The 57030-nt window shown below is 54.7% G+C and carries 56 protein-coding genes and 1 tRNA gene (2 of these 57 only partly in view); 30 read left to right on the top strand and 27 right to left on the bottom strand.

The window, feature by feature from the left end:
* Positions 1–587 carry the start of a translocation/assembly module TamB domain-containing protein gene (locus WJU16_RS00665; RefSeq protein ID WP_341836397.1) on the bottom strand. It extends 4438 nt beyond the left edge of the window, so the window shows 587 of its 5025 coding nt (coding positions 1–587); its start codon is at positions 585–587; its stop codon lies off the left edge, out of view.
* Between the two features lie 238 nt (positions 588–825).
* On the opposite strand from WJU16_RS00665, the gene WJU16_RS00660 reads away from it, so the two are divergent.
* Positions 826–1668 (top strand): DUF6089 family protein, encoded by an 843-nt coding sequence (locus WJU16_RS00660; RefSeq protein WP_341836396.1) that lies wholly within the window; start codon positions 826–828, stop codon positions 1666–1668.
* A gap of 274 nt (positions 1669–1942) precedes the next feature.
* Positions 1943–2272 carry a hypothetical protein gene (locus WJU16_RS00655; protein ID WP_341836395.1) on the top strand — a complete coding sequence of 110 codons (330 nt, stop codon included), beginning with the start codon at positions 1943–1945 and terminating at the stop codon, positions 2270–2272.
* A 147-nt stretch (positions 2273–2419) separates the two neighbouring features.
* Here WJU16_RS00655 and WJU16_RS00650 read toward each other — a convergent pair whose 3' ends face one another.
* Positions 2420–4003, bottom strand: a complete 1584-nt coding sequence (locus WJU16_RS00650; RefSeq protein ID WP_341836394.1) for a peptide chain release factor 3 — start codon at positions 4001–4003, stop codon at positions 2420–2422.
* 91 nt (positions 4004–4094) lie between these two features.
* On the opposite strand from WJU16_RS00650, the gene WJU16_RS00645 reads away from it, so the two are divergent.
* Positions 4095–5348, top strand: a complete 1254-nt coding sequence (locus WJU16_RS00645; RefSeq protein ID WP_341836393.1) for an ABC transporter permease — start codon at positions 4095–4097, stop codon at positions 5346–5348.
* Between the two features lie 833 nt (positions 5349–6181).
* On the opposite strand, the gene WJU16_RS00640 is transcribed toward WJU16_RS00645, so the two are convergent.
* Positions 6182–6688: a hypothetical protein gene (locus WJU16_RS00640; protein ID WP_341836392.1), complete on the bottom strand. Its 507-nt coding sequence runs from the start codon at positions 6686–6688 to the stop codon at positions 6182–6184.
* 227 nt (positions 6689–6915) lie between these two features.
* On the opposite strand from WJU16_RS00640, the gene WJU16_RS00635 reads away from it, so the two are divergent.
* From WJU16_RS00635 to WJU16_RS00620, 4 genes are all read left to right on the top strand, one after another.
* Positions 6916–7635 (top strand): DUF4197 domain-containing protein, encoded by a 720-nt coding sequence (locus WJU16_RS00635; protein ID WP_341836391.1) that lies wholly within the window; start codon positions 6916–6918, stop codon positions 7633–7635.
* An 87-nt stretch (positions 7636–7722) separates the two neighbouring features.
* Complete coding sequence (gene tsaD / locus WJU16_RS00630) at positions 7723–8727, top strand: tRNA (adenosine(37)-N6)-threonylcarbamoyltransferase complex transferase subunit TsaD (RefSeq protein ID WP_341836390.1); 1005 nt, start codon at positions 7723–7725, stop codon at positions 8725–8727.
* Between the two features lie 10 nt (positions 8728–8737).
* On the top strand, positions 8738–9109 hold the full coding sequence (locus WJU16_RS00625; protein WP_341836389.1) for a methyltransferase: 372 nt from the start codon (positions 8738–8740) through the stop codon (positions 9107–9109).
* 29 nt (positions 9110–9138) lie between these two features.
* Positions 9139–9456, top strand: a complete 318-nt coding sequence (locus tag WJU16_RS00620) for a hypothetical protein (RefSeq protein ID WP_341836388.1) — start codon at positions 9139–9141, stop codon at positions 9454–9456.
* A gap of 81 nt (positions 9457–9537) precedes the next feature.
* Here WJU16_RS00620 and WJU16_RS00615 read toward each other — a convergent pair whose 3' ends face one another.
* A complete protein-coding gene (locus WJU16_RS00615; RefSeq protein WP_341836387.1) occupies positions 9538–9720 on the bottom strand; it encodes a hypothetical protein in 183 nt (60 codons plus the stop codon).
* 77 nt (positions 9721–9797) lie between these two features.
* Here WJU16_RS00615 and WJU16_RS00610 point away from each other — a divergent pair, with 77 nt between their 5' ends.
* Together WJU16_RS00610 and rluF are read left to right on the top strand one after the other, a co-directional pair.
* Positions 9798–11828 (top strand): hypothetical protein, encoded by a 2031-nt coding sequence (locus WJU16_RS00610; RefSeq protein WP_341836386.1) that lies wholly within the window; start codon positions 9798–9800, stop codon positions 11826–11828.
* A gap of 83 nt (positions 11829–11911) precedes the next feature.
* A complete protein-coding gene (gene rluF, locus WJU16_RS00605) occupies positions 11912–13063 on the top strand; it encodes a 23S rRNA pseudouridine(2604) synthase RluF (RefSeq protein WP_341836385.1) in 1152 nt (383 codons plus the stop codon).
* A gap of 51 nt (positions 13064–13114) precedes the next feature.
* Here the strand turns inward: rluF and WJU16_RS00600 are convergent.
* Positions 13115–13198 (bottom strand) — tRNA-Leu (locus WJU16_RS00600).
* Between the two features lie 14 nt (positions 13199–13212).
* The gene (locus WJU16_RS00595; RefSeq protein WP_341836384.1) at positions 13213–13536 is read right to left on the bottom strand and encodes an iron-sulfur cluster co-chaperone HscB C-terminal domain-containing protein; all 324 of its coding nucleotides are present in this window, start codon (positions 13534–13536) and stop codon (positions 13213–13215) included.
* A 75-nt stretch (positions 13537–13611) separates the two neighbouring features.
* Here WJU16_RS00595 and WJU16_RS00590 point away from each other — a divergent pair, with 75 nt between their 5' ends.
* Positions 13612–14820, top strand: coding sequence for an NAD(P)-dependent oxidoreductase (locus tag WJU16_RS00590; protein WP_341836383.1), 1209 nt, complete (start codon positions 13612–13614; stop codon positions 14818–14820).
* A gap of 323 nt (positions 14821–15143) precedes the next feature.
* Here WJU16_RS00590 and WJU16_RS00585 read toward each other — a convergent pair whose 3' ends face one another.
* The gene (locus WJU16_RS00585; RefSeq protein WP_341836382.1) at positions 15144–15383 is read right to left on the bottom strand and encodes a hypothetical protein; all 240 of its coding nucleotides are present in this window, start codon (positions 15381–15383) and stop codon (positions 15144–15146) included.
* Between the two features lie 162 nt (positions 15384–15545).
* Between WJU16_RS00585 and WJU16_RS00580 the strand changes: the two genes are divergently transcribed.
* Positions 15546–15773, top strand: coding sequence for a helix-turn-helix domain-containing protein (locus WJU16_RS00580; protein ID WP_341836381.1), 228 nt, complete (start codon positions 15546–15548; stop codon positions 15771–15773).
* A gap of 117 nt (positions 15774–15890) precedes the next feature.
* On the opposite strand, the gene WJU16_RS00575 is transcribed toward WJU16_RS00580, so the two are convergent.
* Genes WJU16_RS00575 through WJU16_RS00560 form a run of 4 tightly spaced genes read right to left on the bottom strand, consistent with a single transcriptional unit; the run spans position 15891 to position 20441 of the window.
* Positions 15891–17081 (bottom strand): M20 family metallopeptidase, encoded by a 1191-nt coding sequence (locus tag WJU16_RS00575; RefSeq protein ID WP_341836380.1) that lies wholly within the window; start codon positions 17079–17081, stop codon positions 15891–15893.
* A gap of 7 nt (positions 17082–17088) precedes the next feature.
* The gene (locus WJU16_RS00570) at positions 17089–18126 is read right to left on the bottom strand and encodes a dihydrodipicolinate synthase family protein (protein ID WP_341836379.1); all 1038 of its coding nucleotides are present in this window, start codon (positions 18124–18126) and stop codon (positions 17089–17091) included.
* Positions 18127–18152: 26 nt separating this feature from the next.
* Positions 18153–19169 carry an NAD(P)-dependent oxidoreductase gene (locus WJU16_RS00565; RefSeq protein ID WP_341836378.1) on the bottom strand — a complete coding sequence of 339 codons (1017 nt, stop codon included), beginning with the start codon at positions 19167–19169 and terminating at the stop codon, positions 18153–18155.
* Positions 19170–19190: 21 nt separating this feature from the next.
* Positions 19191–20441, bottom strand: a complete 1251-nt coding sequence (locus tag WJU16_RS00560) for an Nramp family divalent metal transporter (protein ID WP_341836377.1) — start codon at positions 20439–20441, stop codon at positions 19191–19193.
* A gap of 427 nt (positions 20442–20868) precedes the next feature.
* Between WJU16_RS00560 and WJU16_RS00555 the strand changes: the two genes are divergently transcribed.
* The 5 genes from WJU16_RS00555 (at position 20869) to WJU16_RS00535 (ending at position 26679) form a co-directional block, all read left to right on the top strand.
* A complete protein-coding gene (locus tag WJU16_RS00555) occupies positions 20869–21912 on the top strand; it encodes a Gfo/Idh/MocA family oxidoreductase (RefSeq protein ID WP_341836376.1) in 1044 nt (347 codons plus the stop codon).
* Between the two features lie 13 nt (positions 21913–21925).
* Positions 21926–23266 carry a Gfo/Idh/MocA family oxidoreductase gene (locus WJU16_RS00550; RefSeq protein ID WP_341836375.1) on the top strand — a complete coding sequence of 447 codons (1341 nt, stop codon included), beginning with the start codon at positions 21926–21928 and terminating at the stop codon, positions 23264–23266.
* 17 nt (positions 23267–23283) lie between these two features.
* Positions 23284–24654 carry a sugar MFS transporter gene (locus WJU16_RS00545; protein WP_341836374.1) on the top strand — a complete coding sequence of 457 codons (1371 nt, stop codon included), beginning with the start codon at positions 23284–23286 and terminating at the stop codon, positions 24652–24654.
* Positions 24635–25861, top strand: a complete 1227-nt coding sequence (gene nagA, locus WJU16_RS00540; RefSeq protein ID WP_341836373.1) for an N-acetylglucosamine-6-phosphate deacetylase — start codon at positions 24635–24637, stop codon at positions 25859–25861. The genes WJU16_RS00545 and nagA overlap by 20 nt, the downstream gene beginning before the upstream one ends.
* 68 nt (positions 25862–25929) lie before the next feature.
* On the top strand, positions 25930–26679 hold the full coding sequence (locus tag WJU16_RS00535; protein ID WP_341836372.1) for a glucosamine-6-phosphate deaminase: 750 nt from the start codon (positions 25930–25932) through the stop codon (positions 26677–26679).
* Here WJU16_RS00535 and WJU16_RS00530 read toward each other — a convergent pair.
* Positions 26676–27737: a substrate-binding domain-containing protein gene (locus tag WJU16_RS00530; RefSeq protein ID WP_341836371.1), complete on the bottom strand. Its 1062-nt coding sequence runs from the start codon at positions 27735–27737 to the stop codon at positions 26676–26678. The two genes, WJU16_RS00535 and WJU16_RS00530, sit on opposite strands and share 4 nt — an antisense overlap.
* 74 nt (positions 27738–27811) lie before the next feature.
* Between WJU16_RS00530 and WJU16_RS00525 the strand changes: the two genes are divergently transcribed.
* On the top strand, positions 27812–28819 hold the full coding sequence (locus tag WJU16_RS00525) for a glycoside hydrolase family 43 protein (protein ID WP_341836370.1): 1008 nt from the start codon (positions 27812–27814) through the stop codon (positions 28817–28819).
* 68 nt (positions 28820–28887) lie between these two features.
* On the opposite strand, the gene WJU16_RS00520 is transcribed toward WJU16_RS00525, so the two are convergent.
* From WJU16_RS00520 to WJU16_RS00500, 5 genes are all read right to left on the bottom strand, one after another.
* Positions 28888–29448 carry a GDSL-type esterase/lipase family protein gene (locus WJU16_RS00520; protein WP_341836369.1) on the bottom strand — a complete coding sequence of 187 codons (561 nt, stop codon included), beginning with the start codon at positions 29446–29448 and terminating at the stop codon, positions 28888–28890.
* Positions 29449–29622: 174 nt separating this feature from the next.
* A complete protein-coding gene (locus tag WJU16_RS00515) occupies positions 29623–30417 on the bottom strand; it encodes an SDR family oxidoreductase (protein ID WP_341836368.1) in 795 nt (264 codons plus the stop codon).
* Between the two features lie 22 nt (positions 30418–30439).
* Entirely contained in the window at positions 30440–31588 is a 1149-nt protein-coding gene (locus WJU16_RS00510) for a hypothetical protein (protein ID WP_341836367.1), read from the bottom strand.
* A complete protein-coding gene (locus tag WJU16_RS00505) occupies positions 31575–32570 on the bottom strand; it encodes a DUF2157 domain-containing protein (RefSeq protein WP_341836366.1) in 996 nt (331 codons plus the stop codon). Before WJU16_RS00505 ends, WJU16_RS00510 begins: the two co-directional genes overlap by 14 nt.
* 22 nt (positions 32571–32592) lie before the next feature.
* Positions 32593–33447, bottom strand: a complete 855-nt coding sequence (locus WJU16_RS00500) for a pirin-like C-terminal cupin domain-containing protein (protein ID WP_341836365.1) — start codon at positions 33445–33447, stop codon at positions 32593–32595.
* A gap of 86 nt (positions 33448–33533) precedes the next feature.
* Between WJU16_RS00500 and WJU16_RS00495 the strand changes: the two genes are divergently transcribed.
* From WJU16_RS00495 to WJU16_RS00485, 3 genes are all read left to right on the top strand, one after another.
* Positions 33534–34139, top strand: coding sequence for a hypothetical protein (locus WJU16_RS00495; protein WP_341836364.1), 606 nt, complete (start codon positions 33534–33536; stop codon positions 34137–34139).
* Positions 34136–34633, top strand: a complete 498-nt coding sequence (locus WJU16_RS00490; protein ID WP_341836363.1) for a helix-turn-helix domain-containing protein — start codon at positions 34136–34138, stop codon at positions 34631–34633. Before WJU16_RS00495 ends, WJU16_RS00490 begins: the two co-directional genes overlap by 4 nt.
* A 252-nt stretch (positions 34634–34885) precedes the next feature.
* Positions 34886–35815 (top strand): bifunctional helix-turn-helix transcriptional regulator/GNAT family N-acetyltransferase, encoded by a 930-nt coding sequence (locus WJU16_RS00485; protein WP_341836362.1) that lies wholly within the window; start codon positions 34886–34888, stop codon positions 35813–35815.
* 3 nt (positions 35816–35818) lie between these two features.
* Here WJU16_RS00485 and WJU16_RS00480 read toward each other — a convergent pair whose 3' ends face one another.
* Together WJU16_RS00480 and WJU16_RS00475 are read right to left on the bottom strand one after the other, a co-directional pair.
* Positions 35819–37009 (bottom strand): heparan-alpha-glucosaminide N-acetyltransferase domain-containing protein, encoded by a 1191-nt coding sequence (locus tag WJU16_RS00480; protein ID WP_341836361.1) that lies wholly within the window; start codon positions 37007–37009, stop codon positions 35819–35821.
* 152 nt (positions 37010–37161) lie between these two features.
* Positions 37162–37626, bottom strand: coding sequence for a DinB family protein (locus WJU16_RS00475; protein WP_341836360.1), 465 nt, complete (start codon positions 37624–37626; stop codon positions 37162–37164).
* Positions 37627–38029: 403 nt separating this feature from the next.
* Here WJU16_RS00475 and WJU16_RS00470 point away from each other — a divergent pair, with 403 nt between their 5' ends.
* The 4 genes from WJU16_RS00470 (at position 38030) to WJU16_RS00455 (ending at position 43938) form a co-directional block, all read left to right on the top strand.
* Entirely contained in the window at positions 38030–39667 is a 1638-nt protein-coding gene (locus WJU16_RS00470; RefSeq protein WP_341836359.1) for a carboxyl transferase domain-containing protein, read from the top strand.
* 329 nt (positions 39668–39996) lie between these two features.
* A complete protein-coding gene (rnhA, locus tag WJU16_RS00465; protein WP_341836358.1) occupies positions 39997–40470 on the top strand; it encodes a ribonuclease HI in 474 nt (157 codons plus the stop codon).
* 88 nt (positions 40471–40558) lie between these two features.
* Positions 40559–41704, top strand: a complete 1146-nt coding sequence (locus WJU16_RS00460) for an HlyD family efflux transporter periplasmic adaptor subunit (protein ID WP_341836357.1) — start codon at positions 40559–40561, stop codon at positions 41702–41704.
* A gap of 56 nt (positions 41705–41760) precedes the next feature.
* A complete protein-coding gene (locus WJU16_RS00455) occupies positions 41761–43938 on the top strand; it encodes a peptidase domain-containing ABC transporter (protein WP_341836356.1) in 2178 nt (725 codons plus the stop codon).
* Between the two features lie 96 nt (positions 43939–44034).
* Here WJU16_RS00455 and WJU16_RS00450 read toward each other — a convergent pair whose 3' ends face one another.
* The 8 genes from WJU16_RS00450 to WJU16_RS00415 all read right to left on the bottom strand — a co-directional run bounded on the left by WJU16_RS00450 (position 44035) and on the right by WJU16_RS00415 (position 51195).
* Positions 44035–44478 (bottom strand): META domain-containing protein, encoded by a 444-nt coding sequence (locus WJU16_RS00450; protein WP_341836355.1) that lies wholly within the window; start codon positions 44476–44478, stop codon positions 44035–44037.
* A 141-nt stretch (positions 44479–44619) separates the two neighbouring features.
* Positions 44620–45765, bottom strand: a complete 1146-nt coding sequence (locus tag WJU16_RS00445; protein WP_341836354.1) for a hypothetical protein — start codon at positions 45763–45765, stop codon at positions 44620–44622.
* A gap of 56 nt (positions 45766–45821) precedes the next feature.
* The gene (gene smpB / locus WJU16_RS00440; RefSeq protein WP_341836353.1) at positions 45822–46262 is read right to left on the bottom strand and encodes an SsrA-binding protein SmpB; all 441 of its coding nucleotides are present in this window, start codon (positions 46260–46262) and stop codon (positions 45822–45824) included.
* A gap of 51 nt (positions 46263–46313) precedes the next feature.
* Positions 46314–47159, bottom strand: coding sequence for an acetyl-CoA carboxylase, carboxyltransferase subunit beta (accD, locus tag WJU16_RS00435; RefSeq protein WP_341836352.1), 846 nt, complete (start codon positions 47157–47159; stop codon positions 46314–46316).
* Between the two features lie 131 nt (positions 47160–47290).
* Positions 47291–48358: a class II fructose-bisphosphate aldolase gene (gene fbaA / locus WJU16_RS00430; RefSeq protein ID WP_341836351.1), complete on the bottom strand. Its 1068-nt coding sequence runs from the start codon at positions 48356–48358 to the stop codon at positions 47291–47293.
* Positions 48359–48533: 175 nt separating this feature from the next.
* A complete protein-coding gene (locus WJU16_RS00425; protein ID WP_341836350.1) occupies positions 48534–48974 on the bottom strand; it encodes a Rieske (2Fe-2S) protein in 441 nt (146 codons plus the stop codon).
* Between the two features lie 82 nt (positions 48975–49056).
* Complete coding sequence (locus WJU16_RS00420; RefSeq protein ID WP_341836349.1) at positions 49057–49833, bottom strand: helical backbone metal receptor; 777 nt, start codon at positions 49831–49833, stop codon at positions 49057–49059.
* Between the two features lie 3 nt (positions 49834–49836).
* Positions 49837–51195, bottom strand: coding sequence for a pyridoxal-phosphate dependent enzyme (locus WJU16_RS00415; protein WP_341836348.1), 1359 nt, complete (start codon positions 51193–51195; stop codon positions 49837–49839).
* 63 nt (positions 51196–51258) lie between these two features.
* On the opposite strand from WJU16_RS00415, the gene bioD reads away from it, so the two are divergent.
* From bioD to WJU16_RS00385, 6 genes are all read left to right on the top strand, one after another.
* On the top strand, positions 51259–51900 hold the full coding sequence (gene bioD / locus WJU16_RS00410) for a dethiobiotin synthase (RefSeq protein WP_341836347.1): 642 nt from the start codon (positions 51259–51261) through the stop codon (positions 51898–51900).
* Positions 51897–52499 (top strand): 5-formyltetrahydrofolate cyclo-ligase, encoded by a 603-nt coding sequence (locus WJU16_RS00405; RefSeq protein WP_341836346.1) that lies wholly within the window; start codon positions 51897–51899, stop codon positions 52497–52499. Before bioD ends, WJU16_RS00405 begins: the two co-directional genes overlap by 4 nt.
* A 4-nt stretch (positions 52500–52503) precedes the next feature.
* Positions 52504–53607 carry a tetraacyldisaccharide 4'-kinase gene (gene lpxK, locus WJU16_RS00400; protein ID WP_341836345.1) on the top strand — a complete coding sequence of 368 codons (1104 nt, stop codon included), beginning with the start codon at positions 52504–52506 and terminating at the stop codon, positions 53605–53607.
* Positions 53608–53617: 10 nt separating this feature from the next.
* Positions 53618–55681, top strand: a complete 2064-nt coding sequence (gene rnr, locus WJU16_RS00395) for a ribonuclease R (protein ID WP_341836344.1) — start codon at positions 53618–53620, stop codon at positions 55679–55681.
* A gap of 1 nt (position 55682) precedes the next feature.
* Entirely contained in the window at positions 55683–56654 is a 972-nt protein-coding gene (locus WJU16_RS00390; protein ID WP_341836343.1) for a polyprenyl synthetase family protein, read from the top strand.
* 84 nt (positions 56655–56738) lie between these two features.
* Positions 56739–57030: the 5' end (the start) of an amino acid permease gene (locus tag WJU16_RS00385; protein ID WP_341836342.1), read on the top strand. The gene runs 1364 nt beyond the window's last position; the window shows 292 of its 1656 coding nt (coding positions 1–292); it begins with the start codon at positions 56739–56741; its stop codon lies off the right edge, out of view.

Below are 57030 nucleotides of genomic sequence, written 5' to 3'. Positions count from 1 at the left end.
TCCGGCTGCAGCGTGTCGGGCAGGGCTTCCAGCTTCTTGAGCCGGATATTGGCGAGCATCCCGCCCAGACTGTCGTTGAAGCGGACGTATATACGGTCCAGTTGCACGTTACCGATATTATACCGCAGCGTGGTGCCCGACTCATCGATGAGGGTGTCCTCCGCCGCGCCGGGCGTGCTGAACGCGTCGATGACGAACTGATAATTAAAAGCGGAGTCCTGCATGGGGCGGTAAATGTTCACCACGGCGTCTTCCCAACGCAGGGTGTGCACGCTGAGCTCGTTGCGCAGGAGGGAAAGGAGGTTGTAGCGCACGGAAAGCTCGCCGCTGGAGAGCAACGTATCTTTCCGGGTATCTTCGACGTACACGTCGGTCAGCTTAATGGCATTCCACCACGAAATCCGCAGCCCGCCGATGCGGACGTTGGTTTTCAGCTGTTTTTGCAGGTACGATTCGGCTTTTCCGCGCATGAAATGCTGTACTGGCGGCAGCTGCAGTAGCAGCAGCAACACCACGGGCAGCAAAATAATCGTCAGCACAATTCCTATGATCCAGCGAAATATCTTCTTCCGGCGAGGGTTATTCACGTATGTATTACAGTTTTATATGGTGAAAGGTTAAACAATGCTGCTTCAAATTCCGTACCCGTCGCAAAAATAAGGGATAAACCCTTAGTGGGAGCGGGAAACGTTGAAAATCACATATGTATAATTATAATGAAAGGAAAAAAATGTATAATTTCGTTCCCGGTTGTATGTGGAACCGGATACTTTTTCACCGGTATGTGTCGTTGTATTAGTCAGTAACTCCTTAAAACATTTCACCTTGAAAAAAATCACCGGCATCGTATTATTGCTTGCTGCCCCTTTTGTTTCCAAATCACAGGACTGGCACATCGGTGGAATCGCCGGGATCAGCAACTATAACGGAGATCTCACGGAGAAACGTATCGATCTCAAGCATATCGGTCCCATGATCGGCCTGCAAGTGAAACGCGACGTCAACCGCTGGCTCACGCTGCGCGGCGGTGCTACGTTCGGGCTCGTGGCGGGAGACGACAAGGATAGCGAAGGCATCGGCCGCAGAGCCAGGAACCTCAGCTTCCGCTCCCCGGTTTTTGAAGGGCATGTTGGCGCGGAACTGAATATCCTGGATATCGACGATAAAGGTTTTACCCCATATATTTTTGGCGGCGTGGCGGTATTTGGTTTCAATCCCTCCGCGAAAGACAGCATCGGCAACCGCGTCTATCTCCGGCAGCTCGGTACCGAAGGGCAGGGGCTGGCGCAGTACCCGGAGCGTGGTGGTTTATATTCCCTTGCGCAGGTGTCCATCCCGTTCGGCGCGGGCTTCAAATACCTATTATCGGATAAATTCACGATTGGCCTGGAAGTAGGCCTTCGCGCAACATTCACTGATTACCTCGACGACGTGAGCACCACGTATATTGACCAGAACACGCTGCTGGCCGAACGCGGCCAACTGGCGGTGGATATGGCCTGGCGCGGTGATGAACTGCACGGCGGCGCCTACCCGCTGGACGGCGCCCAAAGGGGTTCTGATAAGAATAAAGACTGGTACGCGTTTACCGGCATCACTTTCATGTACCGCCTCGGTAGTTCCGGCGGCAACCGCAGTACAAAATTCTCCAAATGTTTCCGCATGTAAAATATTTTGGCACGATGGTTGCGTAATAGTAAGCACATTACAACGCCCCCAATCAAGTCCAAATAGAAAAAGTAAAAGACCGTCTTTCGTGACGGTCTTTTTTTATGAAAAAAAACGAAGTATATAATATGTTGTGTATCGCGAAATATAGGAGTGGAGCGGCTTTGGGGAGAAATATCTACATTGGCATACTTCTTGGTTTTACAGTACAAGTCCGGCAGCCGCCAATATCAAAAGGGGATAAAGGACCAGATCAATCTAAAACCAGCAGGCTATGAAAAAGCTACTCCTCTTGGTGCTCCTCCTCGGAGCAGCCTATGCTACCCAGGCACAACATGGACGGTACGACAAACATTCCCGTTACGACAGAGACTATCGCCGTGGAGACGACGATTGCGATGACGACGACCGCCGCGGGCGCGGGCATTACAAGCACAAACACAAGCATCGCGGCCATCATCATCATCATGATTACCGCCGGTACGACCGCCGGACGGAAAGGGTTGTAGTGGTAAGGCCGCGCTACCCGTTCCCTCCTCCGCCGCCGCCGATTCCGCTGCCTCCGCGGCCGCGGGTATCCGGTGTCATCGTTTTTGGTAATTAATGATTATATCTCTTTTGTTGTCATAAAAACATGTACCGCAAAAAGGCACCGGTTCCCCGGTGCCTTTTTTAATGCCCCCAATTGCCTCGCAATAGAAAAGGCGCCGGGTTGCGGCGCCTTTTAATATCATATGGAGCAAGCAAAGACTTACTTATGGATTTCGGAGGAGAAATGGAACTCGATATCAGGGTTGTTGGCCCGCTCGGTATTGAGGTACCATTCCGATTGCGCGAGGTACACCAGGTGCCCGTCCTTATCCTGCACCACGTTGGCGCCCTTGAAGCGGATGAATTCTTCCAGCTTCTTTTTGTCGCCGGTGATCCAGCAGGCTTTGTAGAATGGCAGGGTATTGAACTGGCAGGAAGCGCCATATTCCTGCAACAGGCGGTATTGTATCACTTCGAACTGGAGATCGCCCACGCAACCGATGATCTTGCGGTTGCCGTTGTGCTGCGTGAACAGCTGGGCCACGCCTTCGTCGGTGAGCTGCGAAATGCCTTTTTCCAGTTGCTTGGTCTTCATCGGATCCTTGTTCACCAGTTCCTTGAAAAGCTCGGGCGAGAAGCTCGGAATGCCGGTATAGTAGAAGTTTTCACCTTCCGTGAGGGTATCGCCGATCTTGAAGTTGCCGGTATCGAAAAGGCCGACCACGTCGCCGGGGTAGGCGTCGTCCACGATGTTCTTTTCCCGCGCCAAAAAGCTGTACGGGTTCGCGAAACGCACGTCTTTGTCGAGGCGCACATGATGGAAATATTTATTCCGCTCGAAACGGCCGGAACATACGCGCAAAAAGGCGATACGGTCGCGGTGGCGGGGATCGAGGTTGGCGTGTATCTTGAAAATGAAGCCGGAAAACTTGTCTTCCGTCGGTTTCACCACGCGGGTGCTGGCCTCGCGGTCGCGCGGGGTGGGAGCGATGTCCACGAACGTGTCGAGCAGATCCTTCACCCCGAAGTTATTCACCGCGGAACCGAAGAAAACGGGCGCCAGTTTCCCTTCGAGGTACGGCTGTGCGTCGAATTCATCATAAACACCCTCGATCAGCTCCACGTCGTTGCGCAGCTGGGCCGCGTCGGTGGTATTGAAAAGCTCGTCGATCCTGGGGTCCGACATGTCTGCCATGGGAACGATATCGTCATCGGTTGCCTTGCGGTTGGCCGCGAAAGACACGAAGCTCTTGTCGTATAGGTTGTAAACTCCTTTAAAGTCTTTCCCCATATTGATAGGCCAGCTCAGCGGGCGTACCCGGATGTTGAGCAGCTCTTCCAGCTCGTCGAGGAGGTCGAAAGGGTTTTTACCGTCGCGGTCGAGTTTATTGACGAAAATGATCACGGGGGTGTCGCGCATGCGGCAGACTTCCATGAGTTTTTTCGTTTGTTCCTCCACGCCCTTCACGCAGTCGATCACCAGCACGACACTGTCAACCGCCGTGAGGGTGCGGTAGGTGTCTTCGGCGAAGTCCTTGTGACCAGGGGTATCCAGGAGGTTGATGAGGATATCGCGGTATTCGAAGGTCATCACGGAGGTAGCCACGGAGATACCGCGCTGCCGTTCGATCTCCATGAAGTCGGAGGTGGTGTGTTTCTTGATTTTGTTGGATTTCACCGCGCCGGCCGTCTGAATGGCGCCGCCGAACAGGAGAAACTTCTCCGTGAGCGTGGTTTTACCGGCATCCGGGTGGGCGATGATGGCGAATGTCTTCCTTTTATTAATCTCGTTGATATACTTCATCGTTTTGCAAATGGCAGCAAAGGTACATTTTTCCGGGAAAAAGGAGCGTGTCCCGCGCGTTTGGCATTGGTTTATATGTTATTTTTGGTTTATGCTATCTTCCCTCAAGATCTTATGGAACAGTTTGAAAATGGCCCTGCAGGAACTGCGGGTGAACAAGCTGCGTACTTTCCTGTCGCTCCTGGGCATCACGATCGGTATCTTCTGCATCATCGCGGTGCTGACGGTTACCGACAGCATGGAATCGTCGATCCGGAAAGATCTTAATTCCCTGGGAACCAATGTTATCTATGTAGAGAAGTGGCCCTGGGACGGCGGCGGCGAATGGTGGCAGTACGTCAACCGGCCGCAGCCTAAGTTTCAGGAAGTGCGGCAGATCCGCGAGAAAGTAGGTTCCGCCGACGCGGTGACCTTCACCTTCTCCACCAACGGCCGGAAAGTGGAGTACGGTTCGGATTATATGGATCAGGTCATATTGATCGCCACTTCTTCGGAGCTGGATAAGATGCAGACCATCGAGCTGGCGGCCGGAAGGTATTTCGGCCCTTCTGAATTCAACAGCGGTTCCAATGCCGTGGTGCTTGGCTGGAACATCGCCGAGGGCCTCTTTGGCAACGCGGAACTGGCGATAGGGAAAGAGATTAGGGTATCTGACCGCAAATGCCGGGTGATCGGGGTGCTGAAAAGGAAGGGGGAAAGCCTGATCGGCGGCGTATTAAATGATGATTGCGTGCTGATGAATTATCTCCATGCCCGCACGATCGTGGACGAACGCCATTGGAATACGAACACCACGATCCTGGTGCGTGCGGCCGACGGGATCCCGACGGCGCAGCTGAAGGACGATCTCACCGGCGTGATGCGGGCCATCCGCCGCCTGAAACCCGCGCAAACCAACGATTTTGCGCTGAACGAGATCACGACGGTGCAGGGGGAACTAACGACTTTGTTCACCTACATCAACGCCGGCGGCTGGATGATCGCGGCCTTCGCGTTGCTGGTGGGCGGTTTCGGTATCGCCAACATCATGTTCGTGACCGTGAAGGAAAGAACGAATATCATCGGCCTGAAGAAGGCCATCGGCGCCCGCCCGGGCGTTATACTCACCGAATTCCTCATCGAATCCATGATCTTATGCATGGTGGGAGGCGGATTGGGCTTGCTGATCGTATACGGCGGCGCATTGATCGCCAAAAATATGTTCAGTACGTTCCAGATCGGCCTTTCGGTAGGGAACATCATCCTGGGATTCTCGATTTCCGGGATAGTGGGCATCATCGCAGGATTCATCCCGGCGTGGAGCGCCAGCAAGATGGACCCGGTGGTGGCGATCCGGAGTAACTAAAGCCGTAAACACGGCAATTTCACAGTATCATCCCAATTGTAATTTGACGTGATATGCCATGGCGGTGGTATGGCTTTGCCTGTTGCGTGGTAGTAGGTAAGCGGCGCATCAGGATCTATACAGTTTTAAGTCTGGTAAATGGCGAAAACTGGATCACAGGGTGCATTTTTCTATCCCGGGGATGGATGAATGGGGTGCGGCGACGCATTTTCCTATCCCGGGGATGGATAAATGGGGTGCGGCGTTGCATTTTCCTATCCCGGGGATGGATGAATGGGGTGCGGCGATGCATTTTCCTATTCCGGGGATGGATAAATGGGGTGCGGCGATGCATTTTCCTATCCCGGGGACGCATTAATGGGGTGTGGCGATGCATTTTCCTATCCCGGGGATGGATAAATGGGGTGCGGCGTTGCATTTTCCTATCCCGGGGATGGATAAATGGGGTGCGGCGATGCATTTTCCTATCCCGGGGACGCATTAATGGGGTGTGGCGATGCATTTTCCTATCCCGGGGATGGATAAATGGGGTGCGGCGTTGCATTTTCCTATCCCGGGGATGGATGAATGGGGTGCGGCGATGCATTTTCCTATCCCGGGGACGCATGAATGGGGTGTGGCGATGCATTTTCCTATCCCGGGGATGCATTAATGGGGCGACGGGATGCTTTTATTATAGTAAGAGCTGAATAATAGACGTCAATAGACAAGTTTATGTTTAATGCGGGTATGGATGTAATGATGGAGTGAAGTTTCTTTTTTTCTATGGATCGGATTACTCTAAAAGCGGCATAGGTAAGAACGATTCCCCCTGGCTTTATTGTTAAAATGAACTACAATTGATCTTGTTGAACCGGAGCCGGATTTTCCTTCTTAGGTCGCCCGGTAGAAGCACTAAATCTATCTTTTAATAATTCAAAACTCGCGGCGGCTCCTGGCACACCGGCCTTTGTTGCTGTTTTAATTAGCTGATATATCATCAGGGCCGCACCGTAAGCTTCTGATCCTGCCAGCTTTCTTGTACATCTGACCTTCTCCAGTATTTCAGATAACTGAAATTCAATTTCATCCAATTGATGAAATAATGTCAAATCCTTCGCGATTTCATCTTGAGAAATGAAATTCGGAATAATGGATTTGTTCAAATCGAAAGTCTTAATGATGTCCTCTACAAATACTTTATTGGATGTGTTGATTTTAGTAAGCCTTTTCTTTTCCAAGGCATTTAATCCAATCAGAAACGGCATGGATTTGGTTAGTTCTGCCAACGATTTTTTAACGGACTGTAAGTCCTTTTCAGCCATACTGGCCGATAGTCGATTTTGAGGTGATTCGGTCATTTGAATTGAATTTAGGGTAATAAAATTGGTTCTTCGGGATTCAAAACGGGCGTTCAACAAACCAGGGGCAACTGTAAAAACAACGTCCTTTCAACTGCTGTTTCACCGAATATAACCAAAAAGGAAATACCACAAGCCATTCGTTATGAAACACATACATGTTTGAGTGCAACCATGGCACATGTATTGCCTTCCATTAATATCTTTGCACCCAATTCAACAGCTACATGAAACACATATTCCTTGCCGGCGCCCTATGCGTAACCATGCTTTCCGGCTGCGAAACCACGCAGCAGATCCTCAGTACCCTGCCAGCGTCCACCGGCCAGCCGAACAGCTTCCAGATCGCTTCCGGTCTTAAAGAAGCCCTCACTATCGGCGCTCAAAATTCTGCCAGCCGCCTTTCGGCGCCCAACGGATTCTTCACCAACGCCATGCTCAAGATCCTCATGCCCCCAGAAGCGCAGAAGGTGGAATCCACCCTCCGCAGTCTCGGCATGGGCGGCGTAGTGGATAAAGCCATCCTCGCGATGAACCGCGGGGCGGAAGAAGCCGCCAAATCCGCCGCACCCATCTTCGTCAACGCCATCAAGCAAATGACCATCACCGATGCCATCGGCATCCTCCGGGGTGGCGATTTCGCGGCTACCGACTATTTCAAACAAAGAACCACCGCCGCCCTCACCACCGCTTTCAGCCCCGTTATCAACAACGCCCTGAAAAAAGTGGACGCCACAAAATATTGGGCGGATGTTTTTTCCGTCTATAACAAATTCTCCAAAACACCTGTCAACACGGATCTCACAGCTTACGTCACCGAGCGCGCCATCAACGGCATCTTCCATGAAGTAGGGGTGGAGGAGCAAAAAATCCGGAAGGATCCCGCAGCCCGCGTGACCGAACTGCTCAAAACGGTTTTCGGCAGCCAGCTGGCCCAAAACAAATAATATTTTGCCGGCGGAAATGGTTCGTTAACGAATTCCGCCGGCAACCCCTCATTTTTTTTCGATGCTTTCCCTTAAATTCGCGGACTTATGTCGGTAAACATACTTGCCATAGAATCCTCTTGCGACGATACCAGCGCTGCCGTTATCTCCGACGGGAAGGTACTGTCCAACGTCATCGCCGGACAAGCTGTTCACGAACAATACGGTGGCGTGGTGCCCGAACTGGCCTCGCGCGCCCACCAGGAAAACATCGTTCCCGTGGTAGATCTTGCGCTGAAAAAGGCCGGTATGCAGCCGGCGGACCTCAGCGCCATCGCCTTTACCCAAAGCCCCGGCCTCATTGGCTCCCTGCTGGTGGGCAGCAGCTTCGCCAAATCCATGGCCCTGGCGCTCGACCTGCCGCTGATCGCCGTCCACCATATGCAGGCGCACGTGCTCGCCAACTTCATCGACGATCCCAAACCTTCCTTTCCCTGCCTCTGCCTAACCGTTTCCGGCGGGCATACGCAGATTGTAAGGGTCGACGGGCCTTTGCAGATGACCGTTATCGGCGAAACCCTCGACGATGCCGCCGGCGAAGCATTCGATAAATCCGCGAAACTACTCGGCCTGCCGTACCCCGGCGGACCACTGATTGATAAATACGCTAAAGAAGGCAACCCCAAAGCCTACCGATTCCCCGAACCGCAGATTCCCGGGCTGAATTTCAGCTTCTCGGGCCTCAAAACGTCCATCCTTTACTTCCTGCAGGAAAACAAAGCCAAAGACCCCGCTTTCGTGGACAACCACCTGGCGGATATTTGCGCCTCCATCCAGCACCGGATCGTCACGATCCTCACCAACAAGTTGGTGAAAGCTGCGCAGGAAACAGGTATCACGGAAATCTGCATCGCCGGCGGCGTAAGCGCCAACTCCGGCCTCCGTAACGCCCTGGAAGAACTGGGGCAAAAACACGGTTACAAAGTCTACATTCCCCAATTTCAGTTTTGTACAGACAACGCTGCCATGATCGCTATGACAGCGCATTTTAAGTATCTCGCCGGTGACTTTAGCCCGGCGGACATTGTACCCACTGCCCGTGCGGCATTTTGAATTATGTTTTATGAGTAATTCCTGGTTTCAATTCAAACAGTTCAGAGTAGAACAAGGCGACAGCGCCATGAAAGTTTGTACGGATGCATGCATCCAGGGCGCCTGGACGGCGCGGCACCTGCAATCCTCACCCCACCCCGAACGCATCCTGGACATTGGCGCGGGAACAGGTCTCCTGGGCCTGATGCTCGCACAGCAAACCACCAGCATCATCCACGCCGTAGAGCTGGACCCTGCGTCCGCAAGGCAAGGGATGGTCAATTTCGGATCCTCCCCCTGGGCTACCCGCCTCTGGCTGGCCGAAGGCGATATCCGCACTTTCAAATTCGAGGACCGGTACGATTTCATCATCTCCAACCCCCGTTCTTCCGGAAAAACCTGAAAGGCAACGACGAACGCCGGACAGCCGCCATGCACACCACCACGCTGACCTACGAAGATCTGCTCGACGCCATCGCGCGCCTGATGCAACCCGGCGGCAAATTTTCCGTAATGCTGCCACGGGAGGAATTTCAAGTCTTCCAGGAACTGGCGGAAAGCGAAGGTTATTACCCGCATGAATTGTTGCATGTGCACAGAACAGCCTCCGACTATCCGTTCAGGAAGGTGGGGATTTTTGGTGATGGGCCGAAGGAAATGGAGCCGGAAATACTGATCCTCCAGGATATGGATCATGAATACACGGGCGATATGGCGAAGCTGTTGTACCCCTATTATCTTTATCTCTGATATTATGGTCATTGCAAAAACCTGATGGCCTGCGCGGATCATCCCAGCAGGTCGTCAGGTACATTTTGCCTTGAAACGCCGTCAGGCAAATGCGAGAGGCAGGTCTTTATGGGTCGGATCGTTGGGATAATCGAGGCCCGGAACGGGGTAGGTGACCGTTTCGTCCGACAGGTCTTCCTGCCGGATCGCGGAACGGCGCACCAGTGTTACTTCTATGACATCGGGGATCATGACGTCGTTCGCACCCAGTGTTCGCTGAAACAAATAAACGAGATTTAGAAACGGATCGACTAACGCCGCACCTGCGGGATGATGTATTTTGAAGGACCAAAATCCACGTCATGAAAATCGTCTGGTCCATATTCGCGGCATTGTTATTGTCGTCCGCACATGCGAAACCTGTCCCTTCCACGAACGATCGTTCGATGGAGGTAACCTGGCCAGCCGGGAGCGCGGGGACCGGCAAAGTTGTTTTCGATCTCACGCCCGGCAAACCCCTGTTCAGTGAAATCTCCCTGGCGGGCAAGCGGATCGCGGCGGCAGTGGATCCCGCCTTTGTGGTGACCGTAGGGCGGCGCGATCTCCTTTCTCAAAACCGCTGGAATATCTTCTTCGATAAAGTCCCCAACCGGCCGTATCAAACTTATTTGCTGTCCGTCGGGAAAACGGACGCCTCCCTGAAAACGGAAGGCAGCCGCACGGTGGTAACCATCGGGCCGGTGGCCACGGAAACCTTCCGCGGCCGGCTGGAAATTACTTTCTACCATGGCAGCCCACTTTTCAATGTGGCGGCCGTTATTGCTACGGAGGCCGATGCCAAGGCCATCGTTTTCGACGCGGGTTTGTTTACCCGGTCAGAAGCCTGGCAGCAGATCGCCTGGATCAATACGGGCGACAGCCTGGTGGCTTCACCGTTCCCCGCCCGTGACACCGCGCGCAATGTACCCGTGAAATACCGCGCCATCGCCGCCGCCGGGCAGCAGGGAGCCATCGCCGTGTTCCCGCCGCCGCACCAGTACTTTTACCCGCTGGATGAAGCGTTCAATCTCCGGTTTACCTGGTACGGCAACAACTACCGGGGCCTGGTGAAAGGCCAGGGGATCGGCATCCGGCAGGAACTGCAGGGCGACAAGCGCTTCGTGCCCTGGTTCAATGCGCCTCCCGGAACGGAACAGCGGATGAATTTCTTCTGCCTGCTCGGGGTGGAAGGGAATGCCGAAACGTTCGCGGCTGTTAAACGGTTTACACACAACGATACTTACGTGAAGATCCCGGGATACAAAACCATGTCGAGCCACTTCCATAACGAATTCGTGATGAAAGTGATGATGGCGGGCAACCCCGTGCCGGAGAAGCCTGAATTCGTGGACGTGTTCAAGCAGCTGGGTGTCGACATCGTGCATCTCGCGGAATTCCATTACACCGCCGATCCCCGGGGGCCGGACGACAAGCGCCTGCCGCAGCTGAAAGCGTTGTTCGAGCTTTGCGAAAAGCAATCGGACCGGGAGTTCCTGCTGCTGCCCGGCGAGGAACCGAACGAATTTTTCGGCGGGCACTGGCTGAATATTTTCCCGCGGCCGGTGTACTGGGTGATGTCGCGCAACGGGCAAACGCCTTATGTGGAAGAAAAGCCGGGTTATGGGAAAGTATATCACGTCGGGAACAAACAGGAAATGCTGCAATTGCTGAAGGACGAGAAAGGCCTGGCCTGGACGGCGCATCCGCGGACGAAGGGGTCCGTCAACACCCCGGATATCTACAACCACGAAACCTTCTTTTTGTCGGACCGTTTTATGGGCGCGGCGTGGAAAGCGATGCCCGCCGACCTGTCGGAGCCGCGTCTGGGCAAGCGCGTGTTGGATTTGATGGATGACATGAATAACTGGGGGGCCAGGAAGACGGTCATCGCCGAGGCGGATCTCTTCACCATCACGCAGGAGAACGAAATGTACGCCCATATGAACGTCAATTACCTGATGCTGGACAAAATACCGGCGTACAAAGATTCCTGGCTGCCCATTCTCGACGCGATGCAGCATGGCCGGTTTTTCAGCACTACCGGCGAGGTGCTCATGCATGCACTGAAGATTAACGGCAAATCCTCCGGCGAAACGTTCCAGTTGCCGGCAGGCGGCACGGCGGACGTGGCGCTCACCCTCAGCTGGACCTTCCCCATGCAATTTGTGGAGATCATATCGGGAGACGGCGAGAAGGTGTACCGGGAGCGGGTGGATCTGTCGGAAACGGAAGCGTTCGGGGAGAAGCAATTCAATCTCAGCCCGCAGCTCGCCGGCCGGAAATGGGTGCGGGTAGAAGCGTGGGACGTGGCGGCGAACGGGGCATTCAGCCAAACGTTTTATATCCGCCCGTAAGAGGGTGATTATTGTCCGTCCAATTCCCGACCTTTGCATCCGGACGGCGCACCTGCCGGACGAGTTACGTAAAACGCTAATCATTGGACGAATCAATCAGTTTAAATAAGTTTATCAGCGACACCGGGTATTGTTCCCGCCGTGCGGCGGACGACCTCATTACGCAGGGCCGTGTTTTATTAAATGATAAACCGGCGACACTCGGGAACCGCTACAAGCCCGGCGATACGGTGGAGGTAGACGGCAGCCTGATCACGGCGGCCAAAAAGGAGAAACGGGTGTACCTGGCGCTGAACAAGCCGGTGGGCATCACTACCACCACGGAATTGCACATCAAGGATAATATCATCAGTTTTGTGGGGTATCCGCAAAGGATATTCCCGATCGGCCGGCTCGATAAAGATTCCGAGGGGTTGATATTTCTTACGAACGACGGAGACATCATCAATAAGATCCTCCGCGCCGCCAATCACCACGAGAAAGAGTATATCGTCCGGGTCAACAAGCCGATCAATACGGCGTTTATCCAGCAGATGTCGCAGGGCGTGCCGATCCTGGATACCTATACATTGCCCTGCAAGGTGCAAATGACGGGCCGCCAGACATTCCGGATCACACTGACGCAAGGGCTGAACCGCCAGATCCGCCGGATGTGCGAGTATCTGGGTTATGCGGTGACGGGCTTGCAACGGGTTAGGATTATGAACGTCCGTCTGGATAAGCTGCCGGTAGGGAAGTGGCGGCATCTCACCGAAACGGAATTGGCCACATTGAAAGAAAGTATTTCCGAATCGGGCCAGGACGGGAGCGCGGCGCCCGCGGCGAAGAAGCGCACGGAATATATTCCCGTTCGCAAGCGCCCTGAAACGGAAGCAGCGCCCGAACCGCGGGAAGAAAAGCCACGTTCATCGCGCAAATCAACCTGGAAGGAGTTTAGAGCGAAAGGTGGTAAAGCGTCGGCAAGGGACCGCTCGGTGAAACCGGAGCATAAGCCGACGTCCGGGAAGCCTTCGGCAAAAGATCCTACATCGAAGCCGGGTAAGCCGGCGGAGAGGGCTCGTTCGGTGAAACCAGGTAAGCCGGATCATAAAACGAAAGCCGGGAAACATCCGGCTAAAGATGTTACACCGAAGCCGGGTAAAGCTACCGGTAAGCCGGGAAAGAAAGGAAGTGTTCCGCAGAAAGGTGCGCCGGCCGGGAAGGGGAAGAATGCTGGCCCGGGGAAACGGAAATAACGACATTCATATAAAAAGAAAAACCTGCTGATGAAGCAGGTTTTTTTCTTGTGCCCAGAACAGGAATCGAACCTGCACTCCGTTGCCGAAACAAGATTTTGAGTCTAGCGCGTCTACCAATTCCGCCATCTGGGCATGCGATCTGGCCGTCAGGCCTCATCGCGGGTTGCAAATGTAGAAATTCTTTGTTGAATCCGCAATAAATATTTCAGTTTTGCCTGGCATTCTTTCAGCAGTTCGAGTTGCCCGGGGGATGCCTTTCCCCCGGAGAAGGCTTCCAGCGCGGGTTCCGCTTCCCGGAGCAGGAGCTCCATCCATTGAGAAATCCTGCGGCCGAGTTGCAGAACGGCGTTTTCGTCGCCGCTATGTTCCAGGGCAAACAGCTGGCTATTCAGTTCCAGCATCTCCTGCTGGAAAATTTCGGGCAAAATGTATTTTTCCCCGGGGGCCAGCAAGCCGTCGAATCGTTTCATTACCTCCATCTGATTTTGCTAAAAAGCAAATTTACAGTAATGTTGCAGCATTCGATCCTAACACCTCAAACAATCATGACTTCCTTACACATCGGCCTGATCCGGGAGGAAAAAACTCCACAAGATAACCGCGTGGCATTCACTCCGCAGCAATGCCAGTGGATCCTTTCCCATTACCCCACCGTGCAGATCACCGTGCAACCATCGCCGCACCGCGCTTTCAAGGACGACGAATACAGCACAGCCGGTATCCGCCTCGCGGAAGACCTCTCGCAGTGCGACATCCTGCTGGGCATTAAAGAAGTGCCCGTTGAACGGCTGATCCCCGGTAAAACATATCTTTTCTTCTCCCACACCAAAAAACTCCAGCCGCAGAACCGCGAAATGCTGCGAACCATCCTGGAACGCAAGATCACCCTTATCGACTACGAATGCCTCGTGCATCCCGACGGGCAGCGTATCCTCGGTTTCGGTTTCTTCGCCGGCGTGGTAGGAGCACATAACGGCTTGCTGGAATTCGGACGGCGGACAGGGCTTTTTAATTTCAAGCGCGTCCATGAATGCCACGATTTCCAGGAACTGATCACGCATTACTTCGGCGTCAAACTGCCGCCCGTAAAGATCGTGGCTACCGGCTCCGGCCGCGTGACGGCGGGCATCCTCGAAGTGATGGGGCTCCTGGGCATCAAATACATCCCGCCAGAAGAGTTCCTGATCAACGAATATGCCTATCCCGTATACACCCAGCTCAAAGCAGGGGAGCTATATCTCCGGCGGTCCGACAAAACCTACAGCCGCGAGGATTTCCATAACCATCCCGAACATTACGACTGCAAATTCCTGCCTTACGTTACCTGTTCCGACATCCTCATGAACGGAATCTATTGGGAGCAGGATATTGCCCCCCTGTTCACCTGGGAGGACCTGGCGAAGGAGAATTTCCGCATCCAGGTAATCGCGGATATCACCGACGACAAAGGCGGCTCCGTGCCCTGCAACCTCGGTGACGGCACCATCGAGCAACCCGTGTACGGCGTACACCGGCAAAGCCGGGAAAAGACCGCGCCCTACGACCCGGAAAGCGTCACCATGATGTGCGTCGGCAACCTGCCAAACGAACTTCCGCGTGATGCCTCGCAGTTCTTCGGCGACCATCTCATGAAATATGTGTTCGACGACCTCGTGAACGGCGGAAGCGAGATGATCACCAAGGCAACTATCGCGGCGCATGGGAAGCTAACGGATCGCTATGCCTACATGCAGCCTTATGTTGCGGGGGAATAGCGGCATGATGGGTTAATGACCAGCAGTCCGGCGGCGCAAACCGCCTATCTTCGTTCCATTATCATTATTTGGCACAAAATAGTTTCCAAAAAAACTGAGAGCGCCGGGCAATCTTGCCCGGCTTTCTTTTGCCCTAACCCTACGCAGGATATCGCCAGGAAAATCGAGTTCGCCTGCCTGTAGGAACCATTTCCAGAGTAGAAATGAATTACCTGAACGTATAGCTCCGGAATTGCCGGCCGGGTTCTTTTATGTGTTTACTGGAATGATGGATAGAAAGCCAGCAGATTTCCGCGGGAGCGGAGATAGCTTTGCATAGGGTATCAGGAAGGAGCGTCGTCGTGACGGAGCATAATGTCCGCCGGGATGATGGTCCCGGGTTGATAATGCTGGATGACGTACATGCTTTCTCCGGCGGCAATCACTTCGCGCGGCAGTTGCGATTGAAACAGGGTAAGAGGGCCGGTTATACTAATGGCTACATGCGTGATGCCATCTTCCGCCAGGCGCCCGATGAATTCTTCCAGGTAGATTTTCAATTGCGTGGAGGGATCCGTTTCCATATGCATGATTTGGGTAAACATTGCGCGCCGCCATGGCAGACGCGATTCTCGATTGATGCCAGGAGATGTTCGGCGTATTATTTAAGGCAATATAGGTGAAAAAATGCAGCCAGCCTCACATACGAGGTCAATATATTTTCTGCTTTTCTTCAATTTGGCCGGATGGATGAAATCCGTGACGATAAATTGCTAAAAGCCCTGGGCGCGCGGTTCAAGCAGCTGCGCGAACAATCGGGCATGAGCAATCGTGAGTTCGCGGATCGTGCGGGTATCGGTCATGCCCAGATCAACAGGATCGATACAGGACAGGTCAATGTGTCCATCAGTACCCTTAGCGCCATTGTCAAACAACTGGGTATCTCCCTCAGCGATTTATTTAACGGCTTATAACTATTTCCGTTCCGGATTTTCTTTAATGCAAGGTCTTACTGGTTTGTGTGTACCTGTAAAAAGAAAAACCGGTTGCATAATGAGTGCAGCCGGTTTCTTTTATAGAATTTTTTAACGTCAGGATGCGCCCAGCGAACGTAGCGCCAGCCAAGCCATCAGTCCGGCCCCGATTTCGAGCGATTGCTCGTCGGCGTCGAAAGTAGCGGTATGCAGTCCCGAGGTTATGCCGCGTTCTGCATTGCCGACGCCGAGCCGGTAGAAGCAAGCGTCGGATACCTGGGAGTAAGAGGCAAAATCTTCCGCGGCCATCCAGACAGGAAGCGTTACAACGTTTTCCGCGCCCATGTATTCTTCTGTCAGCGCGCGCACTTCGGCCGTCAGTTCTTCGTGGTTGATCAGCACCGGGTAACCTACACGGATATCCACCTTGCAGCTGCCCCCCATGCTTTCTGCAATGGATTTCGCCATCCGGCGGATGCGCTCATGCGCGTCGAAGCGCCAGGTTTCGTCCAGCGTGCGGAAAGTGCCGTCGATGATCACTTTGTCGGGAATCACGTTATGCGCGCCGTCCGCGATTACTTTGCCGATGGATAATACCGAAGGCATCGTGGGATCGGCGTTGCGGCTCACGATCTGCTGGAATGCCAGGATCATATGACTGGCGATGATCACGGGGTCGATCGTGGTATGCGGCATTGCGCCGTGGCCGCCTTTTCCGTAAACTTCGATATAAATTTCATCCGCACTCGCCATGTACCTCCCGGGCCGCATGCCGATCTTGCCAACCGGCAGCTCCGGCATCACGTGCTGGCCCAGGATACGGGCGGGTGCCGGGTTGCGAAGCACACCTTCCGCGATCATCATACTCGCGCCACCGGGAATGGTTTCCTCACCCGGCTGGAAAATAAGCTTTACCGTGCCGGCGAACGTATGACGCAACTGCAGCAGGATTTCAGCGACACCGAGTAACGATGTGGTATGCACATCGTGCCCGCAGGCGTGCATTACACCAGGGTTTTGCGATTTATACGGCACATCGTTCAGCTCCGTGATCGGCAATGCGTCCATGTCGGCGCGCAGGGCGATCACCTGGCCGGATGGGCCTTTCGTTCCTTCCAGCAGCGCCACCAGCCCCGTATTGGCCATTCGGGTATACGAAATCCCCAGCGCATCGAGCTTTGAGGCGACGAAGGCGGCGGTTTGCGTTTCTTCGAACGACAGCTCCGGGTGGGCATGCAGGTGCCGGCGCGTGGCAACGGCTTTGTCCTGCAAACTGCGGGCGATTTCCCGGATCTTTTCCTTCAGCATATCGGCATTAAATTTTGTCTTTTTCAAGGAAGGCGCGCACGAATGCATCGTCGGTCAGTTCCGGATATTCCCGGATCACACGGTCGATTTCTTCGGCCTGCCCCGGCGACAGCACCTCGTGGTCGCTGAGGCACCAGGTCCCTTCCATCAGCCCCTGCCTTCTCAACACTTCGTGCAGCCCCGCGATGGAGCCTTTGAACGAGTGGGAGGGGTCAAACAGCGCGGCGTTCATGTCGGTGACGGCGATGTTGGTGCTCAGCAATCCAGCGTCCAGCGGATTGGCTTTAATTTCGTTGAACTGTTCCACCACTTTGCTCGTCCACACCGACCAATGTCCCAGCAATCCGCCTGCAAAGCGTTTTTCTACAATCTTACCGTTTACCGGGATTTTGTAGACGGTGAGCAGGTCGGCCACGATGTTATCGTCGTTGCCGGTGTACATCGCGATCTCATCGCGGCGCTCCGAGTGGCAAACGGCGCGGAACACGTCCAGCGTCTGGTATCGGTTGAAGGGCGCGGTTTTGATGGCGAGCAGGTTGGGGATGTCCGCCAGTTTGCGCCAGCAATCGTAGCTCAATATACGACCTCCGACAGAAGGTTGGAGATAAAAGCCGAAAACGGGGATCACTTCCGCTACGGCCGCTACGTGCTGCACGAGTTGGTCTTCGGAGTAATCTTTCAATCCGCCCATGCTCACGAGCCCGATATGATAGCCGAGGTCCCTGGCGATGCGGGCTTCATTGACGGCCTGTTCGGTCGGCCCGGCGATACCGGCCACGCGGATGAAGGGGCGGTCGAGGTTCGCTTTATCGATTTCTTCCGCGGCGAGGCGGAGCACGCGTTCGTAGAGATTGAACTGCGGCCAGCGGATCTCGAATTGGGTGGTGTGTACGCCAACGGCCACGCCGCCGGCGCCGGATGCGATGTAATACCGGGTGAGCCTGCGCTGGCGGGCTTCGTCGAGCTGGCGGTCAGCGGTGAGCGCCAGCGGGTGCGCGGGAATTACGGTGCCGCTATACAGTAATGATTTGATGGATGCGTCCATATTTTGTGCAAACGAAAGGTCTTGAATTAGAATTTACCGGTCCTGGTTTGGAAATGGGTGGGCTTTTTGATGGTAGCGCCGCCTCCCTGGAACCATTCGAGCGTCATGCGGATCATGTCGCGGAGGGTTACTTTGGGATAGCCGAAAAGGCGGAAGCTTTCGGCGGCATTGCTGAGGAGCGCGGTGTCGGATTCTTCGTTGACGAACTGCGGCGTTTTACCGGCGAGCTTGCCGAATTCTTCCGCGATCCAACGAACGGAGGCTGTTTCCGGTCCGGTGATGTTGAGAAATTTGGCGGGATGGGAGGTGTGCAGGAAAGAGCGCAGCGCGTACTCGTTTGCATCGCCTTGCCAGATCACGTTAACGTGGCCCATGCGGAGGTCGATGGGGGATTCGTTCACCACGGATTTGCAGATTTCCAGGAGCACGCCGTACCGGAGGTCGTTGGCGTAGTTCAGGCGGTAGATGAGCAGTTCGGTGCCATATTGTTGGGAGAAGTGCTGGAAAATGCGCTCGCGGCCGAGGGAAGACTGGGCATACTCGCCGATGGGGCCGGTGGGTGTGTTTTCGTCTGCGCCCCCGGAGAACACGGGCACTAAGGGATATACGTTGCCGGTGGAATAAACCACGATTCTGGAATTCCGGTATTTTTCCGCCACGCGTCCGGGGAGGTAGGCGTTCATGGCCCAGGTGAAGGCCTCCTTGCCGGTGGTACCGAATTTGGTGCCGGCGAGATAGAGCACGTTTTTAGCATCGGGGAGCGAAGCGAGGTCGGCTTCGTTCAGCAGGTCTGCGGCGATGGCTTCCACGCCGGCGGCTTCCAGCTCTTCGCGGAGGCCGGGTTCGGAAAGCCGGCTCACGCCTATCACGCGGCGCGGAACACCGGAGGCGTCTACGGCTTGTTTGGCGAGTTTGGCGAGGCTGGGGCCGATTTTACCGCCCACGCCGAGAATGAGGATGTCGCCATCAAGGCGGGCAATGTCTGCTATCAGGGCTTCGGAAGGCTGCAGCAGTTCTTCAACGGTTGAGAATATTGTGTCCATGTCGTATTGTTTGCAATGTTGTCAGGAAAAGAATAAAGTTTTGATGTTGCTGATCATCAGCAATGCCATGATAACGAGCCCGATGGCGCCCACGACCTTAATGAAAGGCGGGTTTTTCATGGGGCCCATGATTTTTTCGTCGTTCGCGATCAGGTACAGCGCCACGCCGATGAAAGGCACGACGAAGATCGTAACGGCCTGTGCCAGCACGATCAGTTCCAGCGGCAGCTTCCCGAAAGAAATGGCTACCACGGCGCCAATAACCATGATTACCCCGATAAAGAAACGGACCATACCGGATTGCAGAGTGCCGCCATAGCCGAGGGCATCGCCGAGGAGGGTGCCGCCGAGGGCGGCGTTGCCGATAACAGAAGAAAAGGAAGCGCCGAAGAGGCCCGAAAGGAAGAGGGCGGAGGCGAAGTTCCCGAAGATGGGTTCCAGCGCTACGGCCATATCCGTGGCTTTGGTGACTTCAATATTGCGGGTGTTCAGGACAGCGGCGCCGCATACCATCACGATGGCGGCGAGGACGCCGAGGATCACCATGCCCGGAATGGTTTCGCGGCCGGTTTGTTTAACACCCGGGTTCAGCCTTTTGCGTTCCTGCACGAGGTAGGATTGGTACAAAGCGCCTACGATGGAGAAGCAGGATGCCATGAAAGCGATCACCAGCTGCAGCGAGCCCTCCGGCACCACGGGCACCAATCCGGCCGCCATACCCGACACCGAAGGCTTGGTAAAAATGAAGGTAGCGATGAAGGCGAGCAGCATCAGGGCGATGAGAACGATCATGATCCTTTCCATCGATTTGTAGAAACTGCGGAAAAACAGCATACCGATGGCGGTCATGGTGAATATGATGATCCAGATATTGGGGCTTGTATGGGTGGCTTCGCCGATGGCGATACCCGTACCAATGGAATTACCCGCCTGGAAGGATGCGCAGACGAGGAATACGCCCACACCCACGGCCGTTCGTACGCCCTTGCCCCATTTGCGGCCGATGGTGGTTAAAACGGATTCGTTGGTGGCGATACCGACCCTGGCGCTCATAACAGCGAAAACAATCATAAAGAAAATAGCGACCAGCACCAGCCACAATAAGCTGTACCCGTAACGGGCGCCCATCATGGAGGTAATCGTGATTTTGCTGGGGCCGAACACGAGCGCGGCCGTGATAAGCCCCGGCCCGATGGCCTGCAACCATGCTTTCCCGCGGCTGGTGGCGGGAGCAGTGGCGGATGGGTGCGCGGTGGCTGTTGATTCTTCCATAAACCTGTATTTTTTTATTCTGATCTGGTTGTTGTTTTACGGGTGCGTACACGAGGCGTGGATTCCAATGTAGCCGTGCGTTCTAAAGTGACGTGGATCAATTACCGTGTACGTACCCGAAAGTACATTTCAATTCCGGAAAATGCAAATATTTTTCTGTCCTCAGTAGGTTGGGGCAGGGGATAGACTATAATATATGCAGAAAGGTAAATTATTTTTTTCTGCCCCCTTTCCCTTGCATTTTGAAATATGTTTGCCTATTTTACAGCATGCGACTGCCTTTATCCTCGGCGCGCATCCTGACAGGTTGCCTTCGTGCAACCATATTAAAGCAGTATTTACGGGTACGTACCCGACTTTACGGAAACCAGCATCAGCCAAGCGATTATCCAACCGTCAAAACACTAAAAAAATTGAAGATATTGCCATGAAACAACGTTATGACCGCCGACAGTTCCTCCAGACCATGACCGCCGCCGGGATTGGCGCGGGCCTCACCGCCAGCCGACCGCTCCGCGCCATGGCCCTTTCCGCCGACCCCATCCGCATCGGGATCATCGGCTGTGATACCTCGCACGCCGTCGCCTTTGCCAAAAGCTTCAATAAGGACGTTCCTTCTCCCGGACTGGAAGGCTTCCGCATCGTTGCCGCATTGCCGGAGGCAAGTCCTGATATCGAAAACAACCAGAAACGTTTCCCGGGTTACCCGGAAGAACTGAAAAAGCTCAACGTGGAATTCGTTTCCTCGATGGAGGACCTGCTCGCCAAATCCGATGTCGTCATGGTGGAATCCAACGACGGGCGCCCCCATCTCCGGCAAGCCCTTCCCGCCATCAAAGCCGGGAAGAAAGTGTTTATCGACAAACCTATGACCGCCTCGCTCGCGGAAGCCATCGAAATATTCGACCTTGCCGAAAAACATAACGCCGCCGTGTTCTCCGCGTCGTCCCTCCGTTACATGGAAGCCGCGCAAGCCGTCTCCAATGGCTCGATCGGGAAAGTTTTGGGCGCTGAAGCATACAGTCCATGCGCCCTCGAAAAAACGCACCCGGATCTGTACTGGTACGGCATTCATGGCGTGGAAACGCTTTGCACCGTGATGGGCACCGGCTGCGTTTCGGTTTCCCGGACATCTACCGCCGATACCGATCTGGTCGTAGGCGTGTGGGATGGCGGAAGGATCGGTACTTTCCGGGGCATCCGCAGCGGAAAGCAGGATTATGGCGGAAAAGCCTTCGGAGAAAAAGGTATCGTGGAACTGGGGCCTTACAAAGGCTACGAACCTTTGCTGCTGCGCGTAGCGGAGTTCTTCAAAACGGGCGTTTCTCCCGTTACCCGCGAAGCAACGCTAGAAATCCTCGCCATCATGGACGCGGCCGACGAAAGCAAGCGCCGGAAAGGCGCCGCGGTTACCGTGGCCTCCATGTTCGAAAGAGCGAAAAAACGCAAACGCAAAACATCTTCTATCTAAAATAATTCCCGCTATGGAAAAATCACGCAGAACATTTTTAAAACAAGCCGCGAAAGGTTCGGCGATAATCGCCGCAGGCGGTATCCTCCCGGGATTCAGCGCCAAAAGCTATGCTTCCGTCCTGGGCGCCAACGAGCGCGTGAGAATAGGAGTAATGGGCGTGAATGCGCGCGGACTGGCATTGGCGCAGAACTTCGCCAAGCAACCCAATTGTGAGGTGGTATCCATCTCCGACGTCGACAGCCGCGCTTCGCTGAAGTGCATCGCCAAAGTGGAGGAAATCCAAAAGAGGAAACCTTCGGATGTTCCGGATTTCCGGAAAGCCCTGGAGCAAAGGGATATGGATGCACTCGTGATCGCCGCTCCGGACCACTGGCATGCTCCCGCCGCCATCCTGGCCTCCAAAGCCGGGAAGCACGTGTATCTCGAAAAACCCTGCAGCCACAATCCCCACGAAGGCGAATTGCTCGTGGCGGCACAGAAAAAATACAAAACCGTCATCCAGATGGGCAACCAGCGCCGTTCCTGGCCCAATGTCATCAAAGGCATTCAGGAATTAAAAGACGGCGTCATCGGCCGCGCGTATTTCGGAAAAGGATGGTACACCAACAACCGCAAGTCCATCGGCCGCGGCAAAGAAGCCGCCGTTCCCGAATGGCTGAACTACGATCTCTGGCAAGGCCCCGCACCCCGCAAGGCGTTCCGCGATAATCTCATTCATTACAACTGGCACTGGTTCTGGAACTGGGGAACCGGCGAGGCCCTCAACAACGGCACCCACATGATCGACCTGCTGCGCTGGGGCATGGGCGTGGAGTATCCTGTCCGCGTAACCTCTTCCGGCGGGCGCTACCGGTACGAAGACGACTGGGAAACTCCGGACACGCAGGTCATCAATCTCGAATTCGACAACAATTCGAGCATGACCTGGGAGGGCAGGAGCTGCAACGGCAAGCCGCTGGAAGGAAATACGGTAGGTGTGGTGTTTTACGGAGATAAGGGCTCGCTGATGATCGACGGCAACGCTTACACCATTTACGACCTGGATGGCAAAGTGGTGAAAGACGTGAAAAACGATTTGAAAATTGATGCGCGCAATCTCACCAATCCGGCTGAAGCCCTCGACGCGCTGCACTTCCAGAACTTCTTCGACGGCATCCGCAAAGGCGCGCCGCTCAACAGCGATATCCTCAGTGGCCACCAGAGCACGTTGCTTTGCCAGCTGGGCAACATCGCCCTGCGCACAGGCGGCACACTGCATACCGATCCCTCCAACGGAAGGATCAAAAACAACAAGGAAGCGCAAAAGTTATGGAAACGAACGTACCAGCCTGGCTGGGAACCGACAGTTTAAACCCGTAAAACCGGCCTATGCGGACACCAACCGGAATGGTAGACCCTGGCTCCCTGAGCCGCCGCGACACGCGGATTTCCATCCTTATCATCGGGATGTTGTTTTTCATCTTCGGCTTCGTGTCGTGGGTGAACGCCATCCTGATTCCCTATTTCAGGATCGCCTGCGAGCTTACCAGCCTGCAGTCGTACCTGGTGACATTTGCGTTCTATATTTCTTACCTGGTGATGTCGGTTCCGTCATCGTACCTGCTGAAATCGATTGGTTTCAAGAAGGGGATGATGATTGGTTTCTGGGCGATGTCGTTGGGGGCATTCCTCTTCGTACCTGCCGCCCTCATGCGCGCATACCCGCTTTTCCTGTTGGGGCTTTTCACCCTGGGGGTCGGGCTGGCCGTGCTGCAAACCGCCGCCAATCCTTATATCACGATCCTCGGTCCGAAGGAATCCGCCGCGCAACGCATCAGCGTGATGGGGATTTGCAACAAATTCGCCGGGATCATCGCCCCGCTTATCTTTGCGGCAGTCATACTACGCGTTACCGATACCGACCTGGAGCGCACCCTTCCATCCCTGGACCCCGTCGAAAGGGCCGCAGTGCTGGACGCGTTTATCCGCCGGGTAATGGTTCCTTATGCCGTTTTGGGGACCGTATTATTCGCGCTGGGGCTCATGGTACGCTTTTCCCCCTTGCCAGAAATCAATACCGAAAACGAAAGCCGGGAAACGGCAGCGGTGAACAGGGGCAGGAAGAGCATTTTCGACTTCCCGCATCTGATCCTCGGCGCCGTGGCGATCTTCCTGCATGTAGGCACACAAGTCATCGCCATCGACACCATCATTTCCTACGCGGGATCGATGGGCATTCCTTTGCTCGAAGCCAAAGCGTTTCCGTCGTATACCCTGGGCGCCACGATTGTGGGGTATTTCATCGGCATTCTCCTGATACCCAAATTCGTGAAACAGGTAAACGCACTGCGGTTTTGTACAGTGCTGGGAGCGGTGCTCACCGTTTGCATCGTGTATATGCGGGGGATGGTCAGTGTTTTCGGGCATGAAGCGGATATTTCCATCTGGTTCGTGGTGATGCTGGGATTGGCCAACTCACTTGTTTGGGCAGGCATCTGGCCGCTGGCGCTCGACGGGCTGGGCCGGTTCACAAAACTTGGCGCGTCGGTACTGATCATGGGGCTTTGCGGCAACGCGGTGCTGCCGCTGGTGTACGGATATTTCGCCGATATAGCGGGAGAGCGCAGCGCTTATTGGGTACTGTTACCCTGTTATGGGTATCTCATGTACTACGCGTTTTACGGCCACCTGGTCCGCAGCTGGAAATGGACGCGCACACCTGTATCGTCAAAGCAGTCGTATGAACTATCGGAAAATTAAAATCGTCAACGGCAGGATCATCACCCCATACCGCGTCATCAACGGCGGCACGGTGCTGACGGAGGGCAGCCGCATCCTGGCCGTGTCGGAAGACGATATACCCGCATCTGATGCGCAGGTACTTGATGCGCAAGGGCTTTACATCTCGCCCGGGTTCATCGATATCCATGTGCATGGCGGGGGCGACAGCGACTTTATGGACGGTAGTGTGGCCGATTTCCTTACAGTCGCGGAAACGCATATGCGTTACGGCGCCACGGCGATGGTGCCCACCACGCTGAGCAGTGACACTGAAAGCCTCCGGCATGCCGTGCGCACATATGAAGCAGCGCATCTCCGCAACACGAAAGGAGCGTCGTTCCTCGGTATGCACCTGGAAGGGCCTTATTTCGCCATGAACCAGCGCGGCGCCCAGGATCCACGGTTCATCCGCAACCCTGATCCCGCCGAATACGCATCCGTTCTGGCGGAAACGAATGCCGTGGTACGCTGGAGCGCCGCCCCCGAACTGCCGGGAGCGCTGGCGTTCGGATCGTTCCTCCGATCGAAAGGCATTTTACCCGCTATCGCCCACACTGACGCGATCTATGAGGAAGTCCTCGATGCATGGGAGCATGGATACACCCACGCCACACACCTGTATTCCGCCATGTCAGGCGTTACGCGGCGGAATGCCTTCCGCTACGCCGGCGTCATCGAAAGCGCGTTCCTGCTCGACGATATGACCGTGGAAATCATCGCCGACGGCGTTCACCTGCCGCCGGCTTTGCTCAAGCTCGTATACAAATTCAAAGGCCCGGAGAAAACCGCCCTCATCACCGACGCCATGCGCGCCGCGGGCATGCCGCCGGGCGAAAGCATCCTGGGCGACCGGCGAAACGGCCTGAAAGTGATCGTGGAAGACGATGTCGCCAAACTGCCCGACCGTTCCTCCTTTGCGGGAAGCGTTGCCACCTGCGACCGGCTGGTTCGCAATATGGTGCGGCTGGCCGACGTGCCGCTTGCGGATGCCGTTCGTATGATGACCAGCACACCCGCGGCCATTATGAAGGTTTCCGGGACGAAGGGCTCCCTGGCCACGGGTAAGGATGCGGACATCCTGCTCTTCGATGCGGATATTCATATCGACACCGTCATCATCAACGGTGAGATCCGCCACCGTAGCAACACGGCGCGCTCTGTACTGACGGAACCGCGATCAGACTGAAACCAATAATTCTACCACAACGCTGCGGCAGCCACAGAGCGCCGTCCGGCAAGAAAACCTGTCAACATATGCATACATTTGAACGAATCAACGTACACCAGTTTGAGGACAGGCGCCGGATGGGCGCTGCCGCGGCGGCTGCGGTAGCCCATCGCATACATTCCCTGCTTGCAACGCAGGAACACATCAGCATGATTTTCGCCGCCGCGCCTTCGCAGCAGGAATTCCTCGAAGCGTTACGCGCAGATACATCCATCCCCTGGCATCGCATCCTCGCTTTTCATATGGACGAATACCTCGGGCTGTCCGCCGATGCGCCCCAGGGTTTTGGCAATTTCCTGGAAGCACGGCTGTTTGGCCAGGTGCCTTTCCGCGCGGTGCATTACCTCAACGGACAAGCCACCGATGCCGCGGCCGAATGCGCGCGCTACGCACAACTGTTGAATGGCGGAACCGATATCGTTTGTATGGGAGTGGGGGAGAACACGCACATCGCGTTCAACGATCCGCATGTAGCGGATTTCAACGATCCGGTGTTGGTGAAGGTGGTGGACCTGGACGATGCCTGCCGCCGGCAACAGGTGAACGACGGCTGTTTCGCCACATTGGAAGAAGTGCCCACGCATGCGCTGACGCTGACGGTTCCGGCGCTGCTTTGCGGGAAATACATCTACTGCATGGTGCCCGGTCCCGCAAAAGCGGAAGCGATCCGGCATACATTGCACGCGCCTGTCAGCGAACAATATCCCAGCACGATCCTGCGCACGCATCCGCATGCGGAGTTGTATCTCGACAAAGACAGTGCCGCTTTGCTCTAATTTTTGTAATACATGTGATTTTCCCGGGTGATGATGTCGATCGGCATGAAGTACTCCTTTTCGACCGGCGCGCCCAGCACGAGGTGCTGGTAAAGCGTCATGATGCCACGATAGGCTTGTTCCTGGGGTTTCTGGCAGATAAGGAAATCGATCATGCCTTTCTGGAGCCATGCCACGTTATCGGGGAGGAAGTCGTATCCCATGACCAAAATATCTCCTTTCCCGGCGGTTTCCAGGTATCGCGCCACGTATCGCACGCGTGAGCTGGTCACAAAGATGGCTTTTATGGCAGGATCCGCCGCCAGCGCTTCCGCCAGCTTTTTCTCCACGGTAGCATCACTGCTTTCACGCACATCCGCCTTCACGATGCGCTCCGGTTGCTCCGCGAAATACGCCCTGAATCCTTCTTCCTTCCGTAACAGGGGATGAATGCCTTCGATCTGGCGGGTCATGTTCACCACCATGATTTTATCTTGCGGCGCCAGGCAGTAAGACATGAGATGTGCTGCGAGATAACCGCTGCGGAACAGTTCGGGGCCGATATAGGAAAGGCTGTCGAGCCCGGGGATGCCAGAGTTGATAAAAACGAAAGGAACATTTTTCTCCTGCAGTTCACGGCAGAATTCCGTGGCTTCGTCAATGAAGAGCGGCGCCAGCAACACCCCATCTACTGGATTCTTCAGCAATTGCTTCGCGGCTTTGGGAAAAGAAGAGCGGTCGTTGAAATCAAAGAAGTGGCGTTCGATGCGCACACCCATTTGACGGATCTCTTCTTCCGCCTGCCCGACACCTGCCAGCAGGATTTCCCAATATGCGGTTTCGGTGGTAACGGCAGGAAGGAGGATCGCGAGGTTCAATATTTTCCGCGACGCCAGCCGGCTCGCGATAATGTTGGGCTGGTAATTCAGTTCCTGGATGATCTTTTCGATCCGCGCCCGCGTTTTGGCAGATACGCCTGACCTGTTATGGATCACCCTGTCCACCGTGGCGATCGATACCTTAGCCCGGCGCGCTATTTCCTTTACGCCGTTCGGCTGTTCTGGTTGTTTCGCTTTCATGAAAATTAAGCTGTACGTGTACGTACCCGAAAGTAGTAAAAAAGAATTGAAAGGGATATTTTATTTTGTGCGGCATGAGAACCATCTTATTGACCCTGACGCTCATTCAGGCCATGCTTTTCGCCCACGCGCAGGATTCCACGTTCACCAATCCACTGCTCCCTTCCGGAGCCGATCCGTATTCTTTTTACAAGGACGGATACTATTATTACACACATACCACCGCCAATTCCGTAGTGTTATGGAAAACACGCAGCCTCACAGATCTGCAGTCCGCCCAGCGCACCACGATCTACAAGCCCACGGAAAACAACGCCTGGTCGAAAGATGTTTGGGCGCCGCAGGTGCAATTCCTCCGCGGCAAATGGTACGCTTACTTCGCCGCCACCGGCGGTAAAAACGCGCAACATCGCATGTACGTCCTCGAAAACCCTTCGCCCGATCCCATGACTGGCACCTGGACTTTCAAAGGCCAGGTTACCGACGCTACCAACAAATGGGCGATTGATGCGGATATTTTCGAATACAAAAAGGAATTGTATATGATCTGGTCGGGTTGGGAAGGTGATGTCGACAAACAACAGGATATTTATATCGCGAAAATGAAAAACCCCTGGACCATTTCTTCCGAACGTGTGCGCCTTTCCGTGCCAGAGCACGAATGGGAGAAAAGCGGTCAGAAAGTAACGGTGAACGAAGGCCCGCAGGCCTTGTTCCATGGCAAGAAACTCATGATCGTTTATTCCGCCAGCGGCTGCTGGACGGACCATTACGCGCTGGGCCTTCTCCGTTTTTCCGGCAAAGGCAGCCTCCTGGATTCTGCACAATGGACCAAACATCCCGAGCCGCTGTTCAAGACTTCTGTCGCCAATAAAGTATGGGCGCCGGGGCATAATTCCTTCTTCAAAAGTCCCGACGGCAAAGAAGACTGGATCCTTTACCACGCCAACTCCCAACCCGGATGGGGCTGCGGCGGTAAGCGCTCACCCCGCATGCAGCGCTTTACTTTCACGAAAGACGGAATTCCTGTTTTCGGGGAGCCCGTGGCGGAAGGGGTTCGGTTGAAGAAACCTTCGGAATAAAGCATTTCACTAAATAATAAAGAAAGGCAGGCCGGATAGGCCTGCCTTTCTTTATGCTGCTGGATTCGTTACTTCAAACCCGTGATCGCCTTCGCCATCTGCTCCGCCACAAAAGCATTGCCCGCTTTATTGAGGTGAACGCGGTCGGTGGTGAGAATCCCTTTCTCTTTATTCTCCGGATTGTTGGCGGTCTCATAATCGAGGAAAGCCTTGCGGAGGTCCACCAGCGGGAGGTTTTGCTCTTTGCTGATCGTGCGGATCAGGCCGCTGTATTTGTCGAGATCGGCATCCTGTTCGTTGGAGCCGTCATGTTTCTCGCCGATTACAGACGGTGTGCAGACGATGACCTTCGCGCCGTTGTCCTGGATTTTCTTGATGAGGGCTTTGTAGAAGCCGCCGAATTTATCGAAATCCGTACCGGTACGACTTGATGCTTTATGCCATACGTCGTTGATGCCTACGTAAATCACCACTACGTCAGGCTTCTTTTCCAGTACGTCTCTTTCCATGCGGAGGTAGAGATCGTAAACTTTATTGCCGCCGATGCCTGCGCCGATGAGCTCATACTGCCCGGCGTGCGACTTCTCCAGCAGGCCGTTCAACTGGGTAATGTAACCTTCCGGGCCCACGCCGGCCTGGGTGATGGAATCGCCGAAGAAGATGACTTTTTCTTCTTTTTAGCTACACCTGCCGACAACAGAGCCACAGCGCCGAGCGCGAAGAGAAGCATGGAGAGTTTTTTCATAAACGCTGATATTATTTGGATGGAACAAAATAGTAAAAAGTCCCCATAAATACCAGTGTTATACGATTGTTGGCACCAGGCCGCCTTCCACCCGCAGTGCGGCGCCATTGGTGGCCGACGACAGCGGGCTGGCGATATAAGCGATCATGCTCGCGATTTCCGACACATCAGCAAATCGCTGGATGAGCGAAGTTGGGCGCATGTCCTTAAAGAAATTTTTCTCCGCTTCTTCCGGCGTAACACCTTGTTCGGTGGCCAGTTTAGCTAGGAAATCCATCACGCCTTCCGACTTGGTGGGGCCGGGGAAGATCGTATTGACGGTGACGCCGGTGTTCTTCGTCCTTTCCGCCAGCCCCCGGCTCACGGCCAGTTGCGCGGTTTTGGTCATGCCGTAGTGGATCATTTCCGAAGGGATCATGACAGACGATTCGCTGGAAATGAAGATGATGCGCCCCCAGTTTTTAGCAATCATTTTCTGGAAGAAGTGGCGGGAAAGGCGGACGCCGCTCATTACGTTTACTTCGAAGAATCGGTACCAGTCTTCATCCGGGATTTCTTCGAAAGCTTTCGGTTCGAAGATGCCGGCGTTGTTGACGAGGATATCGACGGAAGGGAGTTTATCCATGAGCCGCTGCACGTCATCCAGTTTGCTGAAATCGGCGGCGATGCCGGAAACGGGACTATTGGGCACGAGGTCTTTCAGTTTCTGCACGGCTTCTTCCACGCGGGCTTCCGTTCTGCCGTTGATAATCACGGAGGCGCCTTCCTGGAGAAGGAGCCTGGCGGCGGCGAACCCGATTCCCTGGGTGCTGCCGCTGATGAATGCGGTTTTGCCTTTCAATTGTAAATCCATATGCACAGTTTTTAAGTGCTGGTTAATATTCTCCGCCGGCGCCCCCTCCGCCGCTGGAGCCTCCGCCGAAGCGGGTGGTTTCCGCAGGCTGTGGCGCATGTTGCATCGTTTCCGCGACGATGAGCCCTTCCAGCTGCTCCGCGCCGAAGCTGCGGGTGTTCATGGCCTGCGTGGTAAAACCGCGTTTGGGGGTTTTGAGATACTGGTGCACGATGTACGACACGGCGATCAGCCCGATCCCACCCAAAGCCATCGCCGCTTCCAGGGGCAAAACGGCATGGTAGGCCCGCACGGTGAAAACGGCGGCGGCGATCAGGATGAGGCCCATTGCCAGGGGAATCCTGTCCTTCTTCCGCAGCCCCATCCAGATGTAAGCGGGCGGTAAAAGTAACGATAATGTCCAGAAGAGCCATGGGAGCGGGGGACTACCTTCCATCCCCAATAATTCCCGCCCCGCGTGATGCACCGCAAAATAGTTGCCCGCAAGGTAAAATGTAGCAAGCGCAGCCAGCCGAAACACCGATAATGCCAGTTCGTAATGCCGGAAACGGAATTGCCGCTGCATCCGGGTGAATTGGAAATACCCCGTGCCCGCAACCGCCATTATCAAAAACGGCAACGCGTAACGCGCTCCCGGCAAATACCAGATCGCCAGGTTCACCACCAGCATCACCCCGCAGCACCAGGTGCCCAATGCAATGCCGGGATTGGAAGTGCGGACGGTAAACCAGCTGCCCAAAACACTCAGCAGGGCGAATAGCAGCACAGGGGATTGGTTTTCCATCAACGAAACCAGCGATATCCCGATCATCAATACCGACATCCACTCCAGTCCATCGTCCACGCCCGAGCGGTAATGCCGGTGCGTCGCCATCCAGGACTCCAGCGCACCATATGCCAGGATGCCCCAGACGATGAAAAATACTTCGATGGAACGCAGTGCGCCATCGACCATCAACAGGAAAATCAAACCGGCCGCCAGCAGCACCACCAGCATGGTGGCGAGCATGAGCCCGATGCACACGAATATGTTTGGTGAATAAAGGGAATATGGATGCGCCGCATTAATCCGCTCCGCCGTTTCAGGCGCGATCATGCCGGCATCTACCGCATCTTCCGCATCCTGGCGGATCAGGCGGTTATCGAGCTGCGCGGTGTTATAAATGAGCATCGGACTTGAGTTTGCGGTTAAGATGAATGAGCAGCTTCGCCATAAAAATGGATGAGGCGATGAGATACAGGATCGACAGGTAAACGACGCCCATTTCCAGCGACTCCCAACCCTGCACGAGGGTGAAAATAACGAGGTACCCCGCGCCGATGTACCCGTAAACCACGGTCACGAGCAAGAAGTAAAACGACCGGAGCCGGATGCCCAGCAGGTAATAAAACATAAGTGCCGCAATGAGCGCGGGCGTATACAGCAGCAGCAGGCCGTCCGCGAAAAACATCCCCGACAACGCGCCGATACAGAAAATATGCACGTCGAAATTGTAATACGTGAACGAGAAATGCGCTTTCTTCCTGAAATGCGTGCTGGCATAACCCGCCAGCGTAAGCACTCCGCCCGCGATCAGCGCCGTATTGATCAGCCGGTTTTCCAGGCCGAAGGGATTGTTGGTGAGGATATGCATTGGTGTGATGGCGATCCCAAGCCAGGCCGCGAAGTTCGTAATGGCGAGGCTCAGCACGCCCAGGTGGTCGAAATAATAAGCACTGACGAACAACACCACCATCGGGATGAAAGTAGCGCTGCCCAGCCGGTAACCGAATACTTCGTATTGCCCTTGCAGGTAGGTGATAAACGAAATGAAAAGCAGGCAGCCGAGCAATACCACGTAGTCCCACCAGGCGTTGGGGGATTCCGCTTTCTGCCAGGTAAACGGCGCCTTGTGTTTGTTGGCATACCAGAAACACGCGCTGCACAGCAGCCCGATCACGGCGAGAATGGCCTGGTGGCCGATGGTGTCGATGTTTTTGTAGATGAGCGTTCCCAGGCCGCCGCTGAGGAGCAGCACGCCCAGGTATAGCAGGGTTTTGAGCTCCCAGTGCAGGGAGAACAACCTGCTGCCTTGCTGCGCTTCCAGCCGGAGGCGCTCCGTTTGGCTCAGCAGTCCTTCGTCGGCCAGTTGGCGGATGAATGTAGGTCGCATTTGTGGGGTTTGGATGAGCGAATCAATATTGCAGCGTACCGAAAACGCCGTTGCGGTAATCTTCCAGCGCCTGTTCCACTTCCCCGGCCGTATTCATGACGAAATTGTCTTTCGCAGCAATCGGCTCATTGATGGGCTCGCCGGTCAGGAAAAGAATGCCCGCGTCGGAGCTGGCCGTCAACGCGATTTCATCGCCCTCGGTATCGAAAACGTACAATTGGTGCATTGTGGCCGCGGTACCGTTTACCATTACCTGTCCGCGGTAAACATACAGCAGCGCCGGGTCGCCGGGACGGGCGGACAAATTCACCGTCTTACCCGCGGCAATGGTGCCCACGATGGCTGTAATCGGCGTAAAGCTCTTCATCGGGCTCTTTTTGCCTTCCAGCTCCCCGCTGGCCAGCCGGAGGCGGACGCCATCCTGTTCCAGCACGAAGGGTAGCTCTTCGGCGGTGGCGGCCTGGTAATAGGGATCGTCCCACTTATGGGCTTTGGGCACATTCACCCAGATCTGGATCAGCTCCCAGGTGCCGCCGCGCTTCAGCATTTCTTTCGTTGGGCCTTCGCTGTGCAGCAATCCCTTTCCTGCGAACATCCACTGTATGCCGCCGTCGGTAATAGTGCCGGAGTGGCCGGCATTGTCCATATGATAACCTTCCCCCGAAATCATGAATGTAACGGGAGAGAAGCCCCGGTGCGGATGCGGGTGGATGCGCATGGCGGACCCGGGCGCAATGGTTTCGGGACCGATATGGTGGATAACGATAAACGGATTGGCGAACCGGAAATCCTTGTGCGGAAGCGGTTGTATAACAGTTTCCTCCGGAGTGATCTGCTTGGCCCTGCCGGTCAGCACATGGGCGATGTTCTTCTTCATGGGTTTCAGTTTAAAGGAGCTAACAAATGTAGGCGTTTGACGGAGGTTAAAAAAATGCGATTATCTTTAATGAACGAGTTATCGCCATGAAAATCGATTTGTTTTCCCTCCTGGTATTACTGGGCGCCTTGCAGGCGTTGTTCTTCGGGATCTTCCTGCTGGCTACCCGCACGGAGAACCGTTTTCAGAACCGGATGCTGGCCGGGTTTATGTTCGTTTTCGCCTATAATGGTTTCGAAACGCTGAACTGGTCGTCGGGACTGTATCCCAACATCGTATTTTTTGAGTGTTTTTCCTTCGTCCTGATTTTCGCCGCAGGCCCTTTTTTATATCTCTACGTCCGTTCTTTCGGGCAGGAGGGCAGGCCCTCCGCGCCCTGGCGCCATTTCCTCATCGTGTACGCCGCCCTGACCATCCGGCTGGGATTCCTCGCGTGCTGGGGCCTCTATTCCATCGGGAAGCCTTTTCCGGAGTGGTGGGTGTGGCTGAGCCACGCATTCGACCGCATTGCCGAGCCCTTATCCGTGATTTGGTTTATCGCTTACTGGGGAAGCGCTTTGCACGCTTTCCGGAAAATAAAAATTGGATTAATGGATGTGGCGGCCCGTTGGCTGAAAAGACTGCTCGGGGTGACGGGTATTATCGCACTGCTGTGGGTTGTTACGGTTGTGCTGCCTTACTCAGCGAAGTGACGGGCGCGCAGCAGTATACGGTGATCGAAGTGTGCCTGGTGGTTTTTATTTACTGGATGGGCTTTTCGGCCTATCACCGTACCCGCGTTATTTACGCCGCCCAGGAGCAGCAGTCCAGGTCGTATTTCGATCAGTTGACGGAAGATGAAATCCTCGACTGCACCCGCGCCCTGCAGCACGCTATGGAATCCGACCGCCTGTACCTCGATCCCTCTATTTCCGCGGCGGTGTTGGCAAACCGGATCGGCGTTCCGGTGAAAACACTTTCCGCCGTATTGAACCGCCAGATGGGCAAAGGTTTTAACGAATACATCAACAACTGGCGGGTAGAGGCCGTGAAAAACCGCCTGCTGGATCCTTCCAGCAAGCACCTCACCCTTACCGGCATCGCTTACGAATGCGGTTTCAATTCCCAGCCTACTTTCCAGCGCGCCTTCCGCGCGGCAACAGGATTCTCGCCCGGGGAATTCCTGCGGCGGCAACAGGCCTCCTGAAAAGGAAGAAGCCCGGCAATCCGGGCTCCATCAGCACTTCAATCTAAATTATGCTACTAATATCGCGGGTCACGTTTGCGTGATTCGCCATGCTTGTGACCGCAAATTATCCCCTTCAGCCAGGAATCGCCCACGCGCAAATACGCGAAGTTTTGCGTAGAAATACCTGTTCTACTATTTACTTGCTTCCGTCAACTAAAATATTTGACAAAAGCAAGCAAGATTGTATTTTTACCGGAAATTAACCGCCCGATGTCTGATCACGGTATCATCGCCGACATACGCCAGTTTAACCGCTTCTACACGGCCCAGCTCGGTTTGCTCCAGCAACATATTTTCGACAGCGAGTATTCCCTCACGGAAGTGCGCGTCCTCTACGAAATCAATTTCAACAAACAAACTACCGCCACGGGCATTCGCGAAGCATTGCATATCGACGCGGGTTACCTCAGCCGCATCCTCCGCAAGCTGGAAAAGGCGGGCATGGTGCTGAAACACCCGTTGCCAGAAGACGGCCGCTCGTCGTACCTCACCCTGTCCGAACGCGGCCGGCGGCTGATGGTGAAGATGGGCACGCTGTCCGACGATCAGATCCGCGACATGCTGTCGCACCTGCCGCCGGCCCACCATCAGACCATCGCCGCATCCATGCGGGAGCTCCGCAGGCTCCTCGGCGCTCCTGGCGGCCAGGTAACGCTGGATCAGATCGATATCCGGACTGACCTCCGCCCCGGCGATATCGGGGATATCATCGCCCTGCACGGACAGCTTTACGCGGCCGAATATGGTTACGACCACCGCTTCGAGCACTACGTGATGGAAACCATACACGATTACCTGGTGCACGCAGATCCCCGGCGCGACCGCCTCTGGCTGGCCACGAGCCACGGCCGGCTGGCTGGCGTGGTAGCCATCCAGCACCGCGAAGGCAGGCAGGCGCAGCTGCGGTGGTTCCTCATCCGGCCCGAATACCGCGGCATCGGGTTGGGGAAGGCGCTCATGCAGCAGGCGATGGAATTCTGCAAGGCGCAGCGTTTCAAAAAAGTCTACCTGCTGACTACCGACCAGCAGACGACTGCCGCCGCGTTGTATAAAAAATGCGGGTTTGTGAAAAAGGAATCCACGCCCGCCAGTCTTTGGGGGCATGAATTGTACGAAGAACGCTATGAGCTTGAATTATAGGTGTCAAACGTAACTGAGCCACCATTTGCGGCGATTGCGCTTATACGCCGCAAAGCGCTTGCAGGGGAAGTACAACGCAGCCACAACCCCGATCCAGACGAGGTAAACCACCGGCAGGGAGAATCCGAAGTCCGCCGGCCGGAAAAGGAATGGCGTTTGCGGGTCCACAATCTGCGAGGCATTGTACCCGCTGGCGAAAAACGCGATGACCGTGAGGCCATGAATAAGGTAGAAATGCAGTACGTAATAAAAGAAAGGAACGCTGCCATACACGTTGCATACGGCGGTAAATCCGTTGCGCGCATGTTCGAGCGCGGCGAGGGCGAGGAGCCCCGGCCCGATGGTGGCGCAGGTGTATAACAAAGAAGGCGGGTATTTCTGGACATTGAAGAAGGAAAAGAGGGTTTGGGAAAGCGTATGCCAGGCTTCCCAACGCAAAGGATCACCATAAACGTTCACGGCGCGCAGGAGAAAGAACAGCCCGATCATACCCAAACCCACAGTTACCAGCACCGATTGCCGCATGCGGGATGAAATATCCGCCGCAAACAAACGCCCGCAGCCATATCCCATCATCATGACGCCCACCCAGGGCAGGAAAGGGTAGAGGACAATCGCACGGTGCCCGGGGAAAACCTCGTGCAGCGCGAACGTCCGTTTATGCGCGAACTCCCACAGCAGTCCTGGCTGGAAACCGGGTTGCGCTTCGTAAAAGTCCAAAATATTATGTGAAAGGGTAATAGCCGCGCCCAGCGCCAGGATGGCGCCCCAAGGCAGAAACACGAGCAACGACAGCAGCACGAAGCTTACCCCGATGGCCCAGATCACCTGCAGGAAAAACAAGCTGAACAGCGGATTGAAAGAAAGCCCGAGCGACACAATGGTGACTTCCACCACAATCAACCAAAGCCCCCGTGTTAAAAGGAATTTGCTGATTTCCGCTTTGGTTTTGCGGCCGTTCATGAGGAATACGGAAAGCCCGGAAAGGAAAACAAATATCGGCGCGCAGAAGTGCGTTACCCAACGGGTGAGATACAATGCGGTATGGGTGGTTTCCGGATCGAGCGGGTCGGAGGTCATGGCACCGGTATGGAAGAAGTCGCGGACATGATCCAGCGCCATCAGGATCATGACGATGCCGCGTAAAACGTCGATGGAATAGACCCGGTCGCGGGATGGGGTTGGGAGCACCATGGCATGGAATTATACCCGAATATAATCATTTCCGGCGCAGCGAAAGGAGGCTTTGCATTTTAAAATAATTATATATTTTCGTTCACGATACCGGTAACGGTACTTTTAACCATTTCCTAGTTAGAAACGCCGCTTTTTAGCGGCGTTTTTCATTAAGTATCAGCGTATTTCCGGATCAGCACGATTTGCCCCAGGTGATAGGCGGCATGCTGGAGCACGCCTTGTATGTAGTAATAGGCGTTGTGTTGCGTGTTAGGGACGTTGGACCAGAGTTTTTCTTCCGGGAAGTTGCGGATGGTTTCCACCATATGGGTGATGGAATGGTCGAGCCGCAGGAGGGTAGCCTGCCAGTTGTTATCGCCGTGGTTTTCCGGGAAATAGAAATCGGGAAGGTCGCCTTCCTGCTCCGGTTTTTCACCTTTCAGTTTGCGGTCCACGTTCTGGTGCCAGAAAATGAGATGGTTGACGAGTTCCCAGATGTTGTGCGAAGTATCGAAGCGGCGGGATGCCTGCGTGGCGTCCATTTCCTGGAGGTGCTCCATCAGCGTAACGTCGAGCCAGGGTTGGCCCTGGTAAATGTGTTGCAATGCTTCGGATAGTACTACGGGTAAAGACATATGGTTAGATTTTGGATATACATGCAATTAATGTTCCATTCGCGCCACTTCTGTTCCAAATTTAACACTACTTTAGGCTTGAAAATCAATTACTATACCTTTTGCATTTTAGTTACTCGGCATGATAAGTCAATTTAAACAATTGCTGGCCACGATACTGATACCGGAAATCCTAATACGCAGTTATTCTTAATAATTCCGCTCTTAGCGCTGACTGGCTGGGTTGCAAGTCGTTTATTTCGGTCAAACGGCCAAACCTCGCCGCTGAAACCAAAGCAGAAAAGAAGATCATGCGGCGGAAACAGCGGAATCTCGCGATGCGAAAAGCGGGCAAGCATTGATTTCCGGGATTGTTGGCCAGAATGCTGTATTCCCTTACATTTAACGAAATTATCGCCACATTATGGATAAACAGCAAATGGAATTCAACCGGAACGAAGATCAATTGAAATTGTTGGTCAGCACCATGAAACAAAGGCTGGCCGTAATCGAACAGGGAGGAGGGAAGAAAAGCCTGGAGAAGGTCCGCCAACGCGGCAAACTTACCCCGCGCGAGCGCATCGCCAAACTCATCGACAAAAACAGCACTTTCATGGAGCTCGGCGCTTTCACAGCTTACGAGATGTACGCCGAACACGGAGGATGCCCGGCCGGAGGTACCGTGGCCGGTGTCGGTTACGTGAGCGGCCGGCTCTGCATGATCGTTGCCAATGATATGACCGTGAAAGCGGGGGCCTGGTTCCCGCTCACTGGCAAAAAGAACCTGCGCATGCAGGAAATCGCCATGGAGAATAGGTTGCCGGTCATCTACCTGGTAGATTCCGCCGGCGTTTACCTGCCCATGCAGGACGAAATATTCCCCGATAAAGAACACTTCGGCCGCATCTTCCGCAACAATGCTAAGATGAGCGCGATGGGCATCACCCAGATCGCGGCGGTAATGGGGAGCTGCGTGGCCGGTGGCGCTTACCTACCCATCATGAGCGACGAAGTACTGATGGTGGAAGGCAACGGCTCCATCTTCCTGGCGGGCCCTTATCTCGTGAAAGCCGCCATCGGGGAAGATGTGGACGCAGAAACCCTGGGCGGCGCAGTGACGCATACGGAAATCTCCGGCATCGCGGATTACAAATTCAAAACAGACGAAGAATGCCTGGAACGCATCCGGCATATCGTTTCCCGCATCGGTCAGCCCGCCACCGCAGGCTTCGACCGCATCACACCCGTAGCACCGGAAAAGAATGACGATGAAATTTATGGGCTCATCCCGGCCGACAGCTCCCGGTCTTATGACGTGCGCGAGGTGATCGCCCGCATTGTGGATGGCTCCGTGTTTGAGGAATATAAAGAGGATTATGGGCAGACGATCCTCTGCGGTTACGCCCGCATCGAGGGCTGGGCCGTGGGCATCGTAGCCAACCAGCGTAAGATGGTAAAAACGAAAAAGGGTGAAATGCAGATGGGCGGGGTGATATATAATGACTCGGCCGACAAGGCCGCCCGTTTCATCATGAACTGCAACCAGAAAAAAATCCCGCTCGTTTTTCTGCAAGACGTGACAGGTTTTATGGTGGGCAGCCGGTCGGAGCATTCCGGTATCATTAAAGACGGCGCCAAGCTGGTAAATGCCGTGAGCAACAGCGTGGTGCCCAAGATCACGGTGATCATCGGCAATTCATACGGCGCGGGCAACTACGCCATGTGCGGCAAGGCTTACGATCCGCGGTTCATCTTCGCCTGGCCCAACGCCAAAATCGCCGTTATGGGCGGCGAACAGGCTGCCAAAACGCTGCTTCAGATCCAGGTGGCCTCGCTAAAGGCAAAAGGTCAGGAAATCACTCCGGAAGCAGAAGCCAAACTCCTTAAAGAAATCACTGACAAATACGACAGCCAGACCACGCCCTACTACGCCGCGGCGCGCCTATGGGTCGACGAGATCATTGATCCCCGGAATACCCGCCAGACCATCGCCCGCTGCCTCGAAGCCGCGAACCTCGCGCCGGTCGAAGAGCCCTTCCGGACCGGGGTCATCCAGGTATAAATTCGCCGACAGGCACCAAACAGGCTTACTCTTGAAATCGCACGCGCACCCAGCGATAAGCGAACTGCAGGAGTAAGCCTGTTTTGCATTGCGCCAACCTGCATGCAAACCGGGTTGCCGGGTACTTGCCCTTGTCATTTGCCTGTCAGCTGAGCTACCTCTAAGCTACCATTAAGCCACCTGCAAGCCACCTATGAGCCATCCTCATAAAAAGATGGCTCATAGACGGTTTAGATGACTGTTGTAGGCTTGTTTGATTAGGTATAGCTTTAAGAAACGGCAGGTTGAAGTATTTTCCATTATTTTTGCTGCCTTAAACCCGACAGGCTTTGACGAACCAGACGAACCAGCAATTGATAATTTATACCGACGGCGCCGCCCGAGGCAACCCCGGCAGGGGAGGCTACGGCATTGTGCTGATCTGGGGCAATATCCGCCGCGAGCTTTCCGGCGGTTACCGGATGACCACCAACAACCGCATGGAATTGCTGGCCGTCATCGTAGCCCTGGAAGCGCTAACGCGCGAAGGGCTGGACATCCAGGTGTATACCGACAGCCAGTACCTGGTGAATGCGGTGGAGAAGGGATGGCTATGGAACTGGGTTAAAATCGGATTTAAAGACAAGAAGAACCGCGATCTCTGGGAGCGCTTCATTCCCCTGTACCGCCGGCACCGCGTGAAATTCAACTGGGTGAAAGGCCATGCCTCCAATCCTGAAAACAACCGGTGCGACCAGCTGGCCACCGAGGCTGCCGATGGCGGCAACCTGCAGGTGGATGTGGGTTACGAACGCGGCGAATAATTCCGGAAAATATAGTAAATTAGTCACGTCTTACAGCAATTAACTATTTGAACCGTCAGGCATTCAACTTGAACCTTGAATCCTGAACATGCCTCAGATTTTTCCCGTCGCCGTCATCGAGCATTCCGCCATGTCGTGGTTACCCCGTGTGCAGGCGAGAACGCAGGTGATCTACACCACCGTTTTGCTGGCAGTAGTGCTCTGCCTGTTGGCTTTACCTTTCATTTATGTGGACGTTTCCGTTAAATCCGCTGGCATCGTACGCCCCGTGGCGGAGAAGAACGAGCTGCGCAGCCTCGTGTCCGGCACCATCGAAGAAGTGCTTGCCAAGGAGGGGCAGCATGTCGAGAAAGGGCAGCTGATCCTGCGCTTGCAGGAAGATATCTCCAACAGTAAAATTTCCCAGGCATCTTTCGAGCTACAGCAGCGGGAAGCCTTTATCGCCGACCTGCAGCGCCTGGCCACGGGGGGCGGATCGCCGCGCACCGCCCTCTATCAGCAGCAATACAGCCGGTTTATGGCGGCCATCAGCGAGCAACAAGCTACGATGGACAAGCTGGGCCGTGATCTCGATATGTATAAAAAACTTTTCGCGGATAAAGTGGTCGCCGAAAAGGAGCTGCGAGACAAACAATATGAATACGACCGGTCCGTAACCCTGTACCGGTCCGCCGTTCAGCAGCAACGCAGCGCCTGGGCGGAAGAACTGAGCCGTTACCGCATGGAAAGCAACCGCCTGGCGGCAGATGCGGAACAGCTCGAAAAGCAAAAAGAATGGAACCTCATTAAAGCGCCTGTCAGCGGCACCATTCAGCAATTCAACGGTAAATATCCCGGCGGCTACCTGCAAACCGGGGAAATGATCGGGATTATCAGTCCCGACAGCAACCTCGTGGCCGAGTGCCTCGTGAGCCCCAAGGACATCGGCTACCTGAAAGCCGGCATGCCCGTGCGCTTCCAGGTGGATGCGTTCAATTATAATGAATGGGGCTCGGTGGAAGGAACCGTGCAAAGCGTCGATAGTGACTTTACGCTGGTCGATAATCAGCCGGTATTCAAAGTACGCTGCAAGTTCGCCGCTACGGAGGTGTCTACGGCGAAAGGCGTAAAAGGGCAGCTGAAAAAAGGGATGACACTTCAGGCCCGGTTCCTCCTGACCCGCCGCAGCCTTTTCCAGCTGCTGTATGATAAAACGGACGACTGGATGAACCCGAACGTCATTGCCCAACGATAAACTGATCCCCAACCGACCGGCCATCTCACCGCCAGACCGGAAAATAACACACGACCATGTCCACCAACACCCGACTCAAGAAAAGCACCCGCGTCCGCCAGCGGGATCTAAGCGATTGCGGCGCCGCCTGCCTGGCCTCCGTTGCAGCGTTTTACAACCTCGAATTACCCGTGGCGCGCATCCGGCAAATGGCGGCTACCGACAGCAAAGGCACCAACGTGCTGGGAATGGTAGAAGCCGCTACCCGACTGGGTTTTCAGGCAAAGGGCGTAAAAGGCCCGTTTGAAGCGCTGTACAATATCCCGAAGCCCGCCATCGCGCACGTGGTGGTAAAAGGTGTGCTGCACCATTATGTGGTGATCTACCGCGTCACGAAAACGGAAGTGGTTGTGATGGACCCGGCCGACGGGCAGTTTCATCATATCCCGCACGAAGCGTTCAAGCAAATGTGGACCGGCATCCTCGTGATCCTCATGCCAGGCGATGAATTCAAAGCCGGCGACGAACGCATCTCACACCTGGCGAGGTTCTGGTTCCTGCTGCGGCCGCACAAGGCGGTGGTGATGCAGGCTTTGTTCGGCGCTATCATTTATACGGTATTGGGATTATCCACTTCGATTTACGTCCAAAAGATCGTCGACAATGTGCTGGTGGAAGGCAACCGCAACCTGTTGAACCTGCTGGGGATTATCATGATACTGATACTTTTGCTCCAATTGTTCATCGGGCACCTGAAAAGTGTTTTCGCATTAAAGACGGGCCAGCAGATCGATGCGCGGCTGATCCTGGGATATTACAAGCATCTGCTCCGCCTGCCGCAACAGTTCTTCGATACGATGCGGGTGGGGGAGATCACCTCACGGATCAATGACGCGGTGAAAATCCGCGTATTCATCAACGATGTGGCGATAGGGCTGGTGGTGAACGTTTTCATCGTATTTTTCTCATTCGCGCTCATGTTTACCTATTACTGGAAACTGGCGCTCCTTGTGCTGGCGATCCTCCCTGTATACGGATTGATTTACTGGATCAGCAACCAGGTCAATAAAAAAATGCAGCGCAGGCTGATGGAAGACAATGCCGAGTTAGGGAGCCAGCTGGTGGAATCCCTTAATTCAGTAGCCACCATCAAGCGCTTCGGGCTTGAGGAGTTTGCGAATATCAAAACCGAATCCCGGTTCGTAAGGTTGCTGAAAACGATCTATTCGGCGTCGGTTTCCAATTTATATCTCGGCAACGCCAGTAGTTTTGCGACAAATGCGCTTGTGGTGATATTATTATGGGCGGGGTCTTACTTCGTGATGGACCGGCAATTGAGCCCCGGCGAGTTATTGTCGTTTTATGCATTGATCGGGTACTTTACGGGCCCGGCCATGAGCCTTATCGGCGCGAACCGGAGCATGCAGGATGCGCTGATCGCGGCCGACAGGTTGTTCGAGATCATGGACCTGGAGCAGGAGGATACGGCCAATAAAGTGGCGCTGGCGCCGGAGATGGTGGGTGACATACATTTCCAGCGGGTGAGCTTCCGGTATGGTACGCGCGTGGAGGTATTCCGGCAGTTCGATCTGCATATCCCGCACGGCCGGATCACGGCGGTAGTGGGCGAGAGTGGCAGCGGAAAATCAACGCTGATGGCTTTGTTGCAGAATATTTACCCGTTAATGGATGGCAGCATCCTCATCGGGCAACTGGATATCCGCTATATCGATAACGAAAGTTTACGCAGGCAGGTGTCTGCCGTTCCGCAGCAGATTGATTTGTTTGCGGGATCGGTGCTGGAGAATATTGCGGTGGGCGAATTTGAGCCGGATGTGCAGCGCGTGTTGCAGGTCTGCAAGTTGCTGGGCATTCTTCAGTTTATCGAAAAGTTGCCGGAGGGCTTCAATACCCCCCTGGGCGAGCATGGCGTCAACCTCAGCGGCGGCCAGCGGCAGCGCATAGCTATCGCCAGGGCGCTGTACCGGGATCCGCAGGTTATTATATTGGATGAAGCTACTTCTTCCCTCGATTCCGTTTCTGATCAGTATGTGCAGGACGCGATGCAGCAGCTCCGCGACCAGGGTAAAACCATCATCGTCATCGCCCACCGGCTCAGTACGGTAGTGAGCGCAGATAAAATAGTGGTATTGCAGGAAGGAAAACTGGTGGAGGAAGGAACGCACGCCGAATTGCTATCGAACAACGCCGTTTATGCACGGTTGTGGCAGCATCACCAGGCGGTTTTGGCGTGATGCGGAAGGGCACCGATCTACCGCAAATCATTTCCAACTATAAAAAACAAAGGCCTGCGTAATGCAGGCCGATTGTGTGCGTCCAAAAAGGCAGGTTTATTTCGCCATAAGCCTGACAAGTGTCTTTCCATCTTCCGCGCCAAGGGTTAATACCCCGTCCACAACAGACCATGTTTTTATTTTATCGGTTACACCGAAGAATTTGGATTCATATTCCATTTTCTCCATGCACATCATTTTTGTTGCGGCAAGCGGTGTGAAAGAAAGCTTGTTCGGTGCTTCCAGCTTAAATCCGCCCGTGATCCTGTTGCAGCCCGCTGAACCGAAAACGCGGCTGTCAGTTTTCTCAAATGTCAATTCTGCCGGAGTTCTTAAACCTGCAGTGTCTACCGGGAGGCCATCGATTTCAACGAAACGCCACGTCTTATAGAGATCAGCTTCATTGTTGGCGCCGCCTCCGGTTGCTTTGTTGGCGTTGGAGCATGCCGCCATAAGCGCAGTGGTCGCAATGGCAATGGAAATGCTGAATAGTTTGTGCATGTCTTGATGGTTTGTACAATCACTATAACAGTTTAGCGCGGAAAAAGTTACAACCATCGTAAGAAATTAAATATCAAAGCGTTTTACAGAGGATCCGTAAAACGCTTTGATATTTTATGATACTGTATGTAGCGAAATCGTTTAATACCTGCTGTAGAAAGATTGCAGATCCCGCGCCATCCGGTCGTAAATAGGCCGTGTGAGTTCCAGGAAAAGATCCTGTGGGGGAGGAGGAACAAGATCCCGGCCCTGGATGAGGCGCTTGTCTTCGTCGGACAACGCGCGCTCGTCTCCCCGGAAGGTTCCGAATTGGTTTTGCCAGGTAAAGGAACCGGGAACGCGGTCCTGGCGGAGGATGCGCTCATTGGTAACGTCGATGATGCGATAGTCGAGCGCGCCGGTGGATTGCACGGTTTTCCGGGTCACGAAAATGGTGGCTTTCACTGTAATGTCGACCATCGGAAACTTGCCCGTGCTGTCGGCTTTGTTGCCTTTCACCTGGATCACCCTGGAAACTTCGCGCTGGGAGCGGTCTACGTAGGTTTGGCCTACAATAAAATCCATAAAACGCATTTCCATGTACTGATCCGGATGGAAATCTTTTTCGCCGCGCACCCTTCTTTCATCATAAAACCGAACGAAAGTATTGATGCGGCGGTCTTCCAGGTTACGCACAAGCGCATCGCGGAACTGGTCCGCCGAAAACTGGAAGTAGGGTGAGCGAACGTCGATCTCGCTTACAACTACATGAACGAGGCCGAGCTGGAATGCCTGGTCACGGAGGCTGGCGGCATCCCGGAAATCGGGGCTGAGGCGGAGCGCGGCGGCGAATTCCTCGTAGGCTTCCCGCGCGGCTTGTTTGGTACGCTGTTCCATGAGCTCGATGCCCCGGTTATAGCGGACTTCCGCGGCATTTTCGCCCGAGGCGGCGATGGCGGAGCTGTAATCTTTCGGTTTAACGACGGCATTGGCGGCCGGCGCGCTGCGGATCACGTTATAGAGCGATTGCATGGCGCGGTATTCGTTTTTTACCTCTTCCCATTTCAGGGGATTGTTAGACGCGAGGGATTGCTTGGCGCGGCCTTCATAATGTTCCATGGCGGCCTGGTAAGCAAGCGGAAGGAGCCGCAACGAGGTTTCGTCCTGGGGGCGGCGCTGTAACTTCTTTACAAATGATTCCACGGCGTCATAATATCGCCCCTGGTTGTACAGTTTTTCGCCGGATTTGCAGGCAAAGAGGATGACGGCGGGCAGGCATACGGATAGGTAGCGGAGAAACTTCAACATAAAGCTGTTTTACGAAGATATGCAGGCAAATGGCGCGCCAGATTGTGGGGCTGGGGTCAGACTTTGAAATTGCGGCGTAACTCACGGTCAACCTCCCGCGCTTTGATGGAGTCGCGTTTGTCGTGCAGTTTTTTACCTTTCCCGAGGCCGATTTCCATTTTGGCGAGCCCTTTGTCGGTGATGAACATTCTAAGGGGAACGATGGTGTACCCGCGTTCCTGTATTTTCTTTTCCAGCTTGCGCAGTTCTTTTCTTTGCAGGAGCAGTTTGCGTTCGCGGAGGGGATCGTGATTGGCGTATGTACCGAATTTGTATTCGGCAATGTGCAGACTTTTGACGTATAATTCGCCTTTGGAGAAATAGCAGAAGCTGTCGTTAAAGCTCACTTTACCGCTGCGGATGGATTTGATTTCGGTTCCGGTCAGCACCAGTCCGGCGATGTATTTATCTTCTATCGCGTATTCAAAATAAGCCGATCTGTTCTTTAATTCTGCCATGTGAGGGTTAAAAGTGGGCCGGTTGCAGGGGCAACCGGCCGGGAAATATCATTAGTTTTTGAACAGCTGGAGCAGCGAGCCCAGTTTGTTCTTCAGTTCTTTACGATCGGTGATGAAATCGAGGAACCCGTGGTCCAGGAGGAATTCAGCGCTCTGGAATCCTTCAGGGAGGTCCTTTTTAATGGTTTCCTTGATCACGCGCGGGCCGGCGAAACCGATGAGTGCGCCGGGCTCAGCCGTGTTGATGTCTCCCAGCATAGCGTACGACGCGGTAACGCCGCCGGTGGTGGGGTCCGTCATCAGGGAAATGTAAGGGAGGCGCGCCGCTGCCAGTTGCGTGAGCTTGGCCGAAGTTTTCGCCATCTGCATCAAGGAAAATGCGCTTTCCATCATACGTGCGCCGCCCGATTTGCTGATGATCATCAGGGGCAGTTTATGCTGGATGCAATAATCTATGCTGCGGGCGATCTTTTCACCGACTACGGAGCCCATGGAGCCGCCGATAAAGTTGAAGTCCATACAGGCCACCACGAGGCCGTACCCGTTCACCGTTCCCACGCCGGCGCGCATGGCGTCGGAGAGTCCGGATTTCTTCTGGGCGTCTTTTAGCCTATCGCCATAAGGTTTCAGGTCGTTGAAGCCGAGGAAGTCTTTCGGGTAAATGTTGGTGAAGAGCTCTTCAAAATTATTATCATCAAAAATGATCTCGAAGTATTCGGGTGAATTGATACGGTTGTGATAATTACACTTATCGCAAACGTAAAGATTCACTTTCAGATCTTTCATGGTGGTCGTCTTCTTACATTTCGGGCATTTGTGCCATAAACCGTCCGGCGCCTCTTTCTTCTCACTGGTAGTGGTGGAAATACCCTGTTTAATTCGCTTAAACCAGCTCATACAGAATGTGTACTAAGTAATTAGATTAAAGTTTAGTGGTGCAAGATACGATAAAATTAAATTTTTCCGTCAACCAAAAAGCCCCCCGTTTTTTAACAGGGGGCTTTGGCAAATATATAACAACCTGGTTATTATGCGTTACGGTTGATGCAATTGAGGTCGTGGAAGGCCTCTTCGAGGCGTTTCACGAAGGATTCCTCGCCTTTGCGGAGCCAAACGCGGGGGTCGTAGTACTTTTTATTGGGCTTTCCTTCGCCTTCGGGGTTGCCGAGCTGGGCCTGGAGGTAGCCTTCTTTATCTTTATAATAATGCAGCACGCCTTCCCAGAAAGCCCACTGCATGTCGGTATCGAGGTTCATTTTGATAACACCGTAACCGAGCGCTTCCGCGATCTGGTGCTTGGGTGAGCCGGAACCGCCGTGGAACACGTAATAAACGGGTTTGGGTGCGGTGCCGAATTTCTTTTCGATGAAGTCCTGGCTGTTTTTCAGGATCTCGGGGCGCAGTTCCACGTTGCCGGGGCTATAAACGCCGTGCACGTTGCCGAATGCGGCCGCCACGGTGAAGCGGGAACCCACTTCCATCAGTTGCTCGTAGCTGTAGGCCACGTCTTCCGGCTGGGTGTAGAGGAGGGAGTTTTCCACGCCGGAATTGTCCACACCGTCTTCCTCGCCGCCGGTCACGCCCAGTTCGATTTCGATGGACATGCCCAGTTTATTCATCCGCTGGAAGTATTTTTTAGAGATTTCGATGTTTTCGTGCAAGGGCTCTTCGGAGAGGTCGAGCATGTGGGAGCTGTACAGAGGCTGGCCGTTCTCTTTCATGAACTTTTCGCCCGCGTCCAGCAAGCCGTCGATCCAGGGCAGCCATTTTTTAGCGGCGTGGTCGGTATGGAGCACTACGGGGACACCATAGTATTTGGCTACTTCATGTACGTGCTTGGCGCCGGAAATACCACCGGAGATATTCGCCTGCAGCTTGTCGTTCGGCATCCCTTTCCCCGCATAAAACTGCGCGCCACCGTTAGAAAACTGGATGATTACCGGAGAATTCACCTTTGCGGCTGTTTCGAGAACGGCGTTCACGGTATCGGTGCCTACCACGTTAACCGCGGGCATGGCATATCCGCTATCCTTGGCATCCTTGTAGAGCGCTTCCAGCTCTTCGCCGAATAATACGCCGGCTTTGTACTTTCCCATAGACGATGTAACTTTTAATTTTTAAAGGAAAGCAAATATAGGCATTTCCACTTTTAGATTTCTCTAAAGTTCTGGCCCCAAACGGGCCTTCGGCGTTGATTTCATTCATCCGGGACCGCAAATTCGTTTGGATTGCCGACGGAAGAAGGGGCCGGGAATGCCGGCCCGGAGCATATCAGGTAACGGTTAAAGTGGTACCGTTAACAGCCACCGAAAATTTGGTCAAAGCCGCAGTAGCAGGCCCGTTGGATACTGAACCATCGGTATTGAACCGGCTGCCATGGCCGCAGGAGCTGCCGCAAACGATCTTCCCGGCCGTTACGCCGGAAAGGGTGCAGCCTTCGTGCGTGCAGGTGCTGGTCAGCGCCGCGAAAGACCCCGGCACGTTGCCCGCCGCCAGCCGGATCAATACTACGCCGCTCGCAATCTTGTAACTCCCGATGGTCGTCAGCTCGTTGGCCAGGTTAACGGTGAGCCTGGCGCCTCCTCCGCCACCGCCACCGGGAGGGTTCGAAGGCGCGGGATCGTCGCCCTTCCCGCCGCAGGCGGCCAATCCGCCCGCGCAAATAACCGCCAGTGTAGCGCCCATGCCGGATAAAAAATCTCTTCTTTCCATTGTTATGTCTGTTGTTCCGGAAAGGTTACGGCGGGTTGCGCGCAGCGGTTGCCTGCGCTAAAAAAATCATGTCTGAGGAAAATTAGCGGTAGATATCCAACAGCTCATTAAAATAAGCCGGTGCGTAAACGAGCCTGCTGCCGTACCAGGAAAACATCTCTCCGTCGGCCAGCACGATTTCCGCATCCGGCACGTATTCCCGGATTTCGGCGATGTGTTTCGTTTTGAAAGGATAGGGCTCGCTGCTGAGCAGGATGAGTTTAACCCCGCTGGCGGCCAGCTGTGGCAAGGTAATGGAGGGATATCGTGGGAGATCGGCGAACACATTGCGCAGGCCGCAGCGCTGCAGCATGTTATTGATGAACGTATCGCCACCCGCCACCATCCAGGGATCGCGCCAGATAAAATAAGCCGAGGGAACGGCGGGGTGGAGGGGGCGGAGGGATGCAAATCCTCCGGCAATACGCCCCGCGATTTCGCCGGCCGCTCGCCGGGTATCGAGGATTTCGCCGAGCGCGTAGATCATCTCCTGCGATTGCTCCAGCGTCTGAATGTCGCTGGTCCATACCGGGAACCGCTGCGCCAGGGCCTCGATCTGGCTTTTTTCGTTTTCTTCCTTATTGGCGATAATGAGATCGGGTTGCAATTCCGCGATTTTGCCGATGTGCAGCTGCTTGGTGCCGCCCACGCGGGTTTTCTCCCGGAACCATTGCGGCGGATGCACGCAGAATTTCGTGATGCCCGCTACATCGGCCCCAAGGTCATACAACAGCTCCGTTTGCGAAGGAACAACCGATACGATGCGCTTCGGAACTCCTTCCAGCGTAATTGTATGCCCGATCTGATCAGTATATTTCATGGCTTAATTCCCCAGCGCCTGGATAATGTCGTATTTGGTAACGATGTGGTAATAACCGGAATCGTCCTGCGTGAGCACAGCGCCGTTTTCTTTATTGATGTAGACCGTAAGCTTTTCGATGGGCGTGTCCATCGCCACCACGGGGAAGGCTTTCTGCATGATATTGCGCACCGGCTGCTCTTTCAGCTCTGGCTGGTCGATCAGTTTGCTGAATAATCCGCCTTCCGAAATGGCGCCGATCAGTTCGTCCTGCTGCAAAACCGGTAAATGTTCAATGTCGAATTTCTTCATTTTACCGATGGCGTCGCTCACCTTGTCATCCGGCGAAATGGTGACCAGCGGCAGGTTGCGGCGGCCATTCACCACGTCGCGCACAGTTTTTACATCCAGGAACCCGCGTTCCATCATCCATTGATCGTTGTACACTTTCCCCACATACCGCGAGCCGTGATCATGGAAAACAACCACCACCACATCATCGGCCTTCAACCGCGTTTTCAGCTGTAGAAGCCCTGCCACGGCGGAGCCTGCGGAATACCCCACGAAAATCCCTTCTTCTTTCGAAATCCTTCTGGCCATCACGGCGCCGTCTTTATCCGTCACTTTTTCGAAGTGGTCGATCACGCTCATATCGTAATTCTTCGGTACGAAATCTTCCCCGATGCCTTCGGTGATATAAGGATACACCTCGCTCATATCGATTTCGCCGGTATCGAAATATTTCTTCAGCAGCGAGCCGTAGCTGTCGACCGCCCAGATTTGCACATCCGGATTCTGTTCCTTGAGGTATTTCCCCGTTCCGGTGATTGTTCCGCCGGTGCCGGTGGCCACAACGAGGTGGGTGATTTTCCCTGCCGTCTGCTCCCAGATTTCCGGGCCCGTTTGCTCATAATGCGCGTCGCGGTTGGCGAGGTTGTCGTATTGATTGACGTAAAAACTATTCGGGATCTCGCGCGCCAGTCGGGCGGACACGCTGTAGTATGACCGTGGATCTTCCGGCAGCACGTTGGTTGGGCAGACGATCACCTCCGCACCAACAGCTTTGAGTATGTCGACTTTCTCTTTGGATTGCTTGTCAGTAGTTGTGAAAATGCATTTATAACCTTTGATAACCGCCGCGAGCGCGAGGCCCATGCCTGTGTTGCCCGAGGTGCCTTCGATAATGGTGCCGCCGGGCTTTAGGAGCCCTTTCTGCTCGGCTTCTTCGACCATCCGCACGGCCATCCGGTCTTTGATGGAGTTGCCGGGATTGAAGAACTCAACTTTGGCGAATACGGGGCAGGGGAGCTCGGCGGTTACGCGGTGTAATTTGACCAATGGGGTATGGCCGATCGTTTCGAGGATATTTTCACAATACTTCATAATCTTGGGTCTTGGGTAACGAATTTAAGGTAATTGGTTGAATGATACTTTATATTTGCTTCCATGAACAATATCTTCATCACCGGAATCGGTACGGGCGTCGGTAAAACCCTTGCATCCGCCTGCGTGGCGGAAGCGCTGGGCGCGCAGTACTGGAAACCGGTGCAGGCGGGGCTGGAGGATGGAACCGACACGGAAACCGTCCGTTCGCTTACATCTCCGCAGGTAACCGTTCACGACGAATTATACCGGTTGCGGTTGCCCGCTTCGCCTCACCTGGCGGCGCGGGAAGAAGGGATCATCGTGCAGGAAGACCTCATTCTCCATCATGCACGGCGGTTGCAGCAGCCGGGCAGACCTTTGATCATCGAAGGCGCCGGCGGACTGATGGTGCCCCTGAACGGCAATTATTTTTTCCTCGACCTGATCCGCGCGCTCGATGCGCAGGTGATCGTGGTGGCGCGGAATTATCTCGGCAGCATCAATCATAGCCTGCTCACGGCCATGGCGCTACGCAGCGCGGGCATCAACGTAACCGGATGGATTTTCAGTGGCGATCATCATACCAACGAAGACGATGTGGTGGCCTGGAGCCAATATCCCCTCATCACCCGCATCCCGCAGGCGGAACGGACGGATCGCAGTTTCGTGGACCTGCAGGCCGGGTTGATGCGCCCCCGGTTGCAAGAACTTCTCCACCCATGATCGATATGACCGCCAAACAAGCCATCCGCAAAATGTACCTGGCCAGGAGAAAAGCCCTTTCGCCCGAATCCTTCCGGCAACTCAATAACGCGCTCCTGGAACAATGCCGCCACCTCGATCTCGGCCATCCCGCATATATCCACCTTTTTCTGCCCATCGCCGCCAGGAACGAAGTGGACACCTGGCCGCTGTCCGCCCAGCTCCGCGAACGTTTCCCCGAAGCTACGCTGGTGCTGTCGCGCTCGTTCATCGCCACCGGCGACATGGAGCATTTCGCCTGGAAAGCCGACACCACCCTCGTCGAAAACGCCCTGGGCATCCCCGAACCGGAGAACGGCCAGCACGTGCAGCCCGCGCAGCTCGATGTAGTGTTCGTTCCCTTGCTCGCCTTCGATACCTCCGGCCATCGCGTGGGGTATGGCAAAGGGATGTACGACGGTTTCCTGCGCCAGTGCCGGCCCGATGTGCAAACGGTGGGGCTGAGCCTCTTCGGCCCGCTCGAAGCACCCGTTTCCGACGCCTGGGATGGCGATATCCCCCTTCAATCCGTGGTAACCCCGGAAAAGGTTTATTACTTTACAGACGCAAAAAATGAATAGTCCCGTGTGGCAATATCTTAGCTTTTTACTCTATCCCTTCGCATTGTTGTACGGCCTGGTGCTCTGGGTCCGCAACCGCCTGTACGACGCCGGCATGCTCACTTCCGTGGAATTCAGCGTGCCGACCATCGCTGTGGGCAACCTTTCAGTGGGCGGCACGGGCAAAACGCCGCATGTCGAATACCTCATCCGGCTGCTGAAAGACCGCTACCGCGTGGCCACCCTCAGCCGGGGCTATAACCGCAAAACAAAAGGCTACCAGCTGGCGGGGCCCAAAACCACCGCTGCGGATATCGGCGACGAGCCCATGCAGTTCCACCGGAAATTCCCGGAAGTGACCGTTTGCGTAGGGGAAGAGCGCATGCTGGCGGTGCCCCAGCTCATGGGAGACCGCCCGGAAACGGAAGTGATCCTGCTCGACGACGCCTTCCAGCACCGGTCCATCAAACCCGGCCTGAACCTCATGGTAACAGATTACAGCCGCCTTTTCACCCGCGACCACGTGGTGCCAGCAGGGCGCCTGCGCGAGGGAAGGAAGGGGTATCACCGGGCGGATGGGATTATTGTGTCGAAATGTCCGGCCGGGCTGACGGCCGCTGAAAAAGAAAATATCCGCAGGGAAATCAACCCGTTACCGCATCAGCAATTGTTCTTTACTACGCTGCAGTACGGTGTTCCGGCCGAAATGCTCACCGGCGAGCCCGTCCTGATTCCGGAGAACGCCAGGGTCCTGGTAGCCTGCGGGATCGCCCGGCCGGAGCCGCTGGTACAACATTTGCGGCAAAGACATGAGAATGTTAGTCTCCTGTCTTTCCCCGACCACTATTATTACAACCGGAACGACCTGGAAAAGATCCGGCTGGAACTGGATAACCTGGACGGAGAAGGGCCGGCTTACATCATCACAACGGAAAAAGACGCGGTAAGGCTCAACCTGCTGCGCGACATCATCGCGAACACGCAGCTGCCTTTTGCCGTTATACCGGTAGAAGTGGCTTTTCTCTTCGGGGAATCCGCCGGATTCGACCGTTTTGTGATGGAATACACGGAAAATGCATTGTTGGCGGCCGGAGAAACGCCACCCGGATGGCAAACGCCGCAACCCTAAAATCAAGTAAATGACCAAAAAGAAAGAAAAGAAACAGAAGAACAGCAGCCAGAAGAAGACCTACAAAGGTATTGTGGACGTAACCCGGTCAGGGATGGCGTTCGTGGTAGTGGAAGGCCTGGACAGCGACATCATGGTGAAGCAGAAAAACCTCAATTCAGCCCTGGACGGCGACGAAGTGCTGGTCGACGTCATCCGCCAGGGTAAAAGCATGGGCAGGATGGAGGGGCACGTGACAGACGTGCTCACCCGGAAGAAGACCGAATTCACGGGCACCATCCAGCTGAGCAAAACATTCGCATTTCTCGTGCCCGAAAAAGGCGCCTGGCTCCCCGATATCTATATTCCCGAAAACTCGCTCAAAGGCGCCAAGGACGGCGACCGCGCGGTCGTGAAAATCGTGGCCTGGGGCGAAAAGACCCGCAAGCCGGTTGGCGAGATCGTCGAAATCCTCGACGCCACCAACGCCAACGACCTCGCCATGAAAGAAATACTCGTGGAAAGCGGCTTCCCGCTGCAATGGCCCAAAGACGTGCTCGACGAGCTCGCCGCAATGCCGGGAGCGGGCAATCTCAACGCCAAAGACCGCGAGGGAAGGAAGGATTTCAGTAAAATCCTCACGTTTACCATCGACCCCGTGGACGCCCGCGATTTCGACGACGCCATTTCCATCCGCCGCCTGAAAAACGGCATGCTGGAAATCGGGGTGCATATCGCCGACGTGAGCCATTATGTGCAGCCCAATACCGCGCTGGACAAGGAGGCTGAACACCGCGCCACTTCCGTGTACCTGCCCGACAGGGTGCTGCCCATGCTGCCGGAGAAAATTTCAAATGAATTATGTTCGCTGCGGCCGCACGAAGACCACCTGTGTTTTTCCTGCGTGTTCCAGATGGATGACAAGGCGAAAGTGAAGCAATATTGGATGGGGCGCACGATTATCCATTCGCGCCACCGGTTTACGTATGAAGAAGTGCAGGAGATCATCCAGACGGGCGAGGGGCCTTATTTTGAGGAGGTATTACTGCTGAACAAATTATCGCAAACCCTGCGGGCCGCGCGCTTCAAGGCAGGCGCCATTAATTTTTCCAGCCAGGAAGTACGCTTCCAGCTGGATGAGAACGCAAAACCGGTCGGTGTAAAGGTCAATCAGAGTGATGAATCGCACCAGCTGATTGAAGAACTGATGCTGCTGGCGAACCGCACGGTGGCAGAATACGTCTCCAAACAGAAAGTAAATACGCATCCCATTCCCTTCCCTTACCGCGTGCACGATACACCGGACGAAGAAAAAATGCATGTTTTTGCCGTATTTGCAGGTAAATTCGGCTATAAATTCGACGCCACAAGCCCGGAAACCATCGCCACTTCTTTCAACAAGATGCTCACATTGGTACAGGGAAAGCCGGAACAGCATGTGCTCGAAACACTCGGGATCCGTACCATGGCCAAGGCCATTTACACTTCCGACAATATCGGGCACTACGGGCTGGGGTTCCCGCATTACTGCCACTTTACCTCACCCATCCGCCGGTACCCCGACGTAATGGTGCACCGCATCCTGGCGCAGGTTTTGGAAGGCGAAGCGAAAATCGACAAGCTGCTGGAAAAGCGTTGCAAGCATTCCTCCGACATGGAGCGGAAAGCCATGGAAGCCGAAAGGGCGGCCAACAAGTACAAACAGGTCGAATATATGCAGGACTTCATCGGGCAAACGTTCGAAGGGATCGTGTCCGGCGTGGCGCATTTCGGGTTCTGGGTGGAAACGGTGTTCGCAAAATGCGAGGGGCTGGTGAGCGTTCACGGGCTGCGCGAAGACTATAAACATTCCGAAACCGATTATGCATTGGTAGGCCTGCGAACCGGCAGACGCATCCGGATCGGTGATAAGGTGACCATCCGCGTGGTGGGCGCCAGCTTGCCCAAGCGGCAGCTCGATTATGAACTGGTGGAAGAAGGCAGTGATCTGCCGCCGTTGAAGAAAGGCGGCAGGAGTGAAAGAGTTGAAAGAAGGGACGGAAGTAAAAAGACAGGCAAGGCGCCGCAAACAAAATCAAGGAAGAAAAAGAAGTAAGATGCACTCATTCAAAGAATTATCAGCGCAATTCGAACAACAGTTCAGTCAACGACAATTTCCCGACCATCCGGCCAACCTGTACGATCCCGCACAGTATATCCTGGGGATAGGCGGGAAACGCATCCGGCCGGTACTCTGCCTATTGGGCAATGAGCTCTTCGCAGACCTGGAGCCCGATGCGTTCCACGCCGCCAACGCGGTGGAGCTTTTCCACAACTTCACGCTCATTCATGACGATATTATGGACAAGGCGCCCCTGCGCAGGGGGATGCCGACCGTCCATACGAAATACTCCGATTCGGCCGCCATCCTCGCCGGCGACGTGATGCTGATCCACAGCTACGAGCACCTGAATAAGGTAACCGGCAAATACCGCACGAAGATCATTTCCGTTTTCAATCGCGCCGCCCGCGAAGTATGCGAAGGGCAGCAGCTGGATATGGATATGGAACAGACGTCGCCGGAAAACGTGCAGTACGGCGACTACGTGAACATGATCGCCCTGAAAACCTCCGTGCTGCTGGCCGCCAGCCTGCAGATGGGCGGCATTTGCGGAGGCGGGAGCGAAGGCAACCAGCAACACCTCTACGAATTCGGTAAAAACGTTGGGATCGCATTCCAGATCCAGGACGATTACCTCGACGCTTTCGGCGATCCGGATAAATTCGGCAAGCAACAAGGCGGCGACATCCTCGTTAACAAAAAGACGTTCCTTCTCCTCAAAGCCCTGGAACTGTGCAACCCCGCACAACGCCAGAAGCTGAACGAAATGCTGGCCGGCAACCCCGACGACAAGGTGGCCACCGTGCTGCAGATCTTCCGCGATTGCCGGGTCGATGACTGGGCGGAGAAGGAAAAGGAGCGTTTCTCGCAGATCGCATACGAACATCTCGACGCCATTGCCGTAATCTCGGGCCGTAAGCAGCCTTTGCGCGAACTCGCGGATTTTCTCCTCGTGCGGCAACATTGAGTAAGGATTATTTTTATATTTGGCCGTTATTGACAGTTTTGCTGTCCATAACGGCTTTTTAATATCAACCCTTAAACGCAACAAATGTCTAATTCGCTTTTCAGGAAAAAATCCCTGACCAGCATCCTCAACGAAGCAAAAGTCGGCGATGGCGACGTACATGGTTCAGGCAGCCTGAAGAAAGTACTGACCGTCCGCGACCTCACGCTCATGGGCGTGGCGGCGGTGATCGGGGCGGGGATCTTCTCCACTATCGGTCAGGCGGCATACAACGGGGGGCCTGCGGTGATTTTCCTGTTTATCCTGACCGCCGTGACCTGTGGCTTTACTGCGCTTTGCTACGCGGAATTCGCTTCGAGGGTGCCTGTGGCCGGTA

The sequence above is a fragment of the Chitinophaga pollutisoli genome (genome assembly GCF_038396755.1).
GTDB lineage: Bacteria > Bacteroidota > Bacteroidia > Chitinophagales > Chitinophagaceae > Chitinophaga > Chitinophaga pollutisoli.
This window is presented reverse-complemented; position numbering and strand designations above follow the sequence as displayed.

Bases quoted from the DNA above. Each gene is read 5' to 3' on its own strand.
- WJU16_RS00655 (WP_341836395.1), top strand. From the start codon at position 1,943: ATGAAAAAGCTACTCCTCTTGGTGCTCCTCCTCGGAGCAGCCTATGCT.
- WJU16_RS00650 (WP_341836394.1), bottom strand. From the start codon at position 4,003: ATGAAGTATATCAACGAGATTAATAAAAGGAAGACATTCGCCATCATC.
- WJU16_RS00645 (WP_341836393.1), top strand. From the start codon at position 4,095: ATGCTATCTTCCCTCAAGATCTTATGGAACAGTTTGAAAATGGCCCTG.
- WJU16_RS00640 (WP_341836392.1), bottom strand. From the start codon at position 6,688: ATGACCGAATCACCTCAAAATCGACTATCGGCCAGTATGGCTGAAAAG.
- WJU16_RS00635 (WP_341836391.1), top strand. From the start codon at position 6,916: ATGAAACACATATTCCTTGCCGGCGCCCTATGCGTAACCATGCTTTCC.
- tsaD (WP_341836390.1), top strand. From the start codon at position 7,723: ATGTCGGTAAACATACTTGCCATAGAATCCTCTTGCGACGATACCAGC.
- WJU16_RS00625 (WP_341836389.1), top strand. From the start codon at position 8,738: ATGAGTAATTCCTGGTTTCAATTCAAACAGTTCAGAGTAGAACAAGGC.
- WJU16_RS00620 (WP_341836388.1), top strand. From the start codon at position 9,139: ATGCACACCACCACGCTGACCTACGAAGATCTGCTCGACGCCATCGCG.
- WJU16_RS00610 (WP_341836386.1), top strand. From the start codon at position 9,798: ATGAAAATCGTCTGGTCCATATTCGCGGCATTGTTATTGTCGTCCGCA.
- WJU16_RS00595 (WP_341836384.1), bottom strand. From the start codon at position 13,536: ATGAAACGATTCGACGGCTTGCTGGCCCCCGGGGAAAAATACATTTTG.
- WJU16_RS00590 (WP_341836383.1), top strand. From the start codon at position 13,612: ATGACTTCCTTACACATCGGCCTGATCCGGGAGGAAAAAACTCCACAA.
- WJU16_RS00585 (WP_341836382.1), bottom strand. From the start codon at position 15,383: ATGGAAACGGATCCCTCCACGCAATTGAAAATCTACCTGGAAGAATTC.
- WJU16_RS00580 (WP_341836381.1), top strand. From the start codon at position 15,546: ATGGATGAAATCCGTGACGATAAATTGCTAAAAGCCCTGGGCGCGCGG.
- WJU16_RS00575 (WP_341836380.1), bottom strand. From the start codon at position 17,081: ATGCTGAAGGAAAAGATCCGGGAAATCGCCCGCAGTTTGCAGGACAAA.
- WJU16_RS00570 (WP_341836379.1), bottom strand. From the start codon at position 18,126: ATGGACGCATCCATCAAATCATTACTGTATAGCGGCACCGTAATTCCC.
- WJU16_RS00565 (WP_341836378.1), bottom strand. From the start codon at position 19,169: ATGGACACAATATTCTCAACCGTTGAAGAACTGCTGCAGCCTTCCGAA.
- WJU16_RS00560 (WP_341836377.1), bottom strand. From the start codon at position 20,441: ATGGAAGAATCAACAGCCACCGCGCACCCATCCGCCACTGCTCCCGCC.
- WJU16_RS00555 (WP_341836376.1), top strand. From the start codon at position 20,869: ATGAAACAACGTTATGACCGCCGACAGTTCCTCCAGACCATGACCGCC.
- WJU16_RS00550 (WP_341836375.1), top strand. From the start codon at position 21,926: ATGGAAAAATCACGCAGAACATTTTTAAAACAAGCCGCGAAAGGTTCG.
- WJU16_RS00545 (WP_341836374.1), top strand. From the start codon at position 23,284: ATGCGGACACCAACCGGAATGGTAGACCCTGGCTCCCTGAGCCGCCGC.
- nagA (WP_341836373.1), top strand. From the start codon at position 24,635: ATGAACTATCGGAAAATTAAAATCGTCAACGGCAGGATCATCACCCCA.
- WJU16_RS00535 (WP_341836372.1), top strand. From the start codon at position 25,930: ATGCATACATTTGAACGAATCAACGTACACCAGTTTGAGGACAGGCGC.
- WJU16_RS00530 (WP_341836371.1), bottom strand. From the start codon at position 27,737: ATGAAAGCGAAACAACCAGAACAGCCGAACGGCGTAAAGGAAATAGCG.
- WJU16_RS00525 (WP_341836370.1), top strand. From the start codon at position 27,812: ATGAGAACCATCTTATTGACCCTGACGCTCATTCAGGCCATGCTTTTC.
- WJU16_RS00515 (WP_341836368.1), bottom strand. From the start codon at position 30,417: ATGGATTTACAATTGAAAGGCAAAACCGCATTCATCAGCGGCAGCACC.
- WJU16_RS00510 (WP_341836367.1), bottom strand. From the start codon at position 31,588: ATGCTCATTTATAACACCGCGCAGCTCGATAACCGCCTGATCCGCCAG.
- WJU16_RS00505 (WP_341836366.1), bottom strand. From the start codon at position 32,570: ATGCGACCTACATTCATCCGCCAACTGGCCGACGAAGGACTGCTGAGC.
- WJU16_RS00500 (WP_341836365.1), bottom strand. From the start codon at position 33,447: ATGAAGAAGAACATCGCCCATGTGCTGACCGGCAGGGCCAAGCAGATC.
- WJU16_RS00495 (WP_341836364.1), top strand. From the start codon at position 33,534: ATGAAAATCGATTTGTTTTCCCTCCTGGTATTACTGGGCGCCTTGCAG.
- WJU16_RS00485 (WP_341836362.1), top strand. From the start codon at position 34,886: ATGTCTGATCACGGTATCATCGCCGACATACGCCAGTTTAACCGCTTC.
- WJU16_RS00480 (WP_341836361.1), bottom strand. From the start codon at position 37,009: ATGGTGCTCCCAACCCCATCCCGCGACCGGGTCTATTCCATCGACGTT.
- WJU16_RS00475 (WP_341836360.1), bottom strand. From the start codon at position 37,626: ATGTCTTTACCCGTAGTACTATCCGAAGCATTGCAACACATTTACCAG.
- WJU16_RS00470 (WP_341836359.1), top strand. From the start codon at position 38,030: ATGGATAAACAGCAAATGGAATTCAACCGGAACGAAGATCAATTGAAA.
- WJU16_RS00460 (WP_341836357.1), top strand. From the start codon at position 40,559: ATGCCTCAGATTTTTCCCGTCGCCGTCATCGAGCATTCCGCCATGTCG.
- WJU16_RS00455 (WP_341836356.1), top strand. From the start codon at position 41,761: ATGTCCACCAACACCCGACTCAAGAAAAGCACCCGCGTCCGCCAGCGG.
- WJU16_RS00450 (WP_341836355.1), bottom strand. From the start codon at position 44,478: ATGCACAAACTATTCAGCATTTCCATTGCCATTGCGACCACTGCGCTT.
- WJU16_RS00445 (WP_341836354.1), bottom strand. From the start codon at position 45,765: ATGTTGAAGTTTCTCCGCTACCTATCCGTATGCCTGCCCGCCGTCATC.
- smpB (WP_341836353.1), bottom strand. From the start codon at position 46,262: ATGGCAGAATTAAAGAACAGATCGGCTTATTTTGAATACGCGATAGAA.
- accD (WP_341836352.1), bottom strand. From the start codon at position 47,159: ATGAGCTGGTTTAAGCGAATTAAACAGGGTATTTCCACCACTACCAGT.
- fbaA (WP_341836351.1), bottom strand. From the start codon at position 48,358: ATGGGAAAGTACAAAGCCGGCGTATTATTCGGCGAAGAGCTGGAAGCG.
- WJU16_RS00425 (WP_341836350.1), bottom strand. From the start codon at position 48,974: ATGGAAAGAAGAGATTTTTTATCCGGCATGGGCGCTACACTGGCGGTT.
- WJU16_RS00420 (WP_341836349.1), bottom strand. From the start codon at position 49,833: ATGAAATATACTGATCAGATCGGGCATACAATTACGCTGGAAGGAGTT.
- WJU16_RS00415 (WP_341836348.1), bottom strand. From the start codon at position 51,195: ATGAAGTATTGTGAAAATATCCTCGAAACGATCGGCCATACCCCATTG.
- bioD (WP_341836347.1), top strand. From the start codon at position 51,259: ATGAACAATATCTTCATCACCGGAATCGGTACGGGCGTCGGTAAAACC.
- WJU16_RS00405 (WP_341836346.1), top strand. From the start codon at position 51,897: ATGATCGATATGACCGCCAAACAAGCCATCCGCAAAATGTACCTGGCC.
- rnr (WP_341836344.1), top strand. From the start codon at position 53,618: ATGACCAAAAAGAAAGAAAAGAAACAGAAGAACAGCAGCCAGAAGAAG.
- WJU16_RS00390 (WP_341836343.1), top strand. From the start codon at position 55,683: ATGCACTCATTCAAAGAATTATCAGCGCAATTCGAACAACAGTTCAGT.